This is a genomic window from Amycolatopsis sp. NPDC026612 (assembly GCF_040638285.1).
GTDB lineage: Bacteria > Actinomycetota > Actinomycetes > Mycobacteriales > Pseudonocardiaceae > Amycolatopsis.
On sequence record NZ_JBEZYB010000062.1, the window covers coordinates 1 to 49703 of the forward strand.

Consider the following 49703-nt stretch of genomic DNA (forward strand, 5'->3'; position numbering starts at 1 on the left):
AGCTGAACGGCAGGTTCGACGACGAGACCGGCACCCGCGCCAGCGCCCTGCTGGACGCTCTGGCCGAACGCCGCACCGGCGACGAAGGCCCGGACGTGCGGTCCCCGCAGCACCGCTACGGCGACGCCTTCTCCGACGCGGTCGACCTCGCCCTCAACTCCCCAGACCTGCCCATGCAGGCCGGTGAACGCGCCCACGTGATGGTCGCCGTGTCCCTGGAAGACCTGAAGACCGGTGTGGGGCGTGCGACCTTGGGTGATACCGGCTCGATGTCGGCGGCTGAGGCCCGGGTGCATGCCTGCGACAGCATGATCATCCCGGCGGTGCTGGGTGAGAAGAGCGAACCTCTCAACCTCGGCCGTCTCCGCCGCCTGATTTCGGCGGGTTTGCGCCGTGCCCTGTTCTTACGGGACCGCGGGTGTGCGTTCCCGGGCTGTCATCGCCCACCTCGGCATTGTCAAGGTCACCATGTCCGGCATTGGGCCGAGGGTGGTCCCACCGACCTGGGTAATCTGGTGTTGCTGTGCGCTCACCACCATCGGTTGTTGCACCGCTCGGGGTGGGAGGTCCGCATCGCCGCCGATGGCTTACCGGAGTTCCTGCCACCGGTGTTCATTGACAGGCGCCGAAAACCTCGGCGCAACAACATTCACGAACCGCTGCCATTCGCAGCCTGAGGTAGGGGTAGGCCCGCAGCCCAATGGCTACGGGCCTACCCTCACGGCCGCCTGTTCAACTCCATCGCGGACGAGGGCCTGGGTCTTTCTGCGGCAGGTTGAGAAGTGCTGTCTGTCGAGTGTCGCCGCCGGCTCGCACGTTCACGTCGCCGCAAAGATGGGCGCCTCACGGCAATGCGCCAGCAACTGGGGCAACCGCTGGCGCCGCCATGCTGTCAACGGAAATACTCCTCCAGCCGCGTCGCCACCTTGCTAGCGCCGAAGACATCTGCCAGCAACCCCACTACTGCTGGAATTCAACCTCCAACCTCACACCGACGTCATGGCCCGCCGCACTTGGCGTGCGCAGCGCAGTCGATGGCCTCGGTGCAGGCGAGGAACTTCGGCCCACTGGCGGTCAACAGGTCGGCCCGAAGCGTTCCCGCCAACGCCAACGCCAACGCCAACGCCGCAACGGCCGCCATCGCAACCGCCCAGGCCGCAATCGCCCGCCCCGCACCCCCCGGGGCCGAACCGTCGCTGCGATCGCCACCGCCTCGGCCGCAGCTGCGGAATCCGAGTCACCACCTCCACCACCCCAGCGGCCGCCGAGCCAAGCCGGTAACGATGCACGAGCCATCCGGCGCCCCGCCCCCGCCAACCCGACCAGCAGCACCCGCTCCGACCCCAGTCAGGCCGTCGAGATATCGAAGGAGTGATCCAACCCCTCATCTCCACCACGCCGAGGACCGTCTCTGCAGTTCAGCCCCCTCACCGGGCGCGGTCGTCCACCACCGGCCGTGCTTTGCCCGTGCAGTGCAGGGATCGTGGTCTTTCGGGCATCGGGGCGGCGGTGCCGACGCCCGCTCTTGCGGCACTGCTAATGTTCGTCAGGGAGCTTGCTTGAAGGTTTGATGAAAAGGATCCGGCGAGGGGAAATGGCGGAGCGGTTCGAGTTCGTCCTCGAGGTCGTCGAAGCGCTCGTCGTCGGCAAGGCGACCGGGGGCGATGTCCGGCGGTACCCCTTGCGGGCCGGGAATCTGCCCGCCGATCCCGTGCGGTTCGTGCGGGTTGCGCGGCAGGTTTACGATGCGCTCGAGGAACGGCGGCTTTCGGTCTCCGGTGAGCTGCACCCCGGTGTGCGGGCCGCGTTCGAGCTGCTCGCCGAGCCGCGGGTTTCGGTGGCCGTCAGCGGGATCGACGGGCTGGGTGCCGATGTTGCCGTTCTCGTCGTCAGCGACGGGGCGCAAGCGCTCGGCATCACGCAGGCTCCGGACAGCGATGACCTGCTGTTCTCGCTGTTCGCGGACGAAGACCTCGTCGAGGTCGTCACCGGCGTGCTGCCGCCGGCGCCCGCCGCGACCACCGGGAGGCACGTCGTGCACCGGGCCGCCGGGCGGGAGGTCTCGGCCATGACCGCGAAGCGGCTCGCGGACGCCGAATTCGACGAAGAAGAGACCGACGCCTTCGGGATGATCGAGGTCAAGGCCGTGGTGCGGCCGGGGCGGCGTCCTCCGACCCCCAAGACTTCGGATGTCGCCGTGCTCGAACGGGTGCTCGCCGAACCTCGGCTGGGGGGCGGGCACATCGCCGTCAGTGCGCAGGGACGGCGCGGTGAGCGGCTCGCCGGCGAACCGCTGAGCTGGCTCGACACCGCCGACGGTCGCTACCTGGTGCACACCAGGACCGGCGAGTCCGGTGAGCTGACGGCGGAGTACGTGCCGGCCGGGCGGGCCGATCTCGCGCGCGCCATCCGCGACGCCATCGCGGCTGTCTACTGACCGGGGAGGAACAGTCCTGATGACGGAAGAGATCGCGGCGGCGGCCAAGATGCTCCAGGCCACCTCGGAGATGCGGTCGGCCACGGCTCCCGAGGCGAAGATGATGGCCACGGTGCGCGTCGGCCTCGCCGGTACCGAGCTGAAGCGGCTCGCCCAGAGCGGCGGCTTCGCGGTCGACGACACCACGGGCAACCAGCTGATCGAGTCACTCGAAGGGGTGCTCGAGTCGCTCGAGGCGCGGTGGGCCGGCCTGCAGCGGCTGCACGACGCGCCGGCGATGAGCCGGACCGCCACCGGGCAGTGGGTCTCCGCGCACATGGTCAGCACCGCCGCCGACGACCACGGCCTGCTCACCCAGCTGCAGGCCGCGCGGCAGGAGTTCCCGACCTACATCGAGGCCATCAAGCTGGCGAAGAAGAACTACAAGGCCCGGGAAGAGGACACGCGGGCCATGCTCGCGGCGATCCCGCCCGCCGACCACAGCTGAGGGAGACCGTGGCACCCACCGCCCAATCCGTGTCGGACCCCTCGTCCCCGGACTACAACCCGCGCAGCCCCCTCTACGACGTCACCGCCGACTCGTCGTCGAAGTACTACGTGGGGCCGCTGACCGCGGACAAGTCGCCCTCGGGCGACCAGATCCGGGAGATGGCCACCCGGCAGGTCGACGACGAGATCCGGCGCGGCTGGCTCGGCCCGGTCGTCGACCCCGTGCTGCGCGACCGGAAGATCCAGGACCTCTACGAACAGCACCTCGCCGACGCCAAGCACGGCCTCGACGAGGGCCTCACCATGCGCGAGACCGGCGGGGCACCGCGAACGCTGTGGAACAACGCCAGCCACGAGCAGATGAACGAAGCCATCACGCTGGACGCCAACTCGGCGACCGTCGCGGAAACGTCGGAGGAGTGGGTGCGCGTCGGCAACGACCTCGGCACCCACCAGAAGACCCTCGCCGACGCGATCAACGCGAGCACCGGCAACTGGCAGGGCGGCGCCGGTGACGCCGTCCGCGAGCACCTGGCCGGCGTCGGCAAGTGGCTCGGCGCGACCGCACAGGGCGCGACCCTCGCCGGACGGCAGCAGGAGATCCACTCCCAGGCGCTCAACGAGACCCAGCGGCAGATGACCGCCAACCCGCCGGTGCAGTTCGACCTGCAGTCGACCAACCAGCGCCTGATGTCGATGACCGACCCGGTGCAGTACGCGGCGGCCGCGGGCGAGGCCATGCAGACCTACCGGGCGCAGCAGGCCGCACGGGACCACGCCGCGCAGATCCTGACGCAGTACGACGAGACCATCGGCGGCGCTGTCGCCACTCCGAGGTTCCCTGCCCCGCCGAAGCTGCCGACCGCCACGGCGACCAGGGCCAACACGGTCGCGGGGGGCGGTTCCGGCGCGGGCGGCGCCGACCAGCCGCTGCTGGCGCGGACCGAGGCGGAGCAACGGACGGCGGGGACACTGGCCGACGTGAACGCAGCGGGCCTGAACGGCACGGGTGCCGGGGGCGGCGCAGGCGGCAGCGGTGCCGGCGTGCCCGGCTTTTCCGGCAGCGGACTCCCGGGCAGTGGTATCCCGGGCAGTGGCATTCCAGGTAGTGACATCGCCGGCGGCGGCACCCCGGGCGGTGGCATTCCGGGCACTGACATTTCAGGCAGTGGTATCCCAGGCGGTGGCAACACAGGTTCCGGATTCTCCGGCGGCGGCATCCCCGGCGGCGGCATCCCCGGCGGCGGAGCGGGTGGCGGTGGCGCGGGCTTCACGCCGCCGGCCTTCGACGTCCCCGACACGCCCACCGGCGGCAACTTCAGCGGGGCCGGCATCCCCGGCTCGTCGCTGCCGCACTTCGACGACTCGACGACGTCGTCCGGGTTCTCCCCGTCCGGCATCCCGAACACGGGGGGCACCGGCGGCAGCGGCTTCACGCCGCCGAACATCCCGAACATCCCGGATATCCCGAACAGCGGGGGCGGCGGCCGCGTCGGCAACCCGATCCCCGGGTTCACCCCGCCCGGCATCGACCCGATCACCGGCCTGCCCACCGGCACCGGCGGCCTCAACAGCCCCGGCCTCAACACCCCCGGCGGTGCCAAGCTGCCGACCATCGGCCGCGGCGGCGGGATCAACGGCGACAGCATCGCCAGCCGGCTCGGCGGCTTGGGCGGCGGCAGTGGCAGCGGTGGCGGATCCCTCGGCGGGATCGGCGGCGGTTCCGGGGCCGGTGGCTCCGGGACCGGTGGTGCCGGTGCGGGCGGCGCGAGCTCGCGCGGCGCGGGCAACCTGAGCGGCGGTGCCGCCTCCGGCGCGGCCGCGGAAGCCGAAGCGGCCGCGGCGCGCAACGCGATGTCGGGCCGCGGTGCGGCCGGCGCGGCGGGGTCCCCCGGTATGGGCGGCATGGGTTCCGGCGCGCGCGGCGGCAAAAAGGAAGACGACAAGGAACACAAGTCGGCCGACTACCTCGAGAGCGACGACCCGAACTTCTTCGCGGGCGAACAGGTGGTCGCACCCCCGGTGATCGGTGACTGGAAGAACCAGGATTGGAAGTGAGGGCATGACGGCCGCCGGCTTCGAGGTCGAACCGGACGACCTGGTCGCGCACGCGAGTCACGTCGAGGGGCTGGTGGACCGGCTCAACACGGCGAGCTCGGCGGCCGACACGGCGATGTCCGACCACGCCTACGGGCTGCTGTGCGCGTTCCTCCCGCCGATCATCCGCCCCACGGGCGAGAAGGCGAAAGAGGCGCTGACGGCGTCGACCGAAGGCGTGCGCGGGCTGGCGGACAACGTCAAGACGGCCGCGCAGTCCTACCGCGATGGTGAAGAGGGCAATGCGCAGCCGTTCGAGCGTCAGCTCGCGGCCGCGCCGCGCGAGGTGGAAGCGAAGGTGCGGTCATGACGGGACCGAACGGGCTGGGCGACCTGATGCGGGACCCCGACGAGACGATCCGCCGGATGGACGACTGGGCGGCCGGGTTCGCGGCGAAGGCCGAGCGCTACCAGGCCGCGCAGGAGAAGACCGAACGGCTGCGGCTGACCGCGACCAGCTCCGACGGCGCGGTCAAGGTCACCGTCGGTGCGGACGGCACCGTCACCGACCTGACGTTCTCGAACAAGGTCAAGTCGTTCCCGCTGGACGAGCTGTCGCGGCAGATCCTGACGACGATGCGCCGGGCGCAGTCCGGTATCGCCGACCGCGTGGCCGGGGTGATGGCCGAGCAGCTCGGCGACGAGGACCGCGAGACCCGCGGCGCCCTGCTCGACTCCCTGCGCGGCCGATTCCCCGGCCCGGACGAACCGGACGAGCAGGCACCCGCCGCGCCGGGGCCGGTACCGCCGTCCCCGACGGGTGGCGCGGGCGTCCCGCCGGCCCCCGCGGCTCCGCAGGCCTCCCCGCCGCCCCGGCGGCCCGCCGCTTCCGACGATGAGAACAACAACCCGTGGTGAACCCGTTGGTGGCGGACACCAAAGACTCCACGAAGGCCTATTCGGGGATTTCGCTGCTTGAGTCGGCGAACGACCTGAAGTCCGCCATCGAGAGCGGGGACTGGGCGTCGGTGGCGCTCGGTGCGGTCGGGACGGCGCTGGACGCGTTGTCGATGGCGATGGACCCGTTCGGCGCGATCCTGGCGGCCGGCGTCGGCTGGCTGATCGAGCACGTGGGCCCGCTGAAGGAAGCCCTCAACGGACTCACCGGCAACGCCGACGAGATCGCGGCCCAGTCCGAGACGTGGAAGAACGTCGCGGCGGAGCTGGGCAGCATCGGTGAGGACCTGACCGGGATGGTCAAGGCGGACACCGCGTCGTGGACCGGCAACGCCGCCGACGCCTACCGCCAGCGGGCGCAGGACACGGTGACGCTGCTGGAGACCGCGCAGAAGGGCTGCGAAGGCGCGTCCAGCGGCGTGAAGACCGCAGGTGAGGTCGTGGCCGCGGTCCGGGCGCTCGTGCGGGACATCATCGCCGAGCTGGTCGGGCACCTGATCAGCTGGGCGCTGCAGGTCGTGTTCACCCTCGGCATCGGGATGACCTGGGTCGTCCCGCAGGTGATCAATGCGGTGGCGAAGACCGCGTCGAAGATCGCGGACCTGGTCAAGCGGCTCGTCACGGCGTTGAAGGCCCTGGTCCCGCTGCTCAAGCGGGCCGGCGACCTGTTCGCGGACGCGGCGAAGGCCATGAAGAACATCAAGCCGGGCAAGGCCGCGCCGCCGGCGAAGCACGCCGACATCCGGGGCAATCCCCGGGACCTCGGCGGCCCCAAGGGCAAGGGCGGCTCGGACGCGCCGCCGCCCAAGACGGATCCGCCGCCGAAGACCGACCCACCCCCCAAGACCGATCCGCCACCGAAGGGCGACAGCACCACCGCGTCGGGCGCGAAGGCGGACCCGCCGCCGAAGACCGACCCCCCGCCCAAGACGGATCCGCCGCCGAAGACCGACCCGCCGCCGCGGAGCCCGGACCCCGTGCCGGACGGCCCGACCGGGTCGCGCGGCGGGGTCGACGGGCCCCCCGGGGGCGGCAAGGGCAAGGAGAAGTCCCCGCCCCCGCTGAAGGACGAGACGCCGAATCCCCGGTCGCAGGACAACACGCGGTGCGTGACCGACCCGATCGACGTCTCCACCGGCCAGATGGTGATGAGCGAGGTCGACGCCGAGTTCCTGGGCGTGCTGCCCCTGGTCGTCGAGCGGACCCACTTCTCGGCCCACCAGGCCGGCCGCTGGTTCGGCGCGAGCTGGGTGTCCACTTTGGACCAGCGGCTGGCGGTCGACGACACGGGCCTGACCTTCGCGGCGTCCGACGGCACGATCCAGAAGTACCCGCACCCGGTCGTCGGCGTCTGGACCACCAGTGACCAAGGGCCCGACCGGCGTCTCACCCGCACCGAAGACGGCGGCTACCTGATCGAGGACTTCGAGCGGGCGCTCGTGCTCTACTTCGCCCCGGGCCGGGGCGAGCTGCCCCTGACCTCGATCGGCGACCGGCACGGCCACCGGATCGAGTTCGTCCACGACGAGCACGGCGTGCCGACCGAGATCCGGCACAGCGGCGGGTACACCGTCCGGGTGGAGACGGCCGGCGGCCTGGTCGCGGCGCTGCACGCGGCCTCGGCCGACGGCACCGAGGTCGAGCTGCTGCGCTACGGCTACACCGACGGCGCGCTGACCGCGGTGACCAACCCCTCCGGGCAGGCGTTCCGGTACGGCTACGACGCGGCGGGGCGGATCACCGGCTGGACCGACCGCAACGGCGAGTGGTACCGCTACACCTACGACCGCCACGGACGGTGCGTCCGCACCGAGGGCGCCGGCGGCTTCTTCACCGGCACGCTGGCGTACGACACCGAGAACCGCATCACCTACTCGACGGACTCCCTGGGGCATTCCACCGAGTTCCACCTGAACGAAGCCGGTCAGGTCGTCAAGGAAGTCGACCCCCTCGGCGGCACGATCGTCAACGAGTGGGACGCCCACGACCGGCTGCTGCGCCAGACCGACCAACTCGGCCGCACCACCGCGTACGCCTACGACGATGCGGGCCACCTGACCGCCATCACCCGGCCGGACGGCGCCGGGATCACCTTCGAGCGCAACCGGTTCGGCCTGCCGCTGACGATGACCGAAGCGCCCGGTGTGGTCACGCGCTGGGAGTACGACGAGCGCGGCAGCCTCACCGCGGTGACCGACCCGGCCGGTGCCACCACCCGGTACACCTACGACGGCGACGGGAACGTCTCGTCGATCACCGACGCGCTGGGCCACACCCTGCTGGTCGAAACCGACGCCGGCGGGCTACCGGTCGCGACCACCGACCCGCTCGGCCGGTTGACCCGGTACGAGCGCGACCTGTTCGGCCGCATCCGGGCCGTCACCGACCCGTCGGGGAGCGTGGAGGGCTTCGGCTACACGGTCGACGGACGGCTCTCGTGGCACCGGCAGCCGAGCGGCGCCGTCGAGCGGTGGATCTTCGACGGCGAAGGCAACAGCGTCGCGCACACCGACGCGGCCGGCGCGGTCACCCGGGCGGAAACCACGCACTTCGACCTGCCCGCGGCGGAGATCCGCCCGGACGGCAGCCGCGTCCGGTTCTCCTACGACACCATGCTGCGGCTGACCGCCGTCACGAACGAGCAGGGTCTCGTCTGGCGCTACGAGTACGACGCGGCCGGGAACCTGGTCCGCGAGACGGACTTCGCCGGCACCACGGTGGACTACCGCTACGACGCCGCGGGGCAGCTCGTCGCCCGAACGCACGCGGGGGAGACGACGACCTTCCGGCACGACCCGGTGGGCAACGTCGTCGAGCACACCTGCGGGCCGGTCACGACGCGGTACACCTTCAGCACCGCGGGGCACCTGCTGGAGGCCGACGACGGCCGGAACCGGGTGACGTTCCAGCGCGACGCCGCGGGCCGGGTGACCGCCGAAACGGTGAACGGCCGGACGGTGGAGTCGGCCTACGACGCACTGGGCCGCCGGGTCCGGCGCCGGACACCGTCCGGCGCCGAGAGCGTGTGGGAATACGACCCGCTGGACCGGCCGCTCGCCGTGCACACGGCCGGCCGGACCCTGCGCTTCGAACACGACCTCGCCGGCCGCGAGGTGCGGCGCGTCCTCGACTCCGGCGCGGCGATCAGCCAGGCGTGGACGCCGGACGCCCAGCTGCTCTCGCAGACCATCACCGGCGTGGCGGGGCAGCTCAGTCAGCAGCGCTCGTACGCGTACCGGCCGGACGGCGCGCTGACCGGTGTCCAGGACCGGCTCACCGGGCCGCGGGGCTTCACGCTGGACCAGCGGGCCCGGGTCGTCGGCGTGCGGGCGCCGCGCTGGTCCGAGCGGTACGCCTATGACGCCGCGGGCAACGTCACCGAAGCCGTCTGGCCCACGTCGGCCGACCAGGACGCTCTCGGGGCGCGGTCGTTCGAAGGCTCGGTGGTCCGGACGGCCGGGCGGATCCGCTTCACCCACGACGACCGGGGCCGCCTCGTGCGCCGGGAGAGCGAAGGGGCGGGAATCTGGCAGTACGCCTGGGGCCCGCAGGACCGGCTCGCCGGGGTGCGGACCCCGGACGGCACGCAGTGGCGGTACACCTACGACCCGCTGGGCAGGCGGATCGGCAAGGAACGGCTCGCGCCGGACGGCATCGGCGTCGCCGAGCGGGTCGAGTTCACCTGGGACGACCAGGTGCTGGTCGAGCAGGCCCACACGGACGCCACCGGCACCCGGGTCACCGTGTGGGACTACGAGCCGGACAGCTTCCAGCCGCTGATCCAGCGGGAACGGCTGTTCCGCTCGCCGCAGGAGCTCGACGGCGAGCAGTTCCACGTGGTCGTGGCCGACCCGGCGGGTGCGCCCACCGAGCTGGTCGACGACCGGGGCGCCGTCGCCTGGTTCTCCCGGCTGAGCCTGTGGGGCACCACGGTCGAGGAGACCCGCACCGGGACGGGCACGCCCCTGCGGTTCGCCGGACAGTACTTCGACGCCGAAAGCGGGCTGCACTACAACTTCTTCCGGTACTACGACCCGGCGACGGGGCGGTACGCGAGCCCCGATCCGATCGGCCTCGGCGCCGGGCCCAATCCGCACGCGTACGTCGAGAACCCGCACGCGTGGGCCGACCCGCTCGGACTCGCTCCCCAGAGCTGCAAGAACGGCGGGACGAGCGCGCAGGGCACCGGGGGCGGTGCCGGCGGCGGGAAGCCGAACCTGAAGATCAACACGAACGTCCCGAACAACGTCGTCACCGAGCACTCGCCCGGCGGGCGGCTCTACCAGCAGATGTCGCCGGCCGGCAAGTACGGCGCGAAGAAACCCGCCGGGGGGCAGAAGTACGACCGGCGGACCGCGGCCGGGTACGAAAACCCCAAGCACGACCACGGCAACATGCTTCCCCTGTGGGAGGACGCGGCGTTGTCGCCGGTGCCGGGCGGGAAGAAGCCCGACAAGAAGTGGCTGATGGACCCGAACCGGCGCTTCGACACCAAGCAGCCCGGCGAGAACTACACCGGCGCGAGCGGCAACGAGATCAAGGGCCACAAGAACGGCGTGCTCGGGCACGGCGAGGCCGCCGGCTCCAACTGGAACCGGGAAGGGATGGGCCGGACCCGCAAGGAGAACCTGGAGCACAACCGCCAGGAGAGCACCTACCACGGCATCGAGTCCAAGGAGCGGTCCAACGCGAGTGGCGCGCACGAGGACCGCTACAAGAGCCCGCACCCGAGCGACGGCGCGGACCGGGCCTACTGGGACCGCAACGACCCCGGGTTCGCGAAGCAGGGTGGCCCGTGGCACTCGTGGCAGGAGATCCCTGGTGGCGGGAAGCCGGCCGGCGGTGCTCCGCAGGCGGTCCCGTCCGGGAGCGGGTCGAACTCGGGCCCGGTGCACTCGCCGATGTCGGTCGACGACTCCCCGCCGCCCAAGCGGCGGCGGCGGGACGACTCGGACACCGACATGGGTGACTGACGCGGCCGGGCGCCCGGCTGGGCGCCCGGCTCAGAGGCGGTCCAGGCGGATCGCCTGCGCCATGCGCTCGTAGCCCGCGTCGCCCGGGTGGAGGTGGTCGCCCGAGTCGTAGGCCGGCCGCATCCGGAGCGGGTCGGCCGGGTCACGGACCGCCGCGTCGAAGTCGATCACGCCGTCGAACACCCCGCTGGTGCGGATGAACGCGTTCACCGCCAGCCGGGTCGCTTCGAGGGTGTCGTCGTAGACCCGCCAGCCCTTGAACGGCGTGAGCGTGCCGCCGAGGACCCGGATGCCGCGCGCGTGCGCCTGCGCCACCAGCTGGCGGTACGCCGAGGTGATCGCGGCCGGGTCGGTCTGGTGCGGGTCCTGCTGGATGTCGTTGATGCCCTCCAGCACGATCAGCGTCCGCACGCCGCCGACGCCCAGCACGTCGCGGTCGAAGCGGGCGAGCGCGTTCTGGCCGGCGCCGGAGCCGGGCACGTCGAGCAGCAGCCGGTTGGCGCTGATGCCGGCGTTGAGCACGCCGTAGTGGCCGTGCAGCCGGTCGGCGAGGTAGTCCGGCCAGCGGTGGTTGGCCCCGGTGGCCGAGCCGACGCCGTCGGTGATCGAGTCGCCGAGGGTCACGATCGAGGCTTCGGCCCCGCCCTGGACGTCGACGCCGGAGACGTAGTGCCACACGGACGTCTGCTCGGTGTACGGGGCGCCGGACTCGCTGGCGGCGAAGTCGCCGTCCCGCGTGAAGTACGACGTCTGCGCCGCGGCCGGGTGGTAGGTCACCGGCCCGGACTTCGCCGGCACGTAGGTGGTCACGAGCAGGTTGGCGTCGGCGGGCACCCGCAGGTTGACCGGGTCGCTCAGCGCTTCGGCGCCGGACGGCACCACGACGACCGGCGAACCGCCGAAGGTCAGCGACCGCAGGGTGCCCGGCACGGCGTCCGGCCCGCTGCCCTGGACCGCGACGGTGACGTGCCCGAAGGTCAGGGGAGTGGTGCCGAAGGCGTTCGACAGGTGGACGCGGGCGCGGCCGCCCCCGGCGCTGGTGTGCACGACGTTGCGGATCGAATAGCCCGGGTAGCCGTCCGGCGTGTTCGGCACGGCGGCCGCGGGTGCCGCGGCCCAGGTCCCGACCCAGCCGCTCACGACGTGCTGCGCGAGCTCCGGGACAGCGCTTTCCGGGTTGGCGCTGCCGGCTGTCGTGAAGAGGCCCAATCCCGCCAGCACAGCCGCACTCAGGGCCACGAAACGTCGCATGTCCTCACCGTGGCGCGCGGCACGGTGGGTCGGCGACCGCTGATCAGGTGAGGCGGCGGACAAGATCCGGGACAGGAGCGGGGGCGGGCCCGTCCGGGATTCTGGGGATGCCGGACGGGCCCGCGCGAGGTGGCCGTTGCCGCGACGGCCGCTCGCCGGGGTACCCGGTCCCGATCGGGCGGAGGCTGGCCTGATCGTTGCGTCGTGGTGACCCCGGAGGGCGTGTGCGAGACGCCCTCACCCCAAGCACGGCCGCCGGTGCCGGGTGGTTCAGCCCGGTGCCGGGAAATTCCGGCCCCGCTCCCGGACCCGCGGGGGTCAAGCCGCGGCGGCGGGAAGGCCGCTCACGGCGCGGCGCCCGGCGTCGGTCAGTTCGGCGGGGACCCACTGGCCGGGGGCGACGAGCCGGGTGGCTCTGATCAGCCCGGCGCGGGCGAGGTCGTGGGCGGTGCTCTGGTCGCAGCACGGCAAACCGTCGACGCGGAGGTCGGGTTCACAGCTGCAGCGGAGCTCGGCGCGGCCTTCGCCGACCGCCTTGAGCATGGCGATCGCGCGACGGCTCAGCGCGCTCGGAATGGTGGACATCGGTCTGGCCTCTCGATCTGGGGGTGTTCCGGCGGCGAGTGCTGCAGCTCGTTACCTAGGAGTACGCGAGGTACCGGAGGCCGGTTCAGTTCGATCGGTCCGGTTGGCCTCTTGACACGGCGAGAGGCAACGAGCAAGGTCATTCATCGGATGAATTAGCTCCGCCAGCGACAGATGTGCCTGTTGAGGACGACATCTGCCGTCAATCCGCCGTAGTCATCCGATCCCTGGAGGCTCAGTGCCGACCTTCCCCCGCCGCCAAGCTCTGGGCATCGCCCTGGGTGGTGCCGTCGCGCTCAGCGCGGCCGGCCGTACGCCCGCCGGCGCCGCCATCCCCGTGGACGCCGCCGCCGACACCCCGGACACCCCGATCGTTCCGCCCCCGCCACCCGTCCCGGTCGCGCTCGACACCTGGTTCACCAACGACGGCATCGACAGCGCGTCGGCCACCGGTGGCGACTTCGACGGATCCGGCTACACCTTCCCGGCCGAGCACCTGCCGTCCGGGCAGACCGTCACCGCCGGCGGCCTCCCGTTCAAGCTCGGTTCCGCGGCCGCCGGCGCCAAGAACAACATCGCCGCCACCGGCCAGACGATCGATCTGCCGAAGGGCCGCTACTTCGTCGCGTACGTCCTGGTCGCCGCCAGCTACGGCGCCTGCGGCGGCACGGCGACCGTGCACTACGCCGACGGCACCACGAGCACCGGTTCCCTCTCCGGCCCCGACTGGTACACCGGCACCGGCGCCCTCGTCTCGCCGTTCCGCTACGCACCCGGCGGCGTGGTCGACAACAACCCCGTCTCGCTGGCCACCGGCCAGGTCTGGGTCGACCCGGCCCGCGAAGCCGTCGCGCTGACCCTGCCCACGACGGCGAACCCGGCACCGAACGTCTCCAGCCTGCACGTCTTCGCGCTCACCCTCCAGCCGGTCGCCGTGGGCCGCTCGGCCCTCGTCCTCGACGGCCGGTCGTCGGCGAACCTGCTCACCGACGGCGGCCCGCAGGCCGCCGAGGCGACCATCGTGAACGCGGGAACGGTGTGGCTCGGGGCCCGCGACAAGGTCACGGTCACCGTCGACGTCCCCGGTGGCCGGACGACCGTGCCGGCGACCATCCGCGCGCTGGCCCCGGGAGAACAGGCGACGGTGCGGCTCGGGCTCGCCCCGAACGCGTCCGTGCCGCCGGGCACCACCACGAACGGCCAGATCCGCGTCACCGCCGGCCGGGGCACGCTCGCCACCCAGCAGGTGCCGATCACCCTCGGCGTCCCGGACTTCCGGCCGACCGACGCGTCGCTCTCGACCCACCGCGCGCCCTACTGGTTCAACGACAGCAAGTTCGGCATCTTCATCCACTGGGGCGTCTACGCCGTGCCCGCCTGGGCGCCGGTGGGGCAGCAGTACGCGGAGTGGTACTGGCAGAACCAGCAGGACCCGAACGGCGCGACCTACGCCTACCACGCCAAGACCTACGGCGAGAACTTCACCTACGACGACTTCATCCCGATGTTCACGGCGGCGAAGTTCAACCCCCGCACCTGGCTGAACCTGATCGCGGACGCGGGCGCGGAGTACTACGTCCTCACGTCCAAGCACCACGACGGTTTTGCGTTGTGGGACACCAAGGTCAGCGACCGCAACTCCGTGAAGCTCGGCCCGAAGCGGAACATCATCAACGAGCTCTTCGCGGCGTCCCGGAAGTACACACCCCAGCTGCGCAACGGCCTGTACTTCTCGCTGCCGGAGTGGTTCAACCCCGACAACCCGTGGATGGGACACGCGCCGCGCAACCCGTACACCGGCGCGGCGCTGCCCTACACCGGCTACACCGCGGGGAAGGACTTCGTCCGCGACTACCAGGCGCCGCAGGTGCTCGAGCTGATCTCGGAGTTCGACCCGGACGTCCTGTGGTTCGACATCGGCGGCGTCAACGACACCCGCGCGGTGATCTCGGAGTACTTCAACCGCGCGAAGAACCGCAAGCACCCCAAGGACGTCACCTACAACGACCGCGGCGGCATCCCCGACCACGACTTCACGACGCCGGAGTACACGACGTACCCCAACACCGTGGTGGCGAAGTGGGAGGCGAGCCGCGGCCTCGACCCGTTCTCCTACGGCTACAACCGCGCGACCCCCGACGCCCGGTACATGACGGCGGAGGAGGTCGTCCGGACGCTCGTCGACATCGTGTCCAAGAACGGCAACTTCCTGCTCGACATCGGCCCGGACTTCGACGGCACGATCCCGGACGTCATGCAGAAGCACCTGCGGGACGCGGGTGCGTGGCTGAAGGTCAACGGCGAGGCGATCTACGGCACGACGTACTGGTCGCGGATGGCCCAGCTCGGCGACCTGCGGTTCACGGTGAAGCAGAACGAGGCGTTCTACGTGCACTCGCTGACGGCGCCGGGCAGCAGGCTGGTGGTGGACGCACCGGTGCCGATCCGCTCGGGTGACCGGGTGAGCCTGCTCGGGTACCGCGGGAACCTGCACTGGACCGTGGAGAACGGCTCGCTGGTGATCGACGTCCCGGCCGCGGCTCGCCAGGCGGGCCGCTTCACCTGGGTGTTCAAGGTCGCCTGGAGCTGAGCGGTGTCTTCCTGAAACGGGTGCTCGCCCGCGGCCGCGGTGTGCCGCGGGCGAGCCCGCGGACCGCTCAGCAGTCGCTCAGTAGTAGTGCCGCAGCCGGGGCCACGCCTCGGACCACGGCCGCGTCAGCGTGCACAGCGAAAGCACGACACCTTCCTCGTCGTTGTCGACGCCTTCGGCGTTGTGGTGCTTCGCGACCGTGCGGCACCCGGTGATCAGACGGGAGGCGGGCGAGCCGCGGTCGATCCGCCCGACGAGCAGCACCGGGCCGACCAGCCGGTCCGGCGGCGGCCCCCAGTCCGCGTACGACATGTGCGCCGAGTACGCCGGGGGCAGCCCGTGCTCGGGACCGTACCGATCGAGCGCCCCGGCTTCGCCGTAGTTGCCGGTGAAGATCACCGCGGTGTCGCGCTCGGCAGCCGGGATCCGCGCCCAGGCGCCCGCGACGGTGCCGGCGAACTCCGGCCAGCCGACCTGCTCGCCCGGCTCCTTGTTCATCGCCAGCAGCGCGCCGTTCAGCGCGGACACCGGTACCACCGGGAGCCCGACGAGGACGGACACGACGGCGCAGACGGCAGCGGCCACGCCGGTGAGCACCCGCCGCGGCGCCCCGCCCCGGCCCAGCCACCGCAGCACCGGTTCGGCACCCAGGGCGACCAGCGGCAGCAGCAACGGCACCGGGTAGTACGGCTTTCCGCCGAGCACGAGGAGTTCGACGCAGACCACCGGGTAGGCGATCGCCAGCGGGCGGGCCCAGCGCAGGCCGGGTTCGCGCCAGGGCCGGACGAGCCCGGCGATCCACACCGGCACCAGGACGGGGGAGAGGAGGAGCAGCTGCATCGGCACGAACAGGATGCGGTTCTCGGCGCCGTCGTCCTCGCTGATCCCGCCGGCGACGGTGAGCATCGGCCAGCCGTGCGCCGCCTGCCAGAACACCACCGGCGCCGCCAGGACGAGGGCGATCCCGGCGCCGGCCGCGAGCCACCAGGTCCGCAGGACCCGGCGCGGCCCCGCGACGGCCACGCCGACGCCGAGCCCGGACACCAGGAGCAGGACGAGCCACTTGTTCGCGAGGCCGAGCCCGGTGGCGGCGCCGACGGCGAGCCACCACCGGCCGTCGCCGGTGCGCAGCAGCCGCAGGCCGGACAGCGCGATCAGCGACCACAGCAGCACGTCCGCGGAGTTGGTGGCCAGCATGTGCGACACGACCAGGACGTACGCCGACAACGCCGTCGCGATCGCGGTGAACAGCTGGACACCGCGGCCGCCGCCGAACTCGCGGGCGATCAGCGCGACGACCACGACGGTCGCCATGCCCAGCAGGGTCGCGACCACCCGCAGGCCGGCCGGCGTTTCCCCGAACACCGCGGTCGACGCGCGGGCGAGCCACGGCGTGATCGGCGGGTTGTCGACATAACCCCAGTCCGGACGGCGGCCCGCCGCGACGAAGTACAGCTCGTCGCGGTGGAAGCCGTAGCGGCCGGACAGCGCTGTCAGCACGACGGCCTGGACCGCGACGACCGCCCCCACCGGCAGCGCGGCGAACCGCGGCAGGTCCCGATCCGCCCCCATCGCAGTCTCCCCTCGGCGTGCGCCGGATCGTACGCGCCCGATCACCCGGCCGGAGGCGCTTCGAGGAATTCGCCGCCGGCGTCGGCGACCAGCTCGGCGAGGGTCTGCGTCCGGCGGATCGGGGTGAACCCGACGTCACCGCGGGGGGACACGGTGAACCCGTGCACGGCCGGGCGCGGCAGCGTGTTGTACGCGTAGTGCGCGCCGAAGTAGTACGCACCAGTGTCGTGGGCGACGACGAAGTCGCCCGGTTCCAGCAGCGGCAGGGGCCGCTGCCGCGCGAGCAGGTCGCCCGCGAAACACAGCGGACCCGCGATGTCCTGCGGCACCTCCGGTCCGGTCTTCGGCCGGCCCCCGGGGTCGAGCGCGCCGATCCGCAGCGGCCAGTGCTCCGGCTGGAGCACCGTGCGGGCGGCCACCTGGGCACCCGCGTGCGTCACGGCGATGTGCCGTCCGCCGGCGAACTTCGTGTACTCGACCGCGCTGACGAGGAAACCGCTCTTGGCCAGCAGGGACCGGCCGAACTCGGTGACGAACGCGTAGCGCCCGTCGGCCAGGGACGGCACGCGGGCCAGCAGCGTCGCCACGTAGCCGGCGTACGTGGGGCCGGGGTCGTCGGAGGTGAAGTCCACCGGCAGCCCGCCGCCGAGGTCGAGGCTGGTCACCTGCCGGTACCCGGCCTCGGCGTTGATCTCCTCGGCCAGTTCGTGCACCGCGGCGACGCCCGCGGCCAGCAGCTCCGGCGGGCAGCCCTGCGAGCCGACGTGGACGTGCAGCCGGGTCAGCCACGGCCGGTGCGCGAAGGACTCGAGCAGCAGTCCCCGGTTTCCGTGGTCCCGCAACGGAATCCCGAACTTCGACCCCGCCGTGGCGGTGCTCGTGTCGCCGATCCGGCCGGCGCCGACCTGCGGGTTGACCCGCACGCCCAGCACCGACCGCGGCGGGGTCGCGCCGACCAGCCGGTCGAGCCGCGCGAGCTCCTGGAAGCTGTCGGCGTTGACCGCCGTGCCCTCGGCCAGCGCGTGGGCGAGCTCGGCGATCGTCTTGGCGGGGGAGTCGAGCACCAGCCGCGGGCCGCGGAGGCCGGCGGCTTCGGCGACGGCCGTCTCGCCCGGGCTGGCGACTTCGGCGTCGATCCCGAGTTCGCCGAGGAACCGCAGGAGGGGTGCGAGACCGCACGCCTTGGCGGCCACCGTGTGCTGGACGCGCCCGAGCGGCGCGAACGCCTTCGTCAGATCTTCGACGGCTTCCCGGACACCCTCGAGGTCGACGAACCCGGCCATCGGGTCGACGAGCCGCCGGTCCGCCGCGGCGGTCAGGGCGAGCAGCCTGCGGTCGGTGCGGGTCAGGGGGGCGCTGGTCGTGGTCATGGTGCCAGGACAGCAGCGAAGAGCGCCGCCGGTCCAAGACTTCGTCCCGATCGAACCATAGGACAGACCTATGATGACTGCGTGGACCTCCGCCGATGGCACTACTTCGCCGTGCTCGCCGAAGAAATGCACTTCACGAAGGCGGCCGCCCGCCTGTTCGTGTCGCAGCCGTCGCTGAGCCAGCAGATCCGCGCCTTCGAAGCGGACCTCGGGGTCGCGCTGCTCGACCGCACCGGCCCGCGCTTCACGCTGACGGAGGCCGGGCGCATCGCCGCCGCCGAGGCCCGCGACCTGCTCGACCGGCTGGAGCGGGCGCGCGGCGCCGTCACCGCGGCCGGCCGGGGCGACGCCGGGCGGCTGCGGATCGCCTACACGCGTTCGGCGCCCGGCCCGCTGGCCGGCGACCTCGTCGCGGCGTACCGCGAGCGGTACCCGGGCGTCGAACTCGCCCTGGAGACCGGCTGGACCAGCCTGAACCTGGCCCGGCTGGCGGCGGGCGAGATCGATGCCGGGTTCGTGCGGCCGCCGGTCACCGCCCCGGGGGTCGAGGTCGCGGTGGTCGGGTCGGAGGAGGTCCTGCTCGCGCTGCCCACGGGCCACCCGCTCGCTCGCCGCCGCGGCCGGATCCGCCGCACGTGGATCGCCGCCGAGCCGGTGGTGTTCTGGCCGCGGGCCAACGGCCCCGGTCAGTACGACGCGATCAGCGGACAGGTCTGGCCGGGCGGGCTGCCGCCGATCGTCCGCGAGGAACCCGAGGACGAGCAGCTGATGCGCGCGGTCGCCGAAGGCGCCGGTCTCGCCGCGGTGCCCGAACACCGGGCGCGGGCGCTGCGGCGCCGCGGCGTGGTGCTGCGGCGGCTGGCCGACCCGCCACCGAGGATCGACCTGGGCCTGGCCTGGCGGGCCGGCCCGGCGTCCCCGGTGGTGCGGGCGTTCGTGGCGCTCGCCGCCGGGTGGGACGCTAGTCCACCCCGAGCACCGAGCGCACCGCCGTGACCACCTCGGGGTGGCCGAGCGGCAGCGGCGGCGGCACGCGGTCTTCCGGGCTCTCGGTGCTGGAGGCGACCACCCGCACGTCCGTGCCCGCTTCGCGCAGCTTCGAGACGACGTCGTCGTGTTCGGCCAGCCAGGCGTCGTTGGCCTGCAAGGCGTCACCGGACGCGAGGAACGCGTCCGAAGCCGGATCGACCAGCAGCAGGTGCGTGGCCGCGCCCCGGTGCCGCTCGACGAGCTGAAGGGCTTCCGCGGCGAAGGGGCCGCTCGCCACGACGGCGATCTCGGGGTCGGCAGGGCCGGCGTCGCCGAGGAGGTCGTCGGCTTCGGTGAGGGCGCCGCCGGCGGGCACGCGGCACCAGAAGACGGCCCGCGTCTCGGCCAGCGGCCGCCAGGTCGCGGGCAGTTCGTCGCGCTTCCCGGCACCCGCCGGGTCGAGGACGATGATCTTGGGCCCCGACGGGTCGCCTGCGGTCACGACGGACGGTCCTTCGGAGCGGGCAGGATCGATGGACATGGATTCTCCTTACGGGAAAAGAACTTTCGGCGACCCGGCCGGTCAGCGGCGGGGGAGTTCCGGCGTGTCCGTGTCGAGCGGCACGGCCCCGGAGCGGACGAGTCCCAATTGGACGGTCTGGCGGCCGATGAGCGCCTCCAGGAGCCAGTCGGCGGTCGTGCGCACGCGGTTGCCCGGCATCGCCATGAGGTGGTAGCCGCGCGTCACGGCCTTCGCCGGCCGCCCGGACAGGGGCACGTGCAAGGGATTCGCCGCGGCCGCACCGGCTCCGAGGTCGACGACGAAGCCGAGGTCGTGGTGCCGGTAGGTGCCGGGGCGGCCGTGCCCGAGCGACGCCGCGACGTTGCGGCCGGCCAGCTTCCCCTGCCGCTGCGCGTGCTGCGCGGTCATCGCGGTGTACTGGCCGGGGCGGGTGAGGTCGGGCACCGCGGCCGCGTCACCGCAGGCGAACACGTCGTCGCGGCCCGGCACGTTCAGCTGGGGGGTGACCACGAGCCTGCCCTTCGTGGTTTCGAGTCCGAGCTCGGCCACGAACGGGTCCGGCCGCACGCCGACGCACCACACGAGGGTGCGGGCCGGCACGGTGTCCCCGTTCGTCAGCGCGACACCCTTCTCGTCGGCATGGTCCACCGAAGTCTTCATGAGCACTTCGACCCCCCGTGCGCGGAGGACTTCGCCGGCGGTCCGCGCGAGCCGCTTGTCGAGCTCGGGCAGCACGCGTTCGGCGACGTCGAGCAGCAGCCAGCGGATCGGCTGCCCGGCCAGCTCGGGGTGGCGCGCGGCGAGCGCCGCGGTGAACGCGGGACCCTGCGCGGCGACCTCGGTGCCGGTGTAGCCGGCCCCGACCACCACGAACGTGCAGCGGGCGTCGCGTTCGGCGGGATCTTCGGCCGCGGCGGCCAATTCGATCTGCCGCGTGATGTGGTCGCGCAGGTACAGCGCTTCCGGCACACCGCGGAACCCGTGCGCGTATTCCGGGACGCCGGGGATCGGCAACAGCTTGTTGACGCTGCCCGCGGCCAGCACCAGCCGGTCGTACCCGATCCGGTGCTCGTTGTCCTCGGGATCGGTGAACGTGACGTGGCGGGAATCGAAGTCCACGCCGGTCGCCACGCCGAGCACGAGGCGCACTCCACGCAGTGTCTCGGGGATCGAAACGGCGACCCGCCGGGGGTCGAGGATCCCGGCCGCCACTTCGGGCAGCAACGGCAGGTAGAGGAAGTAATCCGTCGGGTTCAGCACGACGATCTCGACCTCTTCGCCGGTTTCCTTCCGCAGGCTCTTCGCCGCGTGGTAACCGGCGAAACCGCCGCCGACGATCACGACACGCATGGATCTCCTTCCAGGGCCGGATATTCGTCCCGAACGGATTACCCGAGGTCCGGGCCGGGAAACCCGCGGGGTTGACCTCTCGCCCCAGGGGCGTACGGTCAGGGGTGTTGGCTGTTGTTCAGACACGTGCTCCGGTCAGCGCCCCTGTATCGCTGAACCAAAGGGAGCGCCATGTACGACTGTTTTCGCACGCTTTACGAACCGTCCGGCCTGACCGTCACCACCACCGAGCGACCCGGCGGAATCCGCGTCCTCACCCTGGTGGGCGACATCGACGCCGCCACGATCGCCACGCTCGACGAAGCCCTCGCCACCGGTGACCGGCTGGTCGTCGACCTGTCCCGGGTCGCCTTCCTCAGCTGCGCCGGTGTCCGGTCGCTGCTGCGGGCGGACAGCCGCACCGAACTCGCCGTCGTGCTCGGCGGCCACGCGGTCACCCGGTCGCTCGAAGCCACCGGGGCCGACCGGATGCTGAAGATCCACCCCGGCGTCGGGCCCGCCCTCGCCGGCCTGGCCCTCGAGCCCGGCCGGGAGGCGTGACCCTGCGGTCACGCCTCCCGCCGTCCACTGTGGTCGGTCATGAAGAAAGTCAGTCGTCGCCCGGCCAGTCGCCGGTGGCCTTGCGGTAGCCGACGGCACCGGCCCGCTCGGTCGCGGCCTTGACGGCACCGAAGATCGCCCCCTGCACCGCCGCCGCGATGATCACCTGCCGCCAGGTGTAGTCGCGGTCGGTGGCGCCGGGGGCGTCCTCTTCGCCGGCCACGCGGGTCCAGACCTGCTTGAACACCTGACCGGCCAGGACGCCGCCCAGCGCGCCCACCACCCAGCTCAGCGGCTTGTACAGGGTCTTGTTCACGGCTTCCTCCGGCGCAGGATCAGGCGGATCAGGATCAGCAGGCCCAGCACGCCGGCGAAGACCGGCACCGGGTTGGCGCGCACGGCGTCGGCGCCCTGGCGGAACTTGACCGCGGTCGGCTCGTTCGTCACGTCGGCGACCTTGGCGGTCGCCTGGTCGAGCTTCTCGTCGACGTTTTCCTTGACCCTGGTCTTCACGTCGAGCTTGTGCCCGAGCGCCTCCAGGGTTTCGGTCAGCTCTTCCCGGGTGGCGTCCCGGTCGAGCCGCGCCTCTTCGGGGTTCTTCGGGAAGTCCCCGCTCATGTCCGCACTCCCTGTTTCAGGGTGTCCACGTCTTCGCGGACGCCGCTGATCGCCTCTTCGGGTACCGGCGGCACCCCTTGCGTCACTTCCTTCTTCCCGACCAGCGCCGCGATCGCGGCGACCACGAACAGGGCGGCCGCGACGAGCACCGCCGCCAGCCAGCCGGGCACGACCAGCGCGAGCGCCAGCACGGCGGCCGCGACCAGTGTGCCGGCCCCGAGCAACGCGAACAGGCCCGCCGCACCGAACAACCCGGCGCCCAGGCCCATCTTCTTGCCCTTGCGCTGCAGTTCGAAGACCGCGAGCCGCATCTCGTCCCGGACGAGCCGCTTGACCTCGTCGGTCAGGTCCGTCACCAGTTCGCCGACCGAGCGGTCGGCCGCCGGTGTCTTGTTTGCCTCTTCGATCACCGAACACCTCCTTCGCCTGGTCGGCGGATACCCGGCCCCGGCGTGGGTCAACCACGGCGGGTTTGGCCGCGAAGGCACCGGGTAGCCGGAGTCTTCGACCACCGATCAGGAGGAGTGCATGGGCACGATCACCGAAGTCGTGGATGTGGAAGTCCCCGTTTCCACCGCTTACAACCAGTGGACGCAGTTCGAGGAATTCCCGCAGTTCATGGAGGGCGTCGAAGAGATCCGCCAGGTGGACGCCACCCACACCCACTGGGTGACGCGGTTCGGTGGCGTGACGCGCGAATTCGACGCGACGATCACCGAGCAGCACCCCGACGAGCGGGTCGCGTGGACGTCGGACTCCGGTCCGGACCACGCCGGCGTCATCACGTTCCACCGGCTCGACGACTCGCACACGCGGGTCACCGCGCAGATGGACATCGACCCGGAGGGCTTCGCCGAGAACGTCGCCGACAAGCTCGGCGTTCTCGACCGCCGGGTGAAGGGCGACCTCAAGCGGTTCAAGGAGTTCATCGAGCAGCGCGGCCGGGAGACCGGCAGCTGGCGCGGTGACGTGGACCGCCCGGGCCTGTAGCGCGCCCGAGTCACCCGTTCAGGGCGAGTGACACGGCGGGGCGGGTGGATCCCGCCCCGCCGTGTTTCGCGTCCGGGGGTGTCGGGTAGGCCGCACGCATGACGACCACGACGGCCGGGGTTCCGACCCTCGAACTGAACAACGGCGTGCGGATCCCGCAGGTCGGGTTCGGTGTCTTCCCGATCCCGCCCGAAGAGACCGCCGAGGCCGTGCGGACGGCCCTGGAAACCGGCTACCGCCACATCGACACGGCGCAGATGTACCGCAACGAGGCCGGTGTCGGCGCCGGGATCGCGGAGTCCGGCTGCGCGCGCGAAGACGTGTTCGTCACGACGAAGCTGGCGAACGACGCGCACGGGTACGACAACGCGATCACCGCGCTGGAAGGCAGCCTGCGCCGGTTCGGCTTCGACTACGTCGACCTCTACCTCATCCACTGGCCCTTGCCGCACAAGGACAACTACGTTCGCACGTGGCGGGGTTTCGAAGACATCCTGCGCGCGGGCAAGGCCCGCGCCATCGGCGTGTCGAACTTCCAGCCCGCCCACCTCGACCGGCTCGCCGAGGAGACCGGCACGGTGCCCGCGGTGAACCAGATCGAACTGCACCCGGCGTTGCAGCAGCCCGCGTTGCGCGAGTACCACCAGGAGCACGGCATCGCCACCGAGGCGTGGAGCCCCCTCGCCCGGGCCGGCGTCCTCGGCGACCCGGTGCTCACGCGGCTGGCGGAGAAGCACGGGCGGACGGCCGCGCAGGTGGTGCTGCGCTGGCACGTCCAGCTCGGGAACATCGTGTTCCCGAAGTCCTCGTCCCCCGAGCGGATGCGCCAGAACCTCGACGTGTTCGGCTTCGCGCTCGACGACGAGGAGATGGCCGAGATCGGCAGGCTCGACGAAGGCCGCCGCACCGGGGCGGACCCGGACACCTTCACCGGGTGACGACGGCGTTTCCCTGCGCGACCTGCCGGGTATTCCTCCCGCAAGGTCCCCCTGGAAGGAGCGTCCGGCATGACCACGAACGCGTACCTGTCGTTCCTCGCGATCGGCGTTGCGCTGGTCCTGGTAGACGGGCAGATCATCTACCGCAGCGGCCGCCGGTACCTGGAGAACTCCTACGGCGACCCGGCGGCGGGCGCTTCGATGACCCGCCTGGTCACGGTGCTGTTCCACCTCGCGACGCTGGGGGTGCTGGCGCTGATTTCGACCATCGACATGGGCGGCAGCGATCTGCCCGGCGTGGTGGGGCGGATCGGCGTGCTGCTGCTGATCCTCGCACTGGCCCACGCCATCACCCTCGGCGTCCTGGCCCGCATCCGCGGTGAACAGGAAGTCGAGGCGGTCGTCCAGCGCGGCGCCCGGCAGCGCATGGAGCCGGAGCAGCAGGGCCCGACGGTCACCCCGGTCACCCCGCCGCCGGGGCAGGACGGTCGGTATCCGGCGGCCGGCCCGGTGATGGAGAACCGGGCTCCGTACTCCGCGCCCTGACAGCGTCCGACACACACCGAGGGCGGCACTTTCACGTGAAAGTGCCGCCCTCGGTGTGTGTGTCACGCCTCGGCAGCGGGCAGATCCACTTCGGTGTGCCGCGAGGCGAGGGTCTTCGCCAGGTCGGCGAGCTTGACGTTGAGTTCCTGGGACGCGCGGCGCAGCACGTCGAAGGCCTCGTCGGCGGTGATGCCGCGGCGCTGCATGAGGATGCCCTTGGCCTGGCCGATGACGTCGCGGCTGTCGACCGCCCGGCGCAGGTGCGCCGCCTCCAGCTCGGCCGAGGCCACGGCTTCGGTGTGGGCCAGCGCCAGGGACGCGTGCGTCGCCAGCAGCAGCGCGATGTCGATCGCCCGGGCGTCGAACGCCCCCGGGGTGTGCGAGTAGATGTTGAGCGCGCCCGAAAGCCGGGGCGGGCGGGCGTCCGCGAGCAGGGCGGTGGCCAGCACCGAGTGGTAGCCGTGCCGCGCGGCGGCCGGGCCGAACGACGGCCAGCGCGGCTCGCGCCCCAGGTCCTGCGACCAGCCGACGGCCGGGCCGTCCGGGCGGGCCGACTCCACGCACGGGCCTTCGCCGTGGTCGTACTGCACCTGGTCGAGCCGCGCGGCGACCGGGTCCGTCTCGACCGGGGTGTGGAACGTGCCGTCGGCGTCGCGCAGGGTGACGCTGACCAGGTCGGCGCCCGGGACGAGCGCGCTCGCGGCACCGACGACGAGCTTGAGGACCCCGCCGGCGGTCGGCGTCACGTCGAGCAGGGTCCGGGTCAGATCGGCGAACTGCCGCGCCAGCGGACCCGGCGCCGGTTCACCGCCCTGCCCGAACCAGGCCCGTTCCCGGGCCCACTCCTCTTCCTCGACGCTCATGGATCCTCGCTGTCTTCACGGTGCTGTCTCACAGCGCTGTCTTCAGAGTGCTGTGGCGGACCTCCCATTCAACCCGATGCCGCAGTGCGCAGGGCCGCACGGGCCCGGTCGACGAACCCCGGTCCCGGCCACAGCTGGTCGGCCTGCGGCACCCGGTCGGCGAGGTCGGGGTGCGGGACCGTCGCCGCGGCGTCCCGGCTCTCGAGAACCTCCCGGCCCAGTTCGGCCTGCCGGTCGGCGTTGCAGGTGCGCCGGAGCTCGCGCACCGCTGCGGGCCCTTCCTCGCGGACGTGCCGCCGGACGGCCCGGATCAGCCCGCCCAGCAGACGCTCGAACCGGGTTTCCTGCGGCCCGAGACCTTCGAGCTGCCGCATCAGGCCGTCCGCCTCGGCGAGGTCGCCCTCGCCGTCGAGGTAGGGCTCTTCGGCCACGGCGTGCCGGACCAGCTCCGCGATCAGGTGGTCGGCGAGGTCCTTGCGGTTCTCCGGGCTGCCCTGGTCGAGTTCGATTTCGGTGCAGAGCCGGTCGAGCTCGCGGTGGTCGCCGTCGAGGACGGTCGTCAGGTCGGTGGCGGGCTGGTTGCCGTTCATGCACGCTCCTGGTCCGGGGTCGGGGACCGACACCGGATACCCGCTGCTCGCGCCCCGAATCCCGTGTCGGCCGCGCGCGGCCCGGGTACCCCAGAGGCGAACCCGGGCCCAGGGAGGACGAACCATGGCAGCGCCGTCGCCGGTGACCGAGCGTGAACGCAAGTACGAGATCGCCGCGGGCAGCGGCGTGCCCCGCCTGATCGGCGTCGGCGGCGTCGAAACCCAGGACGATCCCGTGGAGCACGTGCTCGACGCGTCCTACTACGACACCGAGACGTTCCGGTTGGCCCGCGGCGGCATCACGCTGCGGCGCCGCGTCGGCGGGCCCGACGCGGGCTGGCACCTCAAGCTGCCGGTGTCGGCGGACGAGCGGCAGGAACTGCAGCTCCCGCTGGGCGGCGATCCCCACAAGGTCCCCGGCCGGCTCCGGCGCCTGGTGCGGGCGTACACGCTGGGGGAGAAGCTGGTGCCGATCGCGCACCTGCGCACCGACCGGTTCGCCCACCGGCTCGCCGACGCCCGCGGCCGCACCGTCGCGACCCTCACCGACGACCACGTGACCGGCGAAGCCGGCGGCGCGACCGCGCGGCTCGACGAGTGGCGCGAACTGGAACTCGAGCTGGACCCCGCGACCGAGCCGGGGCGGCTCGAGGAGTTCGACCGTGCACTGGCCGCCGCCGGTGTCTCGGCGGCACCGTGGCCGTCGAAGCTGCGCCGTCTCATCGCGGACCGCGTTCCGGCAACGCCACGCGGCGGCAAGAAGCCGTCGGCGGGTGAAGTCGTGCTGGCGTCGCTGCGCGAGGACCACGGCCGGCTGCGCCGCGCGGACGTGGGCGTGCGGCTGGATGCCGACGACTCCGTGCACCAGCTGCGCGTCGCGATCCGGAAGCTGCGGAGCACGCTTCGCACCTTCGGTGCCGTTATCGACAAGAAGCAGACCGCCCCGATCGTGGCCGAGCTGCAGTGGCTCGGCCGCCGGCTTTCGCCGGTCCGGGACACCGAGGTCACCGAGGAGCGGCTCCACGAGCAGCTGGACGCCGTGCCCCCGGAGCTCGTGTTCGGGCCGCTGCGCCCGTTCCTCACCCGCTACTTCGCCCGTGAGGCCGAGGAAGGGCGGACCCGCGCGATGGCCGCGCTGACCGGCGAGCGTTACCTGCGGCTGCTGCGCGCCCTGGACGCCCTGCTCGAGGAACCGCCGTTGACCGCCCGGGCGCGCAAGCCCGCGAAGGCGGGCCTGCGCAAGCCGGTGCGGAAGGCCGCCGGGAAACTGCGCCGCGCCGAAGCCGCGGCTCGGGGCCTGGAGGGCGACGAGCTCGGCAAGGCGCTGCACGACGTCCGCAAGAAGGCGAAGCGGGCCCGCTACGCCGCCGACACCGTGAAGCCGGTGTACGGCCGGAAACTGCGGACGTGGCGCAAGAACGTCAAGGCCGTGCAGACCACCCTGGGCGAGCACCAGGACACGGTGGCCGCCCGGGAGGTCCTGCACCACCTCGCGATCGCCGGCCACGGCGAGGGGCAGAACACCTTCACGTTCGGGATGCTCCACGCCCGGGACGCCGGCCGGGCGGAACAGCTGCGTGAGACGTTCGCGAGCGAGTGGCGGCGGCTGCGGAAGGGCGACCGCCCCGGCTGGCTGCGATGAGCGGGGAGGCGGCCGCTGCGGCCGCCTCCTGACCTGGCCTTCGTGACCTGGCCTTCCGTGACCTAGCCTTCGCCGGTGAGCTTCCCGCGCAGCTGCTCCAGCGTCTGCGACAGCAGCCGGGAAACATGCATCTGGGAAATGCCGACGCGGTCGGCGATCTGGGTCTGCGTCAGCCCGCCGAAGAACCGCATCACGAGGATCGCGCGCTCCCGCTTCGGCAGTTCCTGCAGCAGCGGCTGGAGGGCCTCGTGGTTCTCGACCATGGCCATCTCGTGGTCCGGTTCCCCCATGGTGTCCGCGAGGGACAACGCCTCGGCGTCGTCGTGCACCGGCTTGTCGACCGACAGCGCCTGGTAGGCGTTGCCCGCGAGAAGACCTTCGCGGACTTCGTCGACGTCCAGGCTCAGGTGCTCGGCCAGCTCGGTCGGCGTCGGGGCGCGGCCCAGGCGCTGGGAGAGCACCGCCGAGCCCTGGCTCAGCGAGAGGTGCAGCTCCTTGAGCCGCCGCGGGACCCGGACGGACCAGCCGGTGTCGCGGAAGTGCCGCCGGACCTCGCCCATGATCGTGGGCACGGCGAAGGACAGGAAGTCGTGGCCCCGGGCGGGGTCGAACCGGTCGACGGCGTTGATCAGGCCGATCCGCGCCACCTGGACCAGGTCCTCCCGGGGCTCGCCGCGGCCGGAGAACCGGGTCGCGATGTGCTCGGCCAAGGGGAGCAGCTCGGTCACGAGCTTGCTGCGGACCACGTCCCGGCGGGGATCGTCGGCGTCGAGCTCGCCCAGTTCCTCGAACAGCGGTTCGCAGTGGGCATATTCGTCCGGGCGGTGGAGGAGGGTTTTCCGCTCGCTGCTCACGCGCTCGTTCCCGGGTTCAGCACCAGCTCGATCGTGACGATGCCCGCGCCTCCACCGGGAAGGACGTCGCAGTGCGCGGTCACCGACCGGCTCAGGGTGGTCAGGACGTGCCAGCCGAACGTGCGGTCGCTCGGCGGCCGCGGGTCGGTCGAGCGGGTCGAAACGACGACGTGCAGGCCGTCGGGGGCCAGGCGGAAGCGGCACTGCAGCTGCGAGCCGAGTTCGGCCAGCTGGACGAGCTGCGCACACGCCTCGTCGACGGCCATCTTGGCGTCGGCGATGGCGTCCAGCCCGAAGTCCGCGCGCGACACGACGCCGTGCGTGAGCATCCGGACCAGCGGGATCTGCTCCGCCATGGCGGGGAGCCGCAGCTCGACGAGTTCGTCGAGCAGCTCTTCGACGGTCGGCTTGCCGCCGAACGAGCTGCCGCTTCGAGTTTCTTCCATGCGTGAGGTACTACCCATCTGGGCGAATGCTGACACTTCGTGGTCGGGGATTTCGGGTTTGGTCACCGGCCCAGCGCCCGTTCGAGTTCCTTCTTGGTCATCGTCGAGCGGCCGTCGATGTTCCGTTTCTTCGCTTCGTTGTAGAGCTGCTCCTTCGTCGGGCCGCCCGGACCCTTGCGGTTGCCGGCGCGCTCACCCCCGCGCTGCTGCGGCGACTTGTCCTTCAGCGACGTCTTGCTGGCCTGCCGGGACTCGCCCGACTGCGCGCGGTTCTTGTTCACCGTCCGGGCCGCGATCTCCTTGGCCCGTTTCGTGCTCGCCCCGCGGTCCTCGGCCGAGTCCTTGATGTGCTCGTACTGGCGTTCACGCTTGCCACTCCACGACTGAGGCATGTCCGTCCGCTCCCTTCGTCTCACGCGACGAGTACCCGCTTGATCACGGGGTAAACGCCTCGGCCCGGCGGGTTACCGGGCGCGACTGGGGGTACGCGAAAAGGGGTATGCGAAGAGCCGAGCGAGAGGAGGGGCCGATGCGGATCGGCTACACCCTGATGACCGAGCAGGCGGGCCCGAACGATCTGGTCCGATTCGCCGCCGACGCGGAACGGGCCGGCTTCGACTTCGAGGTCATGAGCGACCACTACTCGCCGTGGCTGCACGAACAGGGCCACGCGCCGTACGCCTGGAGCGTGCTGGGCGCGGTCACGCAGGTGACCGAGCGCGCCGAGCTGATGACCTACGTGACGTGCCCGACGATGCGCTACCACCCGGCGGTCGTGGCGCAGAAGGCGGCGACCGTGCAGGCGCTCTCCGGCGGCCGGTTCACCCTCGGCCTCGGCGCGGGCGAGAACCTCAACGAGCACGTCGTCGGCCGCGGCTGGCCGCCGGCCAACGTCCGGCACGACATGCTCGCCGAGGCCGTGCAGATCATCGGCGGCCTGTTCGACGGCGGCTACTTCGACTACGAGGGCAAGCACTTCCGCGTCGATTCGGCGAAGCTGTGGGACCTGCCGGAGCGGCGGGTCCCGGTCGGCGTCGCGGTGTCCGGTTCGCAGTCGGTCCAGCGGTTCGCCCCGGTCGCCGACGTGATGATCGCCGTCGAGCCGAAGGCGGAGCTGTCCCAGGAGTGGGACGCGACGAAGCTCGGCGGCGCGCCGAGCCGCAAGGTGGGGCAGCTGCCGGTGTCGTGGGGCACCGACCGCGACGCCGCGATCCGGCGCGCGCACGAGCAGTTCCGGTGGTTCGCCGGCGGCTGGAAGGTCAACGCCGAGCTCCCGGGACCGGCCGGGTTCGCCGGCGCGACGCAGTTCGTCCGCGAGGACGATGTCGCCGGCTCGATCCCGTGCGGCCCGGACGTCGAGCCGATCGCCGAGGCGGTGCAGGAGTTCGCGAAGGCGGGCTTCACCGACGTGGCGCTGGTCCAGATCGGCGGTGACCAGCAGGACGGCTTCCTCGACTTCGCCGAGAAGGAGCTGCTCCCGGCGTTGCGCGGCTAGCGCCCGCGCGGCCCGGCGGTCAGGCCGGGGCGGTGGCGGGCCGTCGCTCGGACAGGGCGAGGCGCCGGTCCGCCCCGGTCACCCGCAGGGCCCGGCGGACCATCGGGTTCGTCCCGGTGACCACCAGCAGGTCGGTGCCGACCTGCCCGGCCTGCAGCGCCGAGTGCAGCAGCACCCGCAGGCCCGCCACCCCCAGGAAATCGACGTCGGACAGGTCGACCACCAGCCGCTCCGGCCTCGCCCACAGGCGGTCGGAGAGCAGGGTGGCCAGGTCGTCCGCCGTCGCGCTGTCGAGGTCGCCGCGCGCGGTCACCAGGACCGCGTGGGGAGCGGGCCACGCCGTGCGCAGCCGCAGGCCCGGGTGCCGGGCTCGGGGGAGGTTCATGCCGTTCGCCGCCGTTCTGGTGCGGCGCGGCCGCAGTGCCGCGCTCGGGGTTCGACGCGGCTGCTGGTTGAACCGTGTGCCGAGTCTAATCCGGCGTTCGCGGCTCGCAACCGACGTTGCTCCGAACGGGCGTGTGGGCCGCCACCGCGGCGCCCGCTCGTTCCCCGGTTGATCGGGATGCAGTAATCTCGCGTCGGACCCGTTAAAGCGCTAGCGGCCGACTACTGGCGCGCGCCCGGGTCCTCCCTGGTTCAGTGCGCCCTGAAGAACGATGGAGGGGCGTCACCAGGATGACGGGCGGCCACGAGCAGCTCACCGCGCGGCTGGGCGACGTCACGCTCGCGATGGACTCGCTGACCGCGATGCTGGACAGCGAGCTCGACCTCGGCCAGATGCTGCAGGCCGTGTGCCACCACGCCGTGCAGGTGGTGCCGGGGGCCGACATGGCGAGCATCACGCTGCTGCGCGACGGCGTGCCGGAGACGGTCGCCAGCACCGACCAGCGGGCGGTGAACTTCGACCGTGAGCAGTACCGGATCGGGGACGGGCCGTGCCTGCGCGCCGCCGAGACGGGAAAGCCGGTCCGCGTCGGCGTCGGTGCGGTCGGGGATCTGTGGCCGCAGTTCGCGTCGTCGGCCGAGCAGCTGGGCGTGGCCAGTTTCCTCGCCGCGCCGCTGACGGTGGACGAGGACATGGCCGGTGCGCTGAACCTGTTCGGATTCGGCGAGCACGGGTTCAGCGAGCTGGGCACGAAGATCCTCGAGCTGTACACGGCGACGGTGGTGTTCGGCCTGCGCAGCGCACGGCGGTACTTCGCGGCCCGGGAACTGGTCGACCAGCTCAACCGGGCGCTGGAGACCCGGGCGGTGATCGACCAGGCCAAGGGCATCCTCATGGCCGCGCACCGGATCACGGCGGAGGAAGCCTTCCGGCGGCTGGTGAAGCGGTCCCAGGACGGCAACCGCAAGCTCCACGAGGTGGCGGCGGAGTTCGTCGCGGCGGTGGCCACGACCGCGGTCTGAGCTAGGCGGGTACCTCGTCCGGGGGAGCGTCGGACTCGACGGCCGCCGGTCCGGACCGGTGCTTGCTGCGCTGGCACGTCGTGCAGACGAGGGTGCGGCCGAGCACCGTCCCGTCGTCGGCGACCACCTGGGCGACGTGCATCGTCGGAAAGCCGCAGACTTCGCAGGGCAGCGAGCCGTCCTCGCGGCTGATGCGGATCTGGGTGCCCATCCGGCCTCCTGCTGTGACGTGAGTCTCACCACCTTGCCCCGTCCGGCGCTGAAGCCCGCCGAATTCACTCGTTCGGCCCAGTGGCGACGATCTTCGGCGGCTCCTTCGGGCGACCCTGTGTCGCGCGGGGCGATCCGGGGTAATCCGCCGGCGAACGGTTCACCGGGGATTGCCGGAGGGAAGCGAAGATGCGGGACAAGCGCAACGATCTGCGGCCGGTGGCGGACCTCCTCGTCGACGGCGGGGACTCGCCGGAGCTGGCGCGCACACGCCGCAAGGCGGCGCTCGCCGTGGCGGCGCGGGCCAAGGACCCCGAGGACTGCGCGCGGCTGCTGGACATGCTGGGGCTGCACCGGACCGCCCACCGCAGCAGCGACGTCGCCTGACCGGCCGCGGGGCGAGGAGGACGACATGGCCCGACCGGTGTGGAGCGGCGCGCTGAGCCTGGGGCTGGTCACCGTGCCGGTGGAGCTGTACCCGGCGGTGGCGGACCACACGATCCACTTCCACCAGTTCGAACGCGGGACCGCCGACCGGGTCCGCAACCGCCGGGTCAACGAGCGGACCGGCGACGAGGTCGGCCGGGACGAGATCGTCAAGGGTTACGACCTCGGCGGCGGCGACCACGTGCTCGTCGAACCGGACGAGCTGGACGAAATCGCGCCCGAACGGTCGCGCCGGATCGACATCGAGCAGTTCGTCGAACTCGCCGAGATCGACCCGTGGTTCTTCGACAAGACGTACTGGCTCAAACCGGCGAAGGAGGACTTCGCCAAGGCGTACGGCCTGCTGCTGCAGGCGATGGACCGCAGCGAGAAGGCCGGCGTGGCGAAGTTCGTGTTGCGCGGCAAGGAATACCTCGCGGCGGTGCGCGCCGGCGAAGGCGTCATGGTGCTCAACACGCTGCACTTCGTCGCGGACCTGCGGAAGCCGAAGGACGTCATGGGCAAGCTGCCGCAGCTGCCGAAACCGCGGCCCAAGGAGCTCGACATGGCGCTCTCGCTGGTGGACGAGATGACCGCGCCGTGGCGGCCGGAGGACTACCGCGACGAGTACTCGAAACGCGTCGAAGAGCTGCTCAAGGCCAAGCAGGCCGGCCAGGAGATCACCCACGACGCGGAGCCGGAGCCGTCGGCCGACGTCGTCGACCTGTTCGAGGCGCTGTCGCGCAGCGTGAAGAACCGCAAGGGCGGCGGCACGGATTCCGGGAAGAAGGCCCCGAAGAAGACTGCCCCGAAGAGAACGGCGGCCAAGACACCCGCGAAGTCTTCGAAGAAGAAGGCATCCCGGTCCGATCCGACCGATCTCTCGAAGGCCGACCTGGACAAGCTGGCCCGCGAGCGGGGCGTCAAGGGGCGGTCGAAGATGACGCGCGCCGAGCTGGAGAAGGTGCTGAAGGCGTCGTGAGCGAAGCTCACCCGAGCAGCTTGGCCGCGGCCTTCAGGTCGGCGACGAAGGCCGCGTAGGCGTCGTCCCGGTCCGGGGCCCGCAGGACCGCCGACGGGTGGACCGTCGCCACCGCCGACGGCACCAGGTCGGCGACGTCCGCCGGCGGGTCCACCGGCTCGCCGCGGTGGGCGGTGAGGCGGAACTTCGGGCCCAGCAACGACTGCGCGGCCGTCGCGCCCAGCAGCAGCACCAGCTCCGGGCGCACCGCGCGCAGCTCCGCCAGCAGCCACGGGCGGCACGCGACCACCTCGGTGCGGCCCGGCTTCTGGTGGATCCGGCGCTTCCCGCGCTCGTCGCGCTTGAACTTGAAGTGCTTGACCGCGTTGGTGACGTACAACGATCGCCGGTCGAACCCCGCCTCCTCGAAGGCGCGGTCCAGCAGCTTCCCGGCCGGCCCGACGAACGGCTCGCCCGCGAGGTCCTCCTTGTCGCCCGGCTGCTCGCCGACGACGAGGACCTTCGCCCCGGCCGTCCCCTCGCCGAAGACGGTCTGCGTGGCGTCCTGGTACAGCGGGCACCCCCGGCACCCCGACGCCGCCGAGCGCAGGCGGTCCAGATCGGTGGTGTCCGGTGGCTCGGCACCGCGGGAATCCGGCATGTGCCCCGAAATTCCCCGGTCCTGCCACGGGTAAACCTGCCGGAGCCGGGTAGCCGTACCGCACCGGCCCAAGAACGGAAGGAGTTTCACGATGACCACCGCACGCGACATCATGACGTCGGACGCGACCTGCGCCCGGGAGTCCGACACCGTGCACGACGCCGCGGTCACGATGGCCCAGAAGGGCGTAGGGGCCCTGCCGATCTGCGGCGAGGACAACCGGCTCAAGGGCATGATCACCGACCGCGACATCGTGGTGAAGGTCCTGGCCGAGGGCAAGGACCCGCGAGCCGTCCACGTCGGCGAGCTCGCCCAGGGCGAGGTCGTGACGATCGGCGCGGACGACGACGCCCAGGAGGTCCTGCGCACCATGTCCGAGCACCGCGTCCGCCGGCTGCCGGTGATCGACGGGCACGACCTCGTCGGGATCGTCGCCCAGGCCGACGTGGCCAAGGCGCTGTCGAACCCGAGCGCCGGTGACCTGGTCGAGGCGCTGTCCTACGACTGAGTGCCCCCCGGACGAACGCAGGACGGCCGCCCCGGGCTTCCCGGGGCGGCCGTCCTGCGTGGTGAGTCCTGCGTGGTGCGCAGAAGGAATGGTTCAGGGGGCGTCGGTCGCCGGGGTGGCACCGTCCTCAGTGGACTCACGGACCGTGTCGGCGTGGGCGATGTGCCAGGCCACCAGCGCCCCCGCGCACACCGTGCCCCAGAGCACGAGCCCGGCGTCGCGGGCGAACAGGCCCACGATCAGCATCACCGCCGCTGTGACGTCGCAGAGCACCGGCAACAGGTTCCGGCGCCGGGGCGGGCGCAGCTTGCGGCCGCTGAAGGCGGCGGCGAACGCGGGATCGCTCGCTTGCAGTTCCGCCTCGATCGCGCGAAGGGTGTGGCGTTCTCGATCCGGGAGCATGGGTGGCCTCCTCGCCTCGGCTACCGGGGTGGATACCCGTTCGCCGCCCCTCCCAAGCGGAAAACTCAGTGGTTGTCGCGGGGGATTCCCTTGGTCGCCGCGATGCGCTGGTACGCCACGGCCGGGCGCAGCACCATGCCGTCGCAGAGCTGGTCGACCATCGACCGCTGGATCTCCTGCCACGGCGTCTGCGATCCGGGCACCGGGTAGCCGCCTGCCTTGGCCAGTTCCCGGTGGCGCAGCCGGAGTTCGTCGTCGGAGACGAGCACGTCGGCGGTGCCGGCGCCCAGGTCGATCCGGACCCGGTCGCCGGTCCGCAGCACGGCGAGGCCGCCGCCGGCCGCGGCTTCGGGGGAGGCGTTGAGGATCGACGGCGACCCGGAGGTGCCGGACTGGCGGCCGTCGCCGAGGCACGGCAGTTCGCGGATCCCCCGCTTGATGAGCGCCGCGGGCGGCCGCATGTTCACCACCTCGGCCGAGCCCGGGTAGCCGAGCGGGCCGGTGCCGCGCATCACCAGCAGCGAATGCTCGTCGACGCCGAGGTCCGGGTCGTCGATGCGGGCGTGGTAGTCCTCCGGGCCGTCGAACACGACCGCGGTGCCCTCGAACACCCCTCCGGCCAGGTAGCGCCGCCGGAACTCCGGCGAGATCACGCTGGACTTCATGATCGCCGCGTCGAAGAGGTTGCCCTTGAGCACCAGGAACCCGGCGTCGGGCACGAGCGCGGTCTCGAAGGTGCGGATGACGTCCCGGTCGCCGGCCTCGGCGTCGCGGCAGTTGTCGCCGAGCGTGCGGCCGTTGACCGTCGGCGCGTTCTCGTGGACCAGCCCGTGCCGCATCAGCTCGTGCACCACGGCCGGGACACCGCCCGCGCGGTGGAACTCCTCGCCGAGGTACTTGCCCGCCGGCTGCAGATCGACCAGCAGCGGCACGGCGTACCCGACCCGCTGCCAGTCGTCGAGGGGGAGGTCGACGCCGACGTGCCGGGCGATCGCGCCGAGGTGGATGGGGGCGTTGGTCGAGCCGCCGATCGCGGAGCTCACCACGATGGCGTTCTCGAAGGCTTCGCGCGTCAGGATGTCCGACGGCTTGAGGTCCTCGCGGACCAGCTCGACGATCCGCAGCCCGGTGCGGTAGGCCATCCGGGCCCGGTCGCGGTGCGGGGCCGGGATGGCCGCGCAGCCGGGCAGGCTCATCCCGAGCGCCTCGGCGAGCGCGTTCATCGTGGACGCCGTGCCCATCGTGTTGCAGTGCCCCGGCGACGGCGCGGACGAGGCGACGAGCTCCATGAACCCGGCGTCGTCGATCTCGCCGGCGGCGAGCAGTTCCCGCGCCTTCCAGATGATCGTGCCGGACCCGGTGCGCTCGCCGTCGTGCCAGCCGTTGAGCATCGGGCCGCCGGACAGCACGATGGCGGGGAGGTCGACGGTCGCGGCGGCCATCAGGCAGGCGGGGGTGGTCTTGTCGCAGCCGGTGGTGAGCACCACGCCGTCGATCGGGTAGCCGTAGAGCGTTTCCACCAGGCCGAGGTAGGCGAGGTTGCGGTCCAGCGCCGCGGTCGGGCGCTTGCCGGTCTCCTGGATCGGGTGCACGGGGAACTCGATCGCGATCCCGCCCGCCTCGCGGATGCCTTCCCGGGTCCGGTCCGCCAGCTGGAGGTGGTGGCGGTTGCAGGGGGTGAGATCGGAGCCGGTCTGCGCGATCCCGATGATCGGCTTGCCGGACTGCAGCTCCTCCCGCGTCAGGCCCCAGTTCATGTACCGCTCGAGGTAGAGCGCGGTCATGCCGGGGTCGGCGGGGTTGTTGAACCAAGCTTCGCTGCGCAGTCCCATACCGGCCAGTCTGGCAACGCCGGGCGCCGGACGCACCCCCGGCGTCCGTGAAGGCCACCCGCGCCGGTGGCCTTCACGGAGCCCGGTCAGCTGAGCCCGTTGAGGCCGATCACCCGGGAGTACCAGTGCGCGCTCTGCTTCGGGGTGCGCTGCTGGGTCGCGTAGTCGACGTGGACCAGGCCGAACCGCTTCGCGTACCCCTCAGCCCACTCGAAGTTGTCCAGCAGCGACCAGTAGAAGTACCCGCGCAGATCGACGCCCGCCTGGATGGCGTCGTGCGCCGCCCGCAGGTGGGAGTCGAGGAACGCGACGCGGTCGCTGTCGGCGATGTCGCCGCCGTCGGAGATGACGTCGGGATAGGCCGCACCGTTCTCGGTGATGTACAGCGGCAGCTGCCGGTAGCCGCGGTGCACCTGGAGCAGCGACTCGGTCAGCCCGGCCGGCTGGACCTCCCAGCCGGAGTCGGTGCGGGGTGCCGCCGGGTCCGGGACGAAGTGCACGTCGGCGGCGCCGACCCACTCCGGGCCCGCCGGCTCACTGCCGGCGATCGGGCGGCCCGCGACGCGGTAGTCGCGGTAGTAGTTCACGCCCAGCCAGTCGATGTGCGCGGCGATGACCGCGGCGTCGTCGTCGCGCACGACGGAGCCCAGCCCGAACGGCTCGAGGTCGGCGACCAGGTCGTCCGGGTAGCCGCCGCGCAGCACCGGGTCCAGGAACAGCCGGTTCTGCAGGCCGTCGATCCGCCGGGCCGCGGCGACGTCGGAGACGTCCGCCGGGTCGTGCGGAGCGACCGGGTACAGGTTCAGCGTGATGCCGGCCGGAGTGCCCGGAGCGTGCCGCCGGATGATGTCCATGGCCAGGCCGTGGCCCAGCAGCAGGTGGTGCGTGGCGGCGACGGCCGCGGGGTGGTCGTTGCGGCCCGGTGCGTGGATGCCGCCCGCGTAGCCGAGCATGGCCGCGCACCACGGCTCGTTGAGCGTCGACCAGCTGGCGACGCGGTCACCCAGCCGCTCGAGCACCGTCTCGGTGTACTCGGCGAACCGGTACGCCGTGTCCCGGTTCGTCCAGCCGCCCTGCTCCTCGAGCGTCTGCGGCAGGTCCCAGTGGTAGAGCGTCGCCCACGGCTGGATCCCGGATTCGAGCAGGCAGTCGACCAGCCGGTCGTAGAAGGCGAGCCCGGCGGTGTTGGGGGCGCCGCCGTCCGGCCGCACCCGGGGCCACGCCAGCGAGAAGCGGTAGGCGCCGAGGTTGAGGCGGCGCATCAGGCCGACGTCCTCGGAGTACCGGCGGTAGTGGTCGGCCGCCGGTTCGCCGTTGTCGCCGCCCCGGACCGCACCCGGGCGGCGGGCGAAGACGTCCCAGACCGAGTCGGTGCGCCCGTCGGCCGCGGTGGCCCCTTCCACCTGGAACGCCGCGGTGGCGGCGCCCCAGACGAAGCCAGGCGGGAACATCAACGCGGCGTCTTCCCGGACCTCTGTCGCCCGAACGCTGTCGGGTTGTACGGACATGTTCACCCTTTCACGGCACCTTGCATGATCCCGGCCACGATCTGGCGGCCGAGGAGGACGAAGACGATGAGGATGGGAATGGTGGCCAGGGTCGTGCCGGCCAGGACGAGCGAGTAGTCGACGTAGTAGCCGCTCTGCAGCTTTTCCAGGGCCACCTGGACAGTGGGGTTGCCGGCGTCCAGCACGACGAGCGGCCACAGGAAGTCGTTCCACGACATCATGAAGGTGAACATCGCGAGGATGGCCGCGGCCGGGCGCACCGCGGGCAGGCAGACGTTCCAGAAGATCCGGATCATGCTGCAGCCGTCGACGCGCGCGGCCTCGATCAGCTCGTACGGCAGAGCGTCCACTGTGTACTGCCGCATCCAGAACACGCCGAAGGCGGTGACCAGGTTGGGCACGATGACCGCCTGGAGGTGGCCGGCCCAGCCCAGTTCCGACATCGCGATGAACAGCGGGATGATGCCCAGCTGGGTGGGCACCGCCAGCGTCACCACGATGAACACGAACAGCCCGTTGCGGCCGCGGAACCGCAGCTTGGCGAACGCGAACCCGGCCAGCGACGAGAACAGCACCGTGGTCAGCGTGACCGTGCCGGACACGATGATGCTGTTGGCGAGGGCCTTCCAGAACGGCACGGTGTCGAACACCCGCGCCGCGTTGGCGAAGAAGTTCCCGCCCGGCACGAACGGCGGGATGCGCTCGGTGAGCATCCCGTTGTCCCGGCTGGCCACCAGGAACGACCAGTAGAACGGGAACAGCGAGCCGAGCACGAAGATCGCCAGCACGATGTAGGTCGCCTTGCGCGGCTTGCCGAGCGTGGCGACGCGCTTGCGCAGCCCGGCGTTGATGTCGCCGTGGAGTGCGGTCATTTCTTCTTCACCTTCACCGCCGGAGTGCGGGTCAGCTTGCCGGTGAGGAAGAAGTTCACCAGCGCGATCAGGATGATGATCAGGAACAGCACCCAGGCGATCGCCGAGGCGTAACCGAGGCTGTAGTTCTCGAACGCCGACTGGTACAGGTACAGCGTCACGGTCTGGAACTGGTTGCTGGAGCCGCCGTTGTTCGACCCCGGCATGGCGTCGAACAGCTTGGGCTCGGTGAAGATCTGCAGGCCGCCGATCGTCGAGGTGATCGTGACGAAGATCAGCGTCGGCTTCAGCAGGGGCAGCGTGACGTTGAAGAACCGCCGCCACATGCCGGCGCCGTCGATCAGCGCCGCTTCGTGCAGCTCCTTCGGGATCGCCTGCATCGCCGCCAGCACGATCAGGGCGTTGTACCCGGTCCAGCGCCAGTTCACCATGATCGCGATCGCGACGTGGCTGCCGAAGCGGCTGGCCTGCCAGTCGATCGGGTCCAGCCCGATGGTCTGCAGCACGCCGTTGATCAGCCCGTACTTGGGGCCGAACAGGTTGGCGAAGATGATCCCGATCGAGACCAGGCTGGCCGCGTAGGGCAGCAGGATGCCGACCCGCCAGCCCGTAGCGCCGCGCAGCCGGGCGCCGAGCAGCGCCGCCAGCATCATCGCGATGATGAGCTGCGGGACGCTGGAGAGCAGGAAGATGCTGATCGTGTTGGTCAGCGCGTTCCAGAACTGGCTGTCGCCGAACAGGTCCTTGTAGTTGTCGAGGCCGATGAAGTCGGGATTGTCGTCCCCGGCCTTCCACTTGAACAGCGAGACGTACGCGGTGTACAGCAGCGGGAAGAGCCCGACGATCCCGAAGACGATGAAGAACGGTGCGACGTAAAGGTACGGCGAGACCTTGACGTCCCACCGGCTCAGCCGGTGACGGAAGGTGGGCCGGGGAGACACTCGCTCCCCGGCCTTACTCCCTTCTGGCGCGATCTTGTCGATGACGGTCATCTGCTCAGCGCGTGATCTTCTTCGCGGCTTCGACCATCTGGGTCCAGGCGTCCGCCGCCGGCTTGCCCTGTTCGACCGCTTGCAGGGCCGGGCTCGCCGCGTTTTCCTGGATCTGGCCGTCGCCGGGGCCCTTGTACTGCGGCTTCTGCACCTTCTTGGCCTGCTCGGCGAACAGCTCGCCGACCTTCGCGTTGCCGAAGTAGGCGTTGGTCTCGCTCAGCAGGGCCGGGTCGGTCAGCGCCTTGACCTGGCTCGGGAAGTTGCCCTTCGCCTGGAACGCCTTGACCTGCTGCTCCGGGGCCGTCAGCCAGGCCGCGAGCTCGGCCGCTTCCTTCGGGTGCTTCGACTGCGTCGGCACGGTCAGGTACGAACCACCCCAGTTGCCGCCGCCGCCGGGGAAGGCCGCGGTGACGGCCCACTTGTTGGCGTTGTCCGGGCCGGCCTGCTCCTTGATCACGCCGAGCATCCACGAGGGGCACACCTTCGTGGCGAACGCGCCCTGCTTGAAGCCGGAGTTCCACTCGTTGCTGAAGGCGACGAGCTTGGCCGACTCGCCCTTGGCGACGGCGTCGGTGACCTTGGTCCAGGCGTCCTTGATGCCCTGGTTGCTCTCGAGGGCGAGCTTGTCATCGGTGTTGATGTAGCCCTCGGGGAGCTGGTTGACCATGGCGTTGAAGTTCTGCGAGGCCGAGTCGAACCAGGCCTTGTGGGTCTTGGCGGCGTAGTTCGCGCCGGCGGCGAAGTAGCTGTCCCAGGTGGCGAACAGCGACTTGACCTGCTCGGGGTCGGTCGGCAGGTCCGCGGCCTGGAACAGGTCCTTGCGGTAGCACATGGCCAGCGGCCCGATGTCGGTGCCGTAGCCGATGAGCTTGCCGTCCTTGGTCTTGGCGGCGTCGTACTTCCAGCCGAGCCAGCGGTCGGGGGAGGCGTCGGCCGGCCCGATCTTGCTCAGGTCGTTGAACTTCGAGCCCTTGTCCAGGACGTCGGACAGGTGGCCCTCCTCCACCGCGGCGACGTCGGCGAGACCCGAGCCGGCGGCCAGCTTCGTGATGAGGTCCTGGTGGTACGGGCCACCCTCACCGGTCTTGCGGGGGGTGATCTTGATGTTGGGGTGCAGCCGCTCGTACTCCGGGATGAGGGCCTCGTAGCCGAACTCGGTGAAGGTCGCCAGCGTCAGGTCGACGTGCTCGTTCGGAGCCGCCGCGGCCGGGGTCTGCTGGTCACCACCACCCCCGTTGCAGGCCGTGGCGCCGAGCGCCGTCATCGTGATGCCCAGTGCCAGGACCAGGCCGTTCCGGATCGTTCTCACGTGTCCAACCACCTTGTTGACGGGAATGAGCGCTCTCACTACTGGGAGCCGATCTGGGAGCGCTCCCAGGTGTGGCAGAGTCTGCTGGGGCCCTTCACCGGTGTCAAGAGGTCGTAACCGGAGTGTTTCCTGCGAGGAGCGCTCCCGGACGCCGACTTGCGTGAACGTTAAGCTGAGGCGGTCAGGGTGGTTGTGGGTGAGCGAGGGCGGTGCCGTGGGGCCTCGAGCAGGGGATGACGAACGGCCGACACTGGAGGACGTCGCGGCGTTCGCCGGCGTGTCGCGGTCGACGGCGTCACGCGCGTTGAACGACGACGCGTACGTCAGCGCGGCGGCGCGCGAGAAGGTGCACGCCGCGGCCCGCGACCTGGGCTATTCCCCCAACCAGGCGGCCCGGTCGCTGGTCACGCGCCGCACCGGGGCGATCGCGGTGGTGCTGTCGGAGCCGGAGGCCCGGCTGCTCGACGACCCGTACCGCACCGCCGTCATGCGGGCCGGCTACCGGGAGCTCGCCGACGTCGGCCGGCAGATGGTGCTGATCTTCAGCGACACCCGCGAGGACCTGAGCCGGACGGTCCGGTTCCTCGAAGGCGGCCACGTCGACGGCGCGCTGGTGTTCGCGCCGCACCGGGCCGACCCGCTGCCCAAGGCGCTGCGGCTGCTGCGCATCCCGATCGTGTTCGGCGGGCAGGCGGCCGGCATCCGGCGTGGCGTGCACGTCGTCGACTTCGACAACGAAGGCGGCGCCCGGCTGGCGGTCGAGCACCTGGTCGCGGCCGGGCGGCGGCGGATCGCCACGATCGCCGGCCCCCAGGACCAGAGTGCGCCGATCGACCGCCTCGCCGGCTGGCGCAAGACCCTCCTCGACGCCGGGCTCGACCCCGCCGACCTGGCCGAAGAGGCCGACTTCACGCTGTCCGGCGGAGCGAACGCGATGTCGAACCTGCTGGCTCGGCACAAGGACCTCGACGCGGTCTTCGTCGCCAGCGACATGATGGCGGTGGGCGCGCTGCGCACCCTGGACGCTGCGGGCCGCCGCATCCCGGACGACGTCGCCGTGGTCAGCTTCGACGACAACGCGACACTGGCCCCGGCCATGGACCCGCCCCTGACGTCGGTCCACCAGGACCCCCGCGAACAGGTCCACTGCATGGTCGAGACCCTGATGCAGCTGCTCGAGGACCACAACCTCAAGCCGCGCCAGCACGTCCTCCCGGTCTCCCTGGCGGTCCGCGCCTCCAGCTGAACCTTGTCGTCCGTCGAGTACGCGTGTCGTCCACCCGTGTACGCGTGACGTCCATCCGGATACGTGTTTCATCCAGTCGCGCCCATGAGGGCTGCCGTACCGGGATGGACGACACGCGTACCTGGATGGCCCAGACGTGTCCATGCCTCGATAGGCGGGAGCCTTCCTGTCCGAGATGCACTCGTTCGGCCCTAAACGGCGTTTCCTCGATACGCAACGTGATGGGTTGGTTGCGCTGAAAGGGTGACGTCCCCACCTTCGGTGGGGGCTGTTCAGGAGTGTTCAGTGGGGGCTTGTTCGCCGGGTGCGTAGGTGTGACGTCCGGGACGGGAGTGTCCTTCTGACTCGATTCTTTACATCCAGGTTTCCCGCTGGCTACCGTCTGCGTCTGGAAGCGCTCCCAGATCGCTGGCTCCCTACGGACAAAGGAGTTCCGCAGCCATGCGTTCCTCTCCCCGAAAGCGCGCGCGTGCGCTGGCACTGGCCTCGGCCGTGCTGGCCGTCACGGGCGCGGTGGCCGCCCCACCACCGGCGCTCGCCGCCGACATCGCCTGTTCCGTCACCTACACCACCAACGACTGGGACACCGGGTTCACCGCCAACGTCTCGCTGCGCAACGACGGGGCGCCGCTCGACAGCTGGAAGGTCGGCTGGACGTTCCTCGACGGCCAGAAGGTCCAGCAGGGCTGGAGCGCGACGTTCGCCCAGACCGGCGCCGCCGTCACGGCGTCGAACCTGTCCTACAACGGCCACCTCGGCACCGGCGCCAGCACGTCGTTCGGGTTCAACGGCACGAAGGGGTCGGCCAACCGGCCGCCCACCGACTTCTCCGTGAACGGCACCTCGTGCACCGGTGCCAACAAGGCGCCGACGGTCACCCTCACCTCGCCGACGTCGACGGGCACGTACTACGCCCCGGCGACGATCCCTCTAGCCGCGACCGCCGCCGACAGCGACGGCACGGTGAGCAAGGTCGAGTTCTACGCCGGCGACACGCTGCTGGCCACCGACACGGCCGCGCCCTTCGAGGGCAACTGGGGCAACGTCCCGGCCGGGACGTACTCGATCAGCGCCAAGGCGTACGACAACAAGGGCGCGAGCACCACGTCCAGCCCGGTCAGCGTGAAGGTCCTCTCCGGGCCGACGATCGTCGCCACCCCGGCGACCGCGCAGGTCAAGCAGGGCGGCACGGGGACGTTCGCCGTCTCCCTCGCCGGCGCCCCGACGGCTCCGGTCACCGTCGCCGTCGCGCGGACGGCCGGGAGCACGGACCTCACGGCGACCCCGGCGAGCCTCACGTTCACGGCGGCGAACTGGAACGTCCCGCAGAACGTGACGGTCGCCAGTGCCGACAACGGGGGAGCGCTGGGCAGCGCGACCTTCACCGCGAGCAGCAGCGGCTACACCGCGGCCACGGTGACGGTCAACGAGATCTCGTCGTCCACTTCGGACTACCAGCTCGCGTTCCTCACGCAGTACAACAAGATCAAGGACCCGAACAACGGCTACTTCCGCAAGTTCGGGAACATCCTGGTGCCCTACCACTCGATCGAGACGCTGATCGTCGAGGCGCCCGACCACGGGCACGAGACGACGTCGGAGGCGTTCAGCTACTACCTGTGGCTGGAGGCGTCCTACGGCCGGGTCACCGGTGACTGGGCCCCGTTCAACCAGGCGTGGACGTCGATCGAGACGTACGCGATCCCGTCGGCGGCGGACCAGCCGGGCAACTCCGGCTACAACGCGAGCAAGCCGGCCACGTACGCGGCGGAATACCCGAGCCCGAAGTCCTACCCGTCGCAGCTGCAGAGCGGCGTGTCGGTCGGTGCGGACCCGATCGCGGCGGAGCTCAAGGCGGCCTACGGCTCGCCGGACGTCTACGGCATGCACTGGCTGCTCGACGTGGACAACATCTACAAGTTCGGCCACTGCGAGGACGGCACGAACACCGCGCCGGCGTTCATCAACACCTTCCAGCGCGGTTCGCAGGAATCGGTGTGGGAAACGGTCACCCAGCCCAGCTGCGACCTCCTGAAGTTCGGCGGCAAGAACGGGTACCTCGACCTGTTCACCGGCGACTCGTCGTACGCGAAGCAGTGGAAGTACACCGACGCGCCGGACGCGGACGCCCGCGTGGTGCAGGTGGCCTACCAGGCCGAGAAGTGGGCCCAGGCGCAAGGCAAGAGCTCCGACGTCGCGGCCGTGCTGAAGAAGGCCTCGAAGATGGGCGACTACCTGCGGTACTCGCTCTTCGACAAGTACTACAAGAAGATCGGCAACTGCGTCAGCCCGGCGAGCTGCCCGGCCGGTACCGGCAAGGACAGCGAGCACTACCTCATTTCGTGGTACTACGCCTGGGGTGGTTCGGCGGACGCGTCCAGCGCCTGGGCGTGGCGGATCGGTGACGGCGCGGCGCACCAGGGTTACCAGAACCCGCTGGCCGCGTATGCGTTGTCGACCGACCCGGGCCTGAAGGTCACTTCGGCGACCGGCGCGACCGACTGGACGACCAGCCTCGGCAGGCAGATGGAGTTCCTGCAGTGGCTGCAGTCCTCCGAAGGCGGTCTTGCCGGCGGTGCGACCAACAGCTGGGACGGCCAGTACGGCACCCCGCCCGCGGGCACACCGACGTTCTACGGGATGTTCTACGACCAGCAGCCGGTCTGGCACGACCCGCCGAGCAACCAGTGGTTCGGCTTCCAGACCTGGGGCATGGAACGGATCGCCGAGTACTACCAGGCGACCAGCGACCCCCGGGCGAAGAAGATCCTCGACAAGTGGGTGCCCTGGGCGATCGCGAACACCACGGTCGGTGCCGGCGGGAGTTTCCAGATCCCGTCCGACCTGACCTGGAGCGGCGCACCGGACACCTGGAACGCCACCAGCCCTGGCTCGAACACCGGTCTGCACGTCTCGGTGAAGAACTACAGCCAGGACGTCGGGGTCGCGGCCTCGCTCGCCAAGACGCTGCTCTACTACGCGTCGGGGTCGAGCAACGCTCAGGCCAAGACAGTCGGGGAACAGCTGCTGAACGCGCTTTCGGCGAACACGGACACCAAGGGCATCGCGGTGCCGGAGACCCGGTCGGACTACGACCGGTTCGACGACAAGTACAACGCCACCACGGACCAGGGGCTGTACGTCCCCTCGGGCTGGACGGGCACGATGCCGAACGGCGACCCGATCAACGCGAACTCCACGTTCCTGTCGATCCGCTCGTTCTACAAGAGCGACCCGCAGTGGCCGAAGGTCCAGGCCTACCTGGACGGCGGCGCCGCGCCGACGTTCACCTACCACCGGTTCTGGGCGCAGTCGGAGATCGCCACGGCGTTCGCCGTGCACGTCGCCCTGTTCGGCTGAGAGGTACTCGATGAAGCGACTGCTTTCGCTGGTGGTCGCCGCACTGGTCGGGGGCGCCGTTCTCACGGCGTCCCCGGCCGCCGCGGCCCCGGAGACCACGGCGGCGGCCGGCACCGGCACCGGGTTCTGGCACGCCGCCGGTTCCCAGCTGGTCGACGCGACCGGTACGCCGGTCCGGATGACCGGGATCAACTGGTTCGGTGCCGAGACCGGCAACTACTCGCCGCACGGGCTGTGGAGCCGCAACTACAAGGACATGCTCGACCAGATGGCCGGGCTCGGGTACAACACGCTGCGGCTGCCGTACTCGAACCAGCTGTTCGACGCCGGGTCCAAGCCGGTCAGCATCGACGCGCTGCAGAACCCGGACCTGCAGGGCCTGTCCGGCCTGCAGGTGCTCGACAAGATCGTCGCGTACGCCGGCGCCAAGGGCATGCGAGTGCTCCTGGACCGGCACCGGCCGGACTCCGGCGCGCAGTCCCCGCTCTGGTACACCAGCGCGTACCCGGAGAGCCGCTGGATCTCCGACTGGACGATGCTGGCCCGGCACTACCAGGGCAACCCCACGGTGATCGGCGCGGACCTGCACAACGAGCCGCACGCGCTCCAGGGTGGCGGCGGGGCCTGCTGGGGCTGCGGCGACACCGCGACCGACTGGCGGCTCGCCGCCGAACGCGCCGGAAACGCCGTGCTCGCGGCGAATCCGGACTGGCTCGTCGTCGTGGAGGGCGTGGACTGCGTCAGCGGCACCGGTGATCCGCAGTGCGGCTGGTGGGGCGGCAACCTCTCCGGCGCGAAGCAGTTCCCGGTGCGGCTGTCCAAACCGGACAAGCTGGTGTACTCGGCGCACGAGTACGCGACGTCGGTGTTCGCCCAGAAGTGGTTCTCCGACCCCGCTTTCCCGGCGAACCTGCCGGCGTTGTGGGACCACTTCTTCGGCTACCTGCAGAAGCAGAACATCGCGCCGGTGCTGCTCGGCGAGTTCGGCAGCACGCTCGCCGATCCGCGCGACAAGGTCTGGCTGCAGGAGCTGATGAAGTACGCGGGCACCGGGACGTCCGGGATGAGTTTCACGTACTGGTCGTGGAACCCGAACTCGGGGGACACCGGCGGCATCCTCAACGACGACTGGACGACCGTCAACCAGGCCAAGCAGGCGATCCTGCAGCCGTACCTGATCCCGCCGGTGGGGTCGGGCGGCGGCCCGGGCGACCCGCCGCCCCCGGCGGGCTGCGCGGTCACCTACCACGTCGACAACACCTGGCAGGGCGGCTTCACGGCCACCGTGACGATGAAGAACACCGCGACGGCGGCGATGAAGAACTGGGCGCTCGGCTGGCGTGTGCCGACCGGCACGCAGATCACCAGCGGCTGGAACGCGACGGTCACGCAGACGGGGCAGCAGGCGACGGCCAAGGCCCCCGCCTGGGCGCCCGATCTGGCCGGCGGCGCTTCGGTGTCGATCGGCATCCAGGCGACCGGCGCCTCGACCGGCGTACCGAGCGGCTTCGCCGTCGGCGCGACCGCCTGCACCACCTGACCCACCCACCGACGAACAACTCCGTCGACGAACAACTAAGGAGCGCACTCAATGAGGAGTGAATTCTGGTCCGCGAAGAGGAAGACACGGTTCGCCGTGGCCTCCTCGGTGACGGCGGCAGCCGTCACCGCCGGGCTACTGGTGGCCGGGGGCAGCCCGGCGGGCGCCGCCACCGGCTGCAAGGTCACCTACACCGTCAACTCGTGGGACACCGGCTTCACCGCCAACGTCGCCGTGACCAACCTGGGCGACGCCGTTCAGTCCTGGAACGTCGAATGGGACTTCGGCGGCAACCAGCAGGTCCAGCAGGGCTGGAGCGCCACGTACAGCCAAAGCGGCAAGCACGTGAGCGCGAAGAACCCGTCGTGGGGCGGGAATCTCGGCTCGAACGCCACGGCGAACTTCGGCTTCAACGGCTCGTACTCGGGCACGAACGCCATCCCGACGTCGTTCTCGCTCAACGGGGCCCACTGCGACGGCACGCCCACGACCACGACGCCGACGTCACCGATCACCCTGACGACGACGCCGCCCTCCACCTCGACGACCCCGACCACGTCCACCACCCCGACGACGGTTACCACGACGCCCCAGCCCGGGACGCACGTGGACAACCCGTACGCCGGGGCCAAGGGGTACGTGAACCCGGACTGGTCGGGCGAGGTGAGTGCCGCGGCGGCGGCCAAGGGCGGCACGCTCGGCGCCCAGATGGCCAAGGTGGCCAACACCTCGACCGCGGTCTGGCTCGACCGGATCGCCGCGATCGCCGGCACGGCGGACTCCCGCGGCCTGCGCGGGCACCTCGACGCGGCGCTGGCCCAGTCCAGCGGCGGCACGCCGGTGACCATCCAGATCGTGGTCTACGACCTGCCCAACCGCGACTGCGCGGCGCTGGCGTCCAACGGTGAACTGCAGGCTTCGCAGAACGGCCTGGCCCGGTACAAGACGGAGTACATCGACCCGATCGCCTCGATCATGGCCGACCCGAAGTACGCGCCGTTGCGGATCGTGACGGTCGTCGAGCCGGACTCCCTGCCGAACCTCATCACGAACACCTCGATGGCGACGTGCGCGGAAGCGCAGTCCAGCGGCGTGTACACGCAGGGCATCCAGTACGCGCTGAACAAGCTGCACGCGATCTCCAACGTCTACAACTACCTGGACATCGCGCACTCGGCGTGGCTCGGCTGGGACAGCAACTTCCAGCCGTTCGTCAACCTGGTCAAGCAGGTGCTGCAGGGCACCACGGCCGGCGTGAACAGCGTCGACGGGTTCATCAGCTCGACGGCCAACTACACGCCGCTGACCGAGCCGAACCTGCCCGACCCGAACCTGACGGTCGGTGGGCAGGCGCTGAAGTCGGCGACGTTCTACCAGTGGAACCCGTACTTCGCCGAGATCCCCTTCGCCACGGCGATGTACAACGCGTTCGTGTCGGCGGGGCTGCCGAGCGGCATCGGCATGCTGGTCGACACCTCCCGCAACGGCTGGGGCGGCGCGGCCCGGCCCAGCGGTGCCTCGGGGTCCACTGTGGACGCGTACGTGAACTCGGGCCGGATCGACCGGCGGCTGCACCGCGGCAACTGGTGCAACCAGAGCGGTGCGGGTCTGGGCATCCGGCCGACGGCGTCCCCGGCGCCGCACTTCGACGCCTACGTCTGGATCAAGCCGCCGGGTGAGTCCGACGGTGCGAGCCAGCAGATCCCGAACGACGAGGGCAAGGGCGCGGACCCGATGTGCGACCCGACGCGCCGCCGACGGCGTCATGACCTCGTCGGCCGGGCCTGCTGCCGAAGCCGTGCCGGTGGCCTGCTCGCCCGCGTCGTTCAGGGCCCCGTCGTGCA

At 71.3% G+C, this 49703-nt stretch carries 46 protein-coding genes; 23 read left to right on the top strand and 23 right to left on the bottom strand.

Annotation, left to right across the window (positions count from 1 at the left end):
• The 7 genes from AB0F15_RS34785 to AB0F15_RS34815 all read left to right on the top strand — a co-directional run.
• Window positions 1-677: DUF222 domain-containing protein (locus tag AB0F15_RS34785; RefSeq protein WP_360279908.1), on the top strand; the 677-nt coding region annotated here is incomplete at its 5' end.
• 917 nt (window positions 678-1594) lie between these two features.
• Entirely contained in the window at window positions 1595-2437 is an 843-nt protein-coding gene (locus AB0F15_RS34790; RefSeq protein WP_360279910.1) for an ESX secretion-associated protein EspG, read from the top strand.
• A 19-nt stretch (window positions 2438-2456) separates the two neighbouring features.
• On the top strand, window positions 2457-2924 hold the full coding sequence (locus tag AB0F15_RS34795) for a hypothetical protein (RefSeq protein WP_360279913.1): 468 nt from the start codon (window positions 2457-2459) through the stop codon (window positions 2922-2924).
• 8 nt (window positions 2925-2932) lie between these two features.
• Window positions 2933-4984 (top strand): hypothetical protein, encoded by a 2052-nt coding sequence (locus tag AB0F15_RS34800; RefSeq protein WP_360279916.1) that lies wholly within the window; start codon window positions 2933-2935, stop codon window positions 4982-4984.
• 4 nt (window positions 4985-4988) lie between these two features.
• Window positions 4989-5333, top strand: coding sequence for a type VII secretion target (locus AB0F15_RS34805; protein WP_360279919.1), 345 nt, complete (start codon window positions 4989-4991; stop codon window positions 5331-5333).
• On the top strand, window positions 5330-5881 hold the full coding sequence (locus AB0F15_RS34810) for a YbaB/EbfC family nucleoid-associated protein (RefSeq protein WP_360279922.1): 552 nt from the start codon (window positions 5330-5332) through the stop codon (window positions 5879-5881). Before AB0F15_RS34805 ends, AB0F15_RS34810 begins: the two co-directional genes overlap by 4 nt.
• A gap of 8 nt (window positions 5882-5889) precedes the next feature.
• Entirely contained in the window at window positions 5890-10893 is a 5004-nt protein-coding gene (locus AB0F15_RS34815; RefSeq protein ID WP_360279925.1) for an RHS repeat-associated core domain-containing protein, read from the top strand.
• 30 nt (window positions 10894-10923) lie between these two features.
• Here the strand turns inward: AB0F15_RS34815 and AB0F15_RS34820 are convergent, their stop codons facing one another.
• Window positions 10924-12144 carry an SGNH/GDSL hydrolase family protein gene (locus AB0F15_RS34820; protein ID WP_360279928.1) on the bottom strand — a complete coding sequence of 407 codons (1221 nt, stop codon included), beginning with the start codon at window positions 12142-12144 and terminating at the stop codon, window positions 10924-10926.
• Between the two features lie 318 nt (window positions 12145-12462).
• Window positions 12463-12729: a hypothetical protein gene (locus AB0F15_RS34825; protein WP_360279931.1), complete on the bottom strand. Its 267-nt coding sequence runs from the start codon at window positions 12727-12729 to the stop codon at window positions 12463-12465.
• Window positions 12730-12967: 238 nt separating this feature from the next.
• Here AB0F15_RS34825 and AB0F15_RS34830 point away from each other — a divergent pair, with 238 nt between their 5' ends.
• Entirely contained in the window at window positions 12968-15319 is a 2352-nt protein-coding gene (locus AB0F15_RS34830) for an alpha-L-fucosidase (RefSeq protein WP_360279934.1), read from the top strand.
• A 78-nt stretch (window positions 15320-15397) separates the two neighbouring features.
• Here the strand turns inward: AB0F15_RS34830 and AB0F15_RS34835 are convergent, their stop codons facing one another.
• Together AB0F15_RS34835 and AB0F15_RS34840 are read right to left on the bottom strand one after the other, a co-directional pair.
• Window positions 15398-16891, bottom strand: a complete 1494-nt coding sequence (locus AB0F15_RS34835; RefSeq protein ID WP_360279937.1) for a glycosyltransferase family 39 protein — start codon at window positions 16889-16891, stop codon at window positions 15398-15400.
• A gap of 41 nt (window positions 16892-16932) precedes the next feature.
• On the bottom strand, window positions 16933-18261 hold the full coding sequence (locus AB0F15_RS34840) for a diaminopimelate decarboxylase (protein ID WP_360279940.1): 1329 nt from the start codon (window positions 18259-18261) through the stop codon (window positions 16933-16935).
• An 81-nt stretch (window positions 18262-18342) separates the two neighbouring features.
• Between AB0F15_RS34840 and AB0F15_RS34845 the strand changes: the two genes are divergently transcribed.
• The gene (locus AB0F15_RS34845) at window positions 18343-19257 is read left to right on the top strand and encodes a LysR family transcriptional regulator (RefSeq protein WP_360279942.1); all 915 of its coding nucleotides are present in this window, start codon (window positions 18343-18345) and stop codon (window positions 19255-19257) included.
• On the opposite strand, the gene AB0F15_RS34850 is transcribed toward AB0F15_RS34845, so the two are convergent.
• Both AB0F15_RS34850 and AB0F15_RS34855 read right to left on the bottom strand, forming a co-directional pair.
• Window positions 19223-19771 (bottom strand): hypothetical protein, encoded by a 549-nt coding sequence (locus tag AB0F15_RS34850; RefSeq protein ID WP_360279945.1) that lies wholly within the window; start codon window positions 19769-19771, stop codon window positions 19223-19225. The two genes, AB0F15_RS34845 and AB0F15_RS34850, sit on opposite strands and share 35 nt — an antisense overlap.
• Before the next feature lie 42 nt (window positions 19772-19813).
• On the bottom strand, window positions 19814-21103 hold the full coding sequence (locus AB0F15_RS34855; protein WP_360279947.1) for an NAD(P)/FAD-dependent oxidoreductase: 1290 nt from the start codon (window positions 21101-21103) through the stop codon (window positions 19814-19816).
• A 171-nt stretch (window positions 21104-21274) separates the two neighbouring features.
• Between AB0F15_RS34855 and AB0F15_RS34860 the strand changes: the two genes are divergently transcribed.
• Window positions 21275-21643, top strand: coding sequence for an STAS domain-containing protein (locus tag AB0F15_RS34860; RefSeq protein WP_360279949.1), 369 nt, complete (start codon window positions 21275-21277; stop codon window positions 21641-21643).
• A 49-nt stretch (window positions 21644-21692) separates the two neighbouring features.
• On the opposite strand, the gene AB0F15_RS34865 is transcribed toward AB0F15_RS34860, so the two are convergent.
• From AB0F15_RS34865 to AB0F15_RS34875, 3 genes are read right to left on the bottom strand one after another with little or no spacing between them, the layout of a single operon-like run.
• The gene (locus AB0F15_RS34865) at window positions 21693-21959 is read right to left on the bottom strand and encodes a DUF4235 domain-containing protein (protein ID WP_360279952.1); all 267 of its coding nucleotides are present in this window, start codon (window positions 21957-21959) and stop codon (window positions 21693-21695) included.
• Complete coding sequence (locus AB0F15_RS34870; RefSeq protein WP_360279955.1) at window positions 21956-22261, bottom strand: DUF3618 domain-containing protein; 306 nt, start codon at window positions 22259-22261, stop codon at window positions 21956-21958. The genes AB0F15_RS34865 and AB0F15_RS34870 overlap by 4 nt, the downstream gene beginning before the upstream one ends.
• Window positions 22258-22671: a phage holin family protein gene (locus tag AB0F15_RS34875; RefSeq protein WP_360279957.1), complete on the bottom strand. Its 414-nt coding sequence runs from the start codon at window positions 22669-22671 to the stop codon at window positions 22258-22260. Before AB0F15_RS34875 ends, AB0F15_RS34870 begins: the two co-directional genes overlap by 4 nt.
• Window positions 22672-22789: 118 nt before the next feature.
• Here AB0F15_RS34875 and AB0F15_RS34880 point away from each other — a divergent pair, with 118 nt between their 5' ends.
• The 3 genes from AB0F15_RS34880 to AB0F15_RS34890 all read left to right on the top strand — a co-directional run bounded on the left by AB0F15_RS34880 (window position 22790) and on the right by AB0F15_RS34890 (window position 24735).
• On the top strand, window positions 22790-23251 hold the full coding sequence (locus AB0F15_RS34880) for an SRPBCC family protein (RefSeq protein WP_360279959.1): 462 nt from the start codon (window positions 22790-22792) through the stop codon (window positions 23249-23251).
• Window positions 23252-23349: 98 nt separating this feature from the next.
• Entirely contained in the window at window positions 23350-24189 is an 840-nt protein-coding gene (locus AB0F15_RS34885; protein WP_360279962.1) for an aldo/keto reductase, read from the top strand.
• A 69-nt stretch (window positions 24190-24258) separates the two neighbouring features.
• On the top strand, window positions 24259-24735 hold the full coding sequence (locus AB0F15_RS34890) for a hypothetical protein (protein ID WP_360279965.1): 477 nt from the start codon (window positions 24259-24261) through the stop codon (window positions 24733-24735).
• A gap of 62 nt (window positions 24736-24797) precedes the next feature.
• On the opposite strand, the gene AB0F15_RS34895 is transcribed toward AB0F15_RS34890, so the two are convergent.
• Together AB0F15_RS34895 and AB0F15_RS34900 are read right to left on the bottom strand one after the other, a co-directional pair.
• Entirely contained in the window at window positions 24798-25598 is an 801-nt protein-coding gene (locus tag AB0F15_RS34895) for a GAF and ANTAR domain-containing protein (RefSeq protein WP_360279968.1), read from the bottom strand.
• A 68-nt stretch (window positions 25599-25666) separates the two neighbouring features.
• A complete protein-coding gene (locus AB0F15_RS34900) occupies window positions 25667-26188 on the bottom strand; it encodes a hemerythrin domain-containing protein (protein ID WP_360279971.1) in 522 nt (173 codons plus the stop codon).
• A gap of 124 nt (window positions 26189-26312) precedes the next feature.
• On the opposite strand from AB0F15_RS34900, the gene AB0F15_RS34905 reads away from it, so the two are divergent.
• On the top strand, window positions 26313-27830 hold the full coding sequence (locus AB0F15_RS34905) for a CYTH and CHAD domain-containing protein (RefSeq protein ID WP_360279973.1): 1518 nt from the start codon (window positions 26313-26315) through the stop codon (window positions 27828-27830).
• Between the two features lie 62 nt (window positions 27831-27892).
• Here the strand turns inward: AB0F15_RS34905 and AB0F15_RS34910 are convergent, their stop codons facing one another.
• From AB0F15_RS34910 to AB0F15_RS34920, 3 genes are all read right to left on the bottom strand, one after another.
• Window positions 27893-28684: a SigB/SigF/SigG family RNA polymerase sigma factor gene (locus AB0F15_RS34910; protein WP_360279976.1), complete on the bottom strand. Its 792-nt coding sequence runs from the start codon at window positions 28682-28684 to the stop codon at window positions 27893-27895.
• Window positions 28681-29130, bottom strand: a complete 450-nt coding sequence (locus AB0F15_RS34915) for an ATP-binding protein (RefSeq protein ID WP_360279978.1) — start codon at window positions 29128-29130, stop codon at window positions 28681-28683. The genes AB0F15_RS34910 and AB0F15_RS34915 overlap by 4 nt, the downstream gene beginning before the upstream one ends.
• Window positions 29131-29192: 62 nt before the next feature.
• On the bottom strand, window positions 29193-29522 hold the full coding sequence (locus AB0F15_RS34920; protein ID WP_360279980.1) for a plasmid stabilization protein: 330 nt from the start codon (window positions 29520-29522) through the stop codon (window positions 29193-29195).
• A 137-nt stretch (window positions 29523-29659) separates the two neighbouring features.
• Between AB0F15_RS34920 and AB0F15_RS34925 the strand changes: the two genes are divergently transcribed.
• A complete protein-coding gene (locus AB0F15_RS34925; RefSeq protein ID WP_360279983.1) occupies window positions 29660-30625 on the top strand; it encodes a TIGR03557 family F420-dependent LLM class oxidoreductase in 966 nt (321 codons plus the stop codon).
• A 19-nt stretch (window positions 30626-30644) separates the two neighbouring features.
• On the opposite strand, the gene AB0F15_RS34930 is transcribed toward AB0F15_RS34925, so the two are convergent.
• On the bottom strand, window positions 30645-31010 hold the full coding sequence (locus tag AB0F15_RS34930; protein ID WP_360279986.1) for an STAS domain-containing protein: 366 nt from the start codon (window positions 31008-31010) through the stop codon (window positions 30645-30647).
• A 290-nt stretch (window positions 31011-31300) separates the two neighbouring features.
• Between AB0F15_RS34930 and AB0F15_RS34935 the strand changes: the two genes are divergently transcribed.
• Window positions 31301-32032: a GAF and ANTAR domain-containing protein gene (locus AB0F15_RS34935; RefSeq protein WP_360279989.1), complete on the top strand. Its 732-nt coding sequence runs from the start codon at window positions 31301-31303 to the stop codon at window positions 32030-32032.
• Window position 32033: 1 nt separating this feature from the next.
• Here AB0F15_RS34935 and AB0F15_RS34940 read toward each other — a convergent pair whose 3' ends face one another.
• On the bottom strand, window positions 32034-32243 hold the full coding sequence (locus AB0F15_RS34940) for a hypothetical protein (RefSeq protein WP_360279992.1): 210 nt from the start codon (window positions 32241-32243) through the stop codon (window positions 32034-32036).
• Window positions 32244-32431: 188 nt separating this feature from the next.
• Here AB0F15_RS34940 and AB0F15_RS34945 point away from each other — a divergent pair, with 188 nt between their 5' ends.
• Together AB0F15_RS34945 and AB0F15_RS34950 are read left to right on the top strand one after the other, a co-directional pair.
• Window positions 32432-32629, top strand: a complete 198-nt coding sequence (locus AB0F15_RS34945; protein ID WP_360279995.1) for a hypothetical protein — start codon at window positions 32432-32434, stop codon at window positions 32627-32629.
• A 25-nt stretch (window positions 32630-32654) separates the two neighbouring features.
• Window positions 32655-33650 carry a Ku protein gene (locus tag AB0F15_RS34950; protein WP_360279998.1) on the top strand — a complete coding sequence of 332 codons (996 nt, stop codon included), beginning with the start codon at window positions 32655-32657 and terminating at the stop codon, window positions 33648-33650.
• A 7-nt stretch (window positions 33651-33657) separates the two neighbouring features.
• On the opposite strand, the gene AB0F15_RS34955 is transcribed toward AB0F15_RS34950, so the two are convergent.
• Window positions 33658-34290: a UdgX family uracil-DNA binding protein gene (locus AB0F15_RS34955; RefSeq protein WP_360280001.1), complete on the bottom strand. Its 633-nt coding sequence runs from the start codon at window positions 34288-34290 to the stop codon at window positions 33658-33660.
• Window positions 34291-34381: 91 nt separating this feature from the next.
• Here AB0F15_RS34955 and AB0F15_RS34960 point away from each other — a divergent pair, with 91 nt between their 5' ends.
• A complete protein-coding gene (locus AB0F15_RS34960) occupies window positions 34382-34798 on the top strand; it encodes a CBS domain-containing protein (RefSeq protein ID WP_360280004.1) in 417 nt (138 codons plus the stop codon).
• A gap of 93 nt (window positions 34799-34891) precedes the next feature.
• Here the strand turns inward: AB0F15_RS34960 and AB0F15_RS34965 are convergent, their stop codons facing one another.
• The 6 genes from AB0F15_RS34965 to AB0F15_RS34990 all read right to left on the bottom strand — a co-directional run bounded on the left by AB0F15_RS34965 (window position 34892) and on the right by AB0F15_RS34990 (window position 41713).
• Window positions 34892-35200, bottom strand: a complete 309-nt coding sequence (locus AB0F15_RS34965) for a DUF3040 domain-containing protein (RefSeq protein ID WP_360280007.1) — start codon at window positions 35198-35200, stop codon at window positions 34892-34894.
• A gap of 65 nt (window positions 35201-35265) precedes the next feature.
• Window positions 35266-37032, bottom strand: a complete 1767-nt coding sequence (locus tag AB0F15_RS34970; protein WP_360280010.1) for an IlvD/Edd family dehydratase — start codon at window positions 37030-37032, stop codon at window positions 35266-35268.
• Between the two features lie 86 nt (window positions 37033-37118).
• Complete coding sequence (locus tag AB0F15_RS34975; protein ID WP_360280013.1) at window positions 37119-38540, bottom strand: GH1 family beta-glucosidase; 1422 nt, start codon at window positions 38538-38540, stop codon at window positions 37119-37121.
• Between the two features lie 2 nt (window positions 38541-38542).
• A complete protein-coding gene (locus AB0F15_RS34980; protein WP_360280016.1) occupies window positions 38543-39412 on the bottom strand; it encodes a carbohydrate ABC transporter permease in 870 nt (289 codons plus the stop codon).
• Window positions 39409-40404, bottom strand: coding sequence for a sugar ABC transporter permease (locus tag AB0F15_RS34985; RefSeq protein ID WP_360280019.1), 996 nt, complete (start codon window positions 40402-40404; stop codon window positions 39409-39411). The genes AB0F15_RS34980 and AB0F15_RS34985 overlap by 4 nt, the downstream gene beginning before the upstream one ends.
• A 4-nt stretch (window positions 40405-40408) precedes the next feature.
• Window positions 40409-41713: an extracellular solute-binding protein gene (locus tag AB0F15_RS34990; RefSeq protein WP_360280021.1), complete on the bottom strand. Its 1305-nt coding sequence runs from the start codon at window positions 41711-41713 to the stop codon at window positions 40409-40411.
• A 250-nt stretch (window positions 41714-41963) separates the two neighbouring features.
• Between AB0F15_RS34990 and AB0F15_RS34995 the strand changes: the two genes are divergently transcribed.
• The 4 genes from AB0F15_RS34995 to AB0F15_RS35010 all read left to right on the top strand — a co-directional run.
• Window positions 41964-42959, top strand: a complete 996-nt coding sequence (locus AB0F15_RS34995) for a LacI family DNA-binding transcriptional regulator (protein WP_360280031.1) — start codon at window positions 41964-41966, stop codon at window positions 42957-42959.
• A 441-nt stretch (window positions 42960-43400) separates the two neighbouring features.
• Window positions 43401-46319, top strand: a complete 2919-nt coding sequence (locus AB0F15_RS35000; RefSeq protein WP_360280024.1) for a glycoside hydrolase family 48 protein — start codon at window positions 43401-43403, stop codon at window positions 46317-46319.
• Between the two features lie 10 nt (window positions 46320-46329).
• Window positions 46330-47859 carry a cellulase family glycosylhydrolase gene (locus AB0F15_RS35005; protein WP_360280026.1) on the top strand — a complete coding sequence of 510 codons (1530 nt, stop codon included), beginning with the start codon at window positions 46330-46332 and terminating at the stop codon, window positions 47857-47859.
• Between the two features lie 51 nt (window positions 47860-47910).
• The coding region (locus AB0F15_RS35010) for a glycoside hydrolase family 6 protein (protein WP_360280028.1) at window positions 47911-49703 on the top strand (1793 nt) is incomplete at its 3' end.

What these genes read in the sequence shown, in the direction of transcription:
- AB0F15_RS34790 (WP_360279910.1), top strand. Translation starts at nt 1,595, where the DNA reads ATGGCGGAGCGGTTCGAGTTCGTCCTCGAGGTCGTCGAAGCGCTCGTC.
- AB0F15_RS34795 (WP_360279913.1), top strand. Translation starts at nt 2,457, where the DNA reads ATGACGGAAGAGATCGCGGCGGCGGCCAAGATGCTCCAGGCCACCTCG.
- AB0F15_RS34805 (WP_360279919.1), top strand. Translation starts at nt 4,989, where the DNA reads ATGACGGCCGCCGGCTTCGAGGTCGAACCGGACGACCTGGTCGCGCAC.
- AB0F15_RS34810 (WP_360279922.1), top strand. Translation starts at nt 5,330, where the DNA reads ATGACGGGACCGAACGGGCTGGGCGACCTGATGCGGGACCCCGACGAG.
- AB0F15_RS34820 (WP_360279928.1), bottom strand. Translation starts at nt 12,144, where the DNA reads ATGCGACGTTTCGTGGCCCTGAGTGCGGCTGTGCTGGCGGGATTGGGC.
- AB0F15_RS34825 (WP_360279931.1), bottom strand. Translation starts at nt 12,729, where the DNA reads ATGTCCACCATTCCGAGCGCGCTGAGCCGTCGCGCGATCGCCATGCTC.
- AB0F15_RS34835 (WP_360279937.1), bottom strand. Translation starts at nt 16,891, where the DNA reads ATGGGGGCGGATCGGGACCTGCCGCGGTTCGCCGCGCTGCCGGTGGGG.
- AB0F15_RS34840 (WP_360279940.1), bottom strand. Translation starts at nt 18,261, where the DNA reads ATGACCACGACCAGCGCCCCCCTGACCCGCACCGACCGCAGGCTGCTC.
- AB0F15_RS34850 (WP_360279945.1), bottom strand. Translation starts at nt 19,771, where the DNA reads ATGTCCATCGATCCTGCCCGCTCCGAAGGACCGTCCGTCGTGACCGCA.
- AB0F15_RS34855 (WP_360279947.1), bottom strand. Translation starts at nt 21,103, where the DNA reads ATGCGTGTCGTGATCGTCGGCGGCGGTTTCGCCGGTTACCACGCGGCG.
- AB0F15_RS34860 (WP_360279949.1), top strand. Translation starts at nt 21,275, where the DNA reads ATGTACGACTGTTTTCGCACGCTTTACGAACCGTCCGGCCTGACCGTC.
- AB0F15_RS34870 (WP_360279955.1), bottom strand. Translation starts at nt 22,261, where the DNA reads ATGAGCGGGGACTTCCCGAAGAACCCCGAAGAGGCGCGGCTCGACCGG.
- AB0F15_RS34880 (WP_360279959.1), top strand. Translation starts at nt 22,790, where the DNA reads ATGGGCACGATCACCGAAGTCGTGGATGTGGAAGTCCCCGTTTCCACC.
- AB0F15_RS34885 (WP_360279962.1), top strand. Translation starts at nt 23,350, where the DNA reads ATGACGACCACGACGGCCGGGGTTCCGACCCTCGAACTGAACAACGGC.
- AB0F15_RS34890 (WP_360279965.1), top strand. Translation starts at nt 24,259, where the DNA reads ATGACCACGAACGCGTACCTGTCGTTCCTCGCGATCGGCGTTGCGCTG.
- AB0F15_RS34895 (WP_360279968.1), bottom strand. Translation starts at nt 25,598, where the DNA reads ATGAGCGTCGAGGAAGAGGAGTGGGCCCGGGAACGGGCCTGGTTCGGG.
- AB0F15_RS34900 (WP_360279971.1), bottom strand. Translation starts at nt 26,188, where the DNA reads ATGAACGGCAACCAGCCCGCCACCGACCTGACGACCGTCCTCGACGGC.
- AB0F15_RS34905 (WP_360279973.1), top strand. Translation starts at nt 26,313, where the DNA reads ATGGCAGCGCCGTCGCCGGTGACCGAGCGTGAACGCAAGTACGAGATC.
- AB0F15_RS34915 (WP_360279978.1), bottom strand. Translation starts at nt 29,130, where the DNA reads ATGGAAGAAACTCGAAGCGGCAGCTCGTTCGGCGGCAAGCCGACCGTC.
- AB0F15_RS34920 (WP_360279980.1), bottom strand. Translation starts at nt 29,522, where the DNA reads ATGCCTCAGTCGTGGAGTGGCAAGCGTGAACGCCAGTACGAGCACATC.
- AB0F15_RS34925 (WP_360279983.1), top strand. Translation starts at nt 29,660, where the DNA reads ATGCGGATCGGCTACACCCTGATGACCGAGCAGGCGGGCCCGAACGAT.
- AB0F15_RS34930 (WP_360279986.1), bottom strand. Translation starts at nt 31,010, where the DNA reads ATGAACCTCCCCCGAGCCCGGCACCCGGGCCTGCGGCTGCGCACGGCG.
- AB0F15_RS34935 (WP_360279989.1), top strand. Translation starts at nt 31,301, where the DNA reads ATGACGGGCGGCCACGAGCAGCTCACCGCGCGGCTGGGCGACGTCACG.
- AB0F15_RS34940 (WP_360279992.1), bottom strand. Translation starts at nt 32,243, where the DNA reads ATGGGCACCCAGATCCGCATCAGCCGCGAGGACGGCTCGCTGCCCTGC.
- AB0F15_RS34945 (WP_360279995.1), top strand. Translation starts at nt 32,432, where the DNA reads ATGCGGGACAAGCGCAACGATCTGCGGCCGGTGGCGGACCTCCTCGTC.
- AB0F15_RS34950 (WP_360279998.1), top strand. Translation starts at nt 32,655, where the DNA reads ATGGCCCGACCGGTGTGGAGCGGCGCGCTGAGCCTGGGGCTGGTCACC.
- AB0F15_RS34955 (WP_360280001.1), bottom strand. Translation starts at nt 34,290, where the DNA reads ATGCCGGATTCCCGCGGTGCCGAGCCACCGGACACCACCGATCTGGAC.
- AB0F15_RS34960 (WP_360280004.1), top strand. Translation starts at nt 34,382, where the DNA reads ATGACCACCGCACGCGACATCATGACGTCGGACGCGACCTGCGCCCGG.
- AB0F15_RS34965 (WP_360280007.1), bottom strand. Translation starts at nt 35,200, where the DNA reads ATGCTCCCGGATCGAGAACGCCACACCCTTCGCGCGATCGAGGCGGAA.
- AB0F15_RS34970 (WP_360280010.1), bottom strand. Translation starts at nt 37,032, where the DNA reads ATGGGACTGCGCAGCGAAGCTTGGTTCAACAACCCCGCCGACCCCGGC.
- AB0F15_RS34975 (WP_360280013.1), bottom strand. Translation starts at nt 38,540, where the DNA reads ATGTCCGTACAACCCGACAGCGTTCGGGCGACAGAGGTCCGGGAAGAC.
- AB0F15_RS34980 (WP_360280016.1), bottom strand. Translation starts at nt 39,412, where the DNA reads ATGACCGCACTCCACGGCGACATCAACGCCGGGCTGCGCAAGCGCGTC.
- AB0F15_RS34985 (WP_360280019.1), bottom strand. Translation starts at nt 40,404, where the DNA reads ATGACCGTCATCGACAAGATCGCGCCAGAAGGGAGTAAGGCCGGGGAG.
- AB0F15_RS35000 (WP_360280024.1), top strand. Translation starts at nt 43,401, where the DNA reads ATGCGTTCCTCTCCCCGAAAGCGCGCGCGTGCGCTGGCACTGGCCTCG.
- AB0F15_RS35005 (WP_360280026.1), top strand. Translation starts at nt 46,330, where the DNA reads ATGAAGCGACTGCTTTCGCTGGTGGTCGCCGCACTGGTCGGGGGCGCC.